A 57,671-nucleotide genomic window follows, 5' to 3' on the forward strand; every position below is an offset into this window, starting at 1 on the left:
TTTTTAACCTACTCTTTTTACCCCTTTTCAATTCCTCCGTTTCCGTAGCGCCTAGCGTTCTAAGCGGTGGCAAAGGTACTCACTTATTCCACTTTAACAAGCCTTTTTGAAGATTATTTTGTGAAAAAGTTTCTCCAAAACTGCTAACTCATTGAATCAACAGTTTTTAAAGTTTGAATTATTTTCAAAAATTTCCTTTAGTCAATAAGGATTTCAATAATTCAATACCGGAATCGTCTGTAGAAACGTTTCCCGTGGTTCCTTCTAAAATATTCCGACAGACCAAATCTCTCCCGATTTGACCGATCATCAGTGACTTTTTTCCTTCAATTAATAGGTCCACAGCCTTCACTCCCATTCTTGTCGCGAGAATCCGATCAAATGCAGATGGACTTCCACCCCGTTGAATATGACCTAAAACGGAATATCTTAACTCATACCCTTCCAAATAAGGTTTTACTTTTTCCATAATTTCTTTCGCTCCTCCCTCTTCATCACCTTCAGCTACTATGATAATAGAACTTCTGATTCCTTTATTCTGATTTTTTATTTCTTTCGCAAGCAATTGAATCTCGGTTAAAGTTTCCGGAATCAATACCGATTCTGCCCCACTCGCTATTGCACTATTCAATGCGATGTAACCGGAAGCTCTTCCCATTACTTCGACAAAAAACACCCGGTGATGACTGGAAGCCGTATCTCGTATTTTATCAACAGCCTCAACTACTGTATTCAAACAGGTATCATAACCGATTGTGAAGTCTGTGCCGTGAATATCATTATCTATTGTTCCGGGCAACCCAATAATGGGAATATCAAATTCTTTGGTTAAAGCCATTCCTCCCGCATAAGTTCCATCTCCTCCTATCAGAATCAACGCTTCTATTTCGTGCTTTTTCAAATTGGCAACTGCCTGCTCCCTACCTTCAAGTGTTCTAAAGGCTTCACTCCTGGCAGTTCCAAGAATAGTCCCCCCCAAATGAATAATGTTATTGACATCCATATAAGTCAACTGCCGGATTCTTCCTTCAATCATTCCCTTATATCCGTCTTCGATTCCGAATACATTTATTCCCTTTCCTATTCCGGCTTTCACCACCGCGCGAATACACGCATTCATCCCCGGTGAATCTCCTCCGGAAGTCAAAACCCCAATTCTTTTCAGCTTACTCATAACACGTGTAAATTTAAGTGCTTACTTTTATATATAGTATAACTATTTTATGGAATTATTTCATTTCATGCATCTCTTTGTCATTATGTTGTTTCAACGCGGACATAAGCGATATAGCAATTTGTCGGATCTTGATCTGATACAACTCTATAAACAGGAAGAAAACTTGTTTACCATACCTTTATTATATGAGCGTTACGGACATTTGGTACTTGGAACCTGCATCAAATACCTCAAACGCTATGAAGATGCCGAGGACACAACCATGAAAATTTTCGGAGAACTGAACCAAAAAATTGAGAAACATACCATACAACATTTCAAATCTTGGCTTTACCAGGTAACGAAAAATGAATGCCTGATTTACTTGCGCAAGCAAAAAACACATCAAACTCCCATTCACGAGAATTTACTGCAGGCAGAAAATCACGAAACGGAAGAACTAAACGAACGGGAATTGAAATTAACAAAACTGGAACAAGCTATTCAACATTTAAAAAATGAACAACGGATCTGCATCGAGTTATTCTATTTAAAGGATAAGAGTTATCAGGAAATTAGCAACGAATTGAATATTCCTTTAAATACAGTCAAGAGTTCAATTCAAAATGGAAAAAGAAATTTAAAAATCTGGATGGAAAGTCATGAAGAATAAAGATCATATATCCCGAAATGCATTTGAGAAACTCATTCACACTTTCTCTCAGGAAGACACCAATGAGCAATTAAGTGATTTCGATCGTGATGCATTGGAAGGATGGCAGCAATCCAATGTGCCGTTTTCAAAAATGAAGCAGCTGGATCAAAAAATGAACTTCCCGAAAGTCAATTTCACTCCTTATATATTAAGCCTTTCTGTTGTTGCAATTTTAGCGCTTACATTTTTCTTCTTGTCAAGAACTGCAGAATCTTCGCAAACGAGAGAACCCGTATTGGTTAAATTTGAGAATACAGATATCAATATCCCGGAAGAAATTGACACCTTGGAAGTTATTCCCCAAAAAGACCAAATCACGGTCAGTGAAATCAAAACTTCCCAAAATGAAATCAAGAATCTTCCGGCAGATGAAAAAAAGGAAGAGCTGACGAATATTCCATTTCCTGAACTGGTACTGGAACCTCTTCCACCGGTGATCGAACAAAAACCAGTAACTGTTTCAAAGCAAAAGGTGGCAAAAGAGATATATCTCCAGGACTTGAAAGCGATCGATTATTCACAATATCGAATTAAACCAACAGTACAGATAGAACAGATTATTCTGACAGGAATACCTGCCGACCGGGAAAACGAAGACGATCTGGTTTCAGAAGAACCTCAAGTAAAGCTGGTCAATATTCCATACATGGACTACCTGGAAAAATCGTTAAGCTATACAAACCGCGGGAAGTGGAAACTGGCTCTTTCCCGATTCAACGAAATCATCAAAAATTATCCGGATGACGTGAATGCGCGTTTCTATGCCGGTTGGTGTTATTACAATTTAGGGCAATACAATGAGGCATGTATTAACTTTTCAGCATGTCTTCAATTGGAATTTTCCAATTTCAATGATGAAGCAGAATGGTATTTGGCAGAAAGCCGACTCGCGAATGGTGATAAAAATAGCGCCAGGGAGTTATTTGTCAAAATCCGGAACCAAAAAGGATTCTACTCCAAACAAGCTGAAAAAGTATTGAAAACCTGGAAATAATGGAAATACAGAATTAATTCCATAAAAAAAGTCGGGGAATTTACCCCGACTCTATCTCTATTTCGCCAATCTCTTCAATAACGGATTTGGTCTGTACCTGTCTTCTCCGTATTCCAGGAACAAGTCTTCCAATCTTCCCAAAACGGTTTTCAAACCTATTTCTTCTGACCAGGCCAACAATCCTTTTGGATAATTCACTCCTTTTGTCATGGCAGTATCAATATCTTCCCGGCTGGCAACATTTAAAAACAAAGCATCGTACGCTTCGTTGATCAGCATCGCCAAAATACGATCTACGATCTGTTGCCCCAACCTTTCGTCTTTTTTAGGAGCCGGTAATTCAACTCCTTCGGAATAATCGTAATAGCCTCTTCCGGTCTTACGTCCAAGGAATCCGGCTTCCATATGTCTTTTTTGAGTAAACGACGGCTTGAAACGCGGATCAAAGTAAAATGCGGCAAATACCGTTTCAGTAACCGTATAATTGATATCGTTTCCAATGTAATCCATTAGTGTAAATGGTCCCATTCGGAATCCGGCCAATTCTGTCATCGCCCAATCAATGGTTGCAAAATCGGCAATTCCTTCTTCATAGATACGAAGTGCTTCTCCGTAAAACGGCCGTGCAACACGGTTTACGATAAATCCCGGAGTATCTTTACACACTACGGTCAGTTTTCCCCAGGAATCAACCATCGATTTGGCGGTCGCCAAAGTTTCATCACTTGTCTGAACAGCCGGAATAATTTCAACCAAAGGCATCAATGGTGCAGGATTAAAAAAATGAATCCCAATGACACGTGAGGGAAACTTCAATACAGATCCGATTGATGCGATAGATAAGGAAGAGGTATTCGAAGCAATAATACACTCGCCCCCAACAATTTCTTCAATTTCTTTGAAAACAGCGTGCTTTACTTCAATCTTTTCCACGATGGCTTCAATGACCAATCCACTGCCCCGAAAGTCAGATAATTGGCTAGAAAAATTCATCCTGTCCAACAAACCGCTTTTTCCGTTTTCGTCCAAAGTTCCTTTTTCGATCATGCGATCCAATACTTTGATCAAAGACAACTTCGCCTTATCCAATTGAATCGGGTTCACATCCACCAACACCACTTCATGCCCGGATTGAGCTGCTACCTGGGCAATCCCTGCCCCCATTGTTCCGGCACCTAATACACCTATTTTACTTTTCATTAATTATGAATGAGAGAATTATCAATTATCAAAGGGAAGTCCCCTCTTACTCAATCGATAATTCATAATTGATAATTTTTCTCCTACTTCCCTTTAAAAACCGGGCTTCTCTTTTCCATGAACGCCTTCACACCTTCCTCAAAATCTTCCGATTTTCCGGCCAGCGTTTGTAACTGCTCTTCCACAGCCAATTGTTCCGTCAGGTTATTGGTAAAACTGGCATTCATTGCCCGTTTCGTTAAACCTAAACCATATGTCGGCATAGAAGCCAGATTTTCAGCCAGTTTTGTTAATTCTTCTTCGAAAGATTCATCCGAAACCGCTTTATAGATCATGTTCATTGAAACAGCATCATTTGCTGATATTTTTTCACCGGTCATCATTAAAGCCATTGCTTTTTGCATCCCAATCAAACGGGGAAGGAAAAATGTTCCGCCCGAATCCGGGATTAAACCAATTTTTGAAAATGCCTGGATAAAGGAAGCCGAATTTTTTGCAATTGTTAAATCGCAAGCCAATGCAATATTTGCACCGGCCCCGGCCGCAACTCCATTCACTCCTGCAATAATCGGTTTTTCAATCTTCCTGATTCGCTCAATGATCGGATTGTAATGGTCTTTCACAATTGACTGCATTTCAGGCCCATTGGGATCGGTTGCTTCTGCCAGGTCTTGTCCTGCACAAAATGCTTTTCCTTCCCCCTTGATCACAATTGCACGAACAGACTCGTCTTTCTCACAATTATCCAGGGCGTTTTGCAAAGCCATCGCCATTTCCTTATTAAAACTATTGAAAACCTGCGGTCTGTTCAGTGTTAATGTACAAACCCCATTTTTGAATTCTTGAATCAGTGTCATGCTTGTTTTTCAACAAAGATAAAAAAAGCCTTTTCCCAAAAGGGAGGAATTCAGAGAATTCTTATTGATCGGCCAAATGTTAAAAGTCCAATTCAAAGTGTTAAAATTCAACTAACTGATTTAAAATAGTTTAACTTGCCGAAAACCATTATTTATTATTATTTATTCAGGTCATGTTGAAATCCACATTTCTCTCGTTCACATGCTACCTATTAATTGGTTCACAATCACTTTTTGCACAATGCACAGGTGTGGGATCCGATTTAGTAGCACCCTATGCAAACGACAACTCCAATGAAGGAGTTATGTTTGACATCTCTGCCACAAACACAGTTACCATTTACTGTTTTGATGCGAATCTGCCAGCCTCCTCTACTGAAGACTATGAAGTATACTATAAGGTCGGAAGTTATGTCGGATCTGAAAATACAGCAGGTAATTGGATTCTGATAGGAACTGCGAGTGCTGTTTCAAGCAACGGAACAGATATTCCTACATCTTTACCCATTCCTGTTAATCTGGTTATTCCTTCCGGAGAAATCATTGCTTTTTACATTACAGCATCAGCTCCGATTGTCACAAACGGGGTCTTAACCACAAGTAATGCAGGTTACTCAACCATTGCATCTAATGCAGACATGGCAATTATGGGAGGAATTTCAATTACCTATCCCTTCAATACCGTAACTGCTAACAGAAGTCTCAATGGAACGGTCCATTTTACACAAGGAGACGCCTTACCGGTTGAATTCACGGATTTCTCTGTTGTCAAAGTTAACGAGTATACACTTTTGGAATGGCAAACGGAATCCGAAAAAAACAGTGATTATTTTGAAGTCGAACGCTCATCCAACGGAACGGATTGGAACAGGCTCATGACTGTAAAAGCAGCGGGTGAAAGTAACACGCCGAAAGTATACCAGGAAATCGACAGCGATCCACTTGAGGGGATCAGTTATTACAGATTGAACCAGTACGACCTGGATGGTGCCGGGACCCATTTAAAAACAGTTTCATTTAACAATAAAATCTCGATCGGTGCCAATGAAATTCGTGTTTTTCCGAACCCTTTAACAGAGCGAATTCGGGTATTTGGAGATAAAATGGAACTGCAGGATTTGAAAATTTTCAATTCGATCGGTCAGGACATTTCCGGCGATTTAACAATCATGCACCACAACGGTTATTCGGAAGTTTATTTCAGTGACCAGGAAGAAGGGATCTTTGTTCTGAAGTCTAAAACAAATTCACAGATCCTGATCAAGAAATAGATCGATAGTTCTCTACCATTGCTTTAATACGGTCAACAATGTGGTTACGCAATAATTCAGGCTCCATTACAATAATTTCACCTCCGTAACTGAGAATACTCCGGATCAATTCTTCCGAGATGTAGACTTTCATTTCGAAGGTGGTTTTGTTCTTTCCTTCTTTGACAATTTTCTGGGATGCATGAAAAGGTTGCGACTCAATGTATTTTGCTGCAACATTGTCTGCTTTGAATACAACCGTTTCCGGTTTTCCGTTACTGGCGGTAATTCCGATAGCGTGCTCAAAAAACTGGTCCGGATTGAAAGAAATCGGCGAGCGGAATACTTCTTCCGATTCCTGGAGGTCATAGATCCGATCAAGACCGTAGGTTATAATACCTTCCTTGATCAAATCATAGCAAAGTAAATACCACCGATTCCGGTATTCTTTCAATAACAGGGGAAGTACTTTACGCGCTTTTCGTTTCTGCGTTTGAAAACTCTCATAATCAAAGTAGATTACTTTTCCGTCCTTGATTGCATTTAAGATCGGATTCAGAAATTCACTTCCACGGGAAGAGACCGGTGTCTCAAATTCTACGAACCGGTCGATAGATTTGTCGTTAATATCATTTGAAATGTTTACCCGGTCCACAATTTTGTCGATCGCAAATCCGAATTGCTTAAACATCCCGACATCTTTAAATTGACTTAACGTATTTGCAGCAAAGCGTATGGCTTCGATATCCGATTCATTTAACGGGATTTCATCCAGCGAAAACTCCGGATCACTGTAATAATAGCCATTGTACCTTTTGGAATATTTAATCGGAGCATCGTGTTCCATTTTCATGGCAAACATGTCTTTTTCGATCGTCGAATCGCAAATATTTGCCCCGTCAACACTGCCGAACAACGCTTCTTCACACGCCTCACGCAACATTGCTTTTGTCGGATAAGGCTTATAATTATTTCTCAGTGCGCGATCAATAATCCGAAATCTCAACAAGGCATTCTTAATATGAGGCATAACAAAACTTTCAATCTAAGGTATCAAAAAAAACTCAATTGAATTTAGAATGGCGTTCATCAATTCCAAATTGAATAAACAAACCGAACCCTTTTTCTCCATTTGTATAGGAGTAGCTGGCATCCAGTTGCTGTATAAAAGCACTGATAATCTCCACTCCCGTGGAAGACTGTTCCAAAAATTCGATTTCTCCGTTATACCCGACTCCATCATCTTTTACCAGAAGTTCGTAATTCAGGCTTTTTTCAGGATTGTTCTTCAACTCAATCTCAATCACCCCTTCCGTTCGATCGGAAAATGCATGCTTGTATGAGTTGGATAGCAACTCGCACATGATCAAACCGACAGGGACCGCATAATCAATTGCCAAATTGATCTTCTCCACATTTACTTTTACTTCAATGTGCTTGTTGTAACTGGAAAACGATTCTCCCATCTGGGAAATCAATTTATTTAAATAATTCCCCATTTCCACATATGCAGAATCATTATTTAAATGAAGCTGGTTATGAATCAGGGCAATGGCCCGGATCCGTTCTTTACCTTCTTCTAAAATGCGGAGTGCTTCCGGATCGCGTACATTCCGTGATTGAAGGTTTAAAATACTTGAAACGACCTGTAAATTGTTTTTTACCCGGTGATGGATCTCTTTCAAAAGGCTTTCCTTCATCGCCAGTGAATTCGAGATTTCTTTGTTCTTGTCGTCAATTTCCTCTTTTTGTAATTGAAGCACCCTGTTTGAATCACTTTTTTGACGAATAAACAAATACGAGATACTGATAATGACCACGATACTCATCAGGATCAGAATAAGGATCAGACGAAGCTGCTGGTTTTTACTGCGTTCCTCTTCCAATAAGTACTGGTTCGATTCTGTTTGAAAGTCCTTTTCCAATTCAAATACCAGGTTCTCACTTCGAAGGTTTTCCAGCAAATCGTCGACCTCGTTTCGTTTAATTGAAAAATAATAGGAGGAATCCTGTTTTTTTTTCAATTCGTAATAGTGCTCCAGGCATCCGTAAACCTGGAATAAATCCCGCAGTTCCGTCGCTTTTTCATTTTTTAGAATCGTATCGAAATAAGGTTTTGCAAGATCCAATTGATCCGTATACAGGTAAATCTCACCCAAACTGGCATTGGCATATTGTTCTGCATACTTCCAGTGATTGAATTGAGCCAGTTTTTTAGCAAATCGAAACTCCTGGAGTGCTTTTCCGATGTAGTTACTGAAAAAATAAACCTGTCCGGCCGAATTTGCAACCTGGAAACGATACGCGGCACTCATTTTCCCGGCTAATTTTTTCGCTTCCTCAATATGCATGAATGCTTTTCCAAACTCTCCTTTCTCGTTATAACAATTACAAAGTACCAGGTGGCATTGAAGTAAAAGGTATGTGTCAGATTTAGAAGATTCGTTCAGTATTTCGGATGCTTTTTTTACCAGGATATCATAATCGTGTCCCAAACTTTCATAAACAGCACTGTATAGATCCAGGTATAATTTATCCTGCTTTTTGACTTTAAAAAAAAACTGGAATCGTTTTGCTTTATTAATTTCAAACTTAACACGTGCATAATCTCCGTAAGAACTGAAGAACTTGATCTTTTTGATCGTCAGTCGATAGTTAATCTCAGCATTGTGAAAGTCTTTGTATTTGTGATCGAGGTAACGAAGTGATTCATTTGCCTTGGAGATGTCAACGATCATTTCCTCTTGCAATTTCTGAATTTCCCGGTTAAATTTTTTGTGATCATAATCCTTTTGCTGGGAAAATCCCAAACAGGAACAATGAATTAACAGAAAGGCTAAAATCCGGTGTTTTTGCTTAATTAAGAGTAGTCTTTCTGAAAATCGAACCATAAATATTGTGAATAGCAGCTTTCCAGACCAATGTAAGGAATAATTTTTCACCAAGTAAAATTTCTGCTAAATCTTTTAAGCTTCCCACCTAAAAAAGTCGTTAATTCACAAACAATCAAAAAACTTTAAATTATCAAACGTTTACTGTATCCTTTTTTTTGTCGTAACCAAAAAGTTCATAGTATTTAATCGCTTTCACCACATTTTCCGGAACATCCTGCTCCCAACTGATAATTCCCGCACGAATTTTTGAAAGCACGTCATCTGAAAGGATTTTCAGCGCTTGCGGGTCAAAATTAGAGATCCCCTCCAATTTGTTATTGTCTTTTAAGAACTGAACCAGTCCGCGCAAATGGTTCGGAATTGTCAACTCATCCAAGGTATACAATTCACCGGTATCCACATTGAGTGCGGGATACACATACATTTTCACATTGTGACCGAACCCGATCCCAAAAGCTTCCAGTAAACCACCAGGCAAATTATCGTAATAACGCTCGTCAAAGATTGTATGCAGGTTATAAATTCCGGCTATTACTCCCATTTTCTGACCACGGGCAATGGTCGCCAGGTAATCCAGCATTTTGTAATGCTTCAAATAATTGGAAATCATCACAGTATAACCTAAGGATTCCAATAACTCCGCACGATCAATAAAGTCTTTATCCGAAATTTTTCCGTCCGCAGTCAAATCTTTCAGTGTTAATTCGAAGATCACAGATAAATTATCCTCCCGCACACCATCTTCTTTCAGGAACTGTTCCGTTCCATGGGCAATCATATCCAAATGCACTTTCGTTACCGGTCTGAACCGGCCGCGCATTAACAAAATATTCTTTTTATACAAAGCTGCTGCCGGCTGAAGCACGGTTCCGCACAAGTCGAACATCGTGGCATCGGTCATTCCTCTTTTAACAAGGTTCAATGCAATAATCCGGTTGTCAACCAACCCTAAATCCGGTCCGGAAACACGCAACATATCCACTTCGACGCGGTCTCTTGGAATCCGATGTACCAGGTTTGTCAGGAATTCTTCCAAATCGTCCGTAGAAAAGTAAGCGGCATGAATCAGGTTTACCCCCAAAATACCCAGTGCTTCCTGCTGTGCCTTATGAGAATTATCGTGCATTTTAACGTGCAGGATAATGTCGTTGAATTCACCTCCCTGTTTTAATTGAAAACGCAGTCCGATCCAACCCTGTCCCTGATTTGTCTTGTGATAATTTAAAGATTCAACGGTATTACAAAATGCAAAAAAACGAGCTACTTCCTGTTTTTTGGGAAGACGTTCACACAAGGTATCGTATTCCGTCTGAAGCATGGTTATCAAGCGCTCTTCACAAACATACCTGGAAGCTGCGCCATACATTGCATCCGACACCTTCATATCATATGCCGACTGTGTATACGCAATGGTTCCGGAACTACCTCCAGCTTTAAAAAAGTTGGCTGCTACTTCCTGTCCCGCTCCAATTTCAGCGAAACAACCATAAATATCGCTTGTTAGATTAATTTTCAAGGCTTTCTCCTCGGTTGTTAATCTTCTTTCGTCTACCATTTCTTCCATATCACTTGTACAAAGGTACTAACAATTAGACTTACTTCCTTAAGGGTTTAACGGTTTAAAGTCCGGATTAGTTACAAAATTATAATCTGTTAACGTTAATAAAAAGGCTTTCAACTGATTGCGCTGTTCAGAGTTCAATTGGACCCCGCCAACACTTGCAAACTCGATCAGCGGGTCAATAGTTGCCGAGTGCTGAATTCCAGTGGAATAATGTTCAATAACATCATCCAGAGTTGCAAATCTTCCATCGTGCATATAAGGTGCAGAAAGCGCAATGTTTCTGAGTGTCGGGACCTTGAATTTTCCATTGTCATTTGGGTTCTGCGTAATTACACCTCTTCCCAAATCCGAAAAGACAGCATCCAATCCGTTGTTTGAAAATTTCTGGACCTGCATCAAGGTTCCGTTATGGCAATGGAAACAATCTGCTCCGTTCAAACTTTTAAACAAATCAAAACCTGCCCATTCTTCAGATGTAACGGAATTTTTAATCGCCAGCTCAGAAGAAGTCAGCGGAATATTGTTTGCAAACTTATACATCACATCGTATTTCGATTCCCCGGAAATCATCGTCCGCAAAAACTGAGCGAGTGCCTTCGCTACATGACTTGAATCAAATTCCACCACCCCAAAAGCTTTGAAAAATTGGTTCCGGTATACTCCATCGGTTTTTAAACGCGAAATCGCATCCTTCCATTGCAAGTGCATTTCAACCGGATTCGGGACCGGTTCCAAAATTTGTTCTTCCAGTGTATGCGCTCTTCCATCCCAAAAGAAACTGGTTTGCCATCCCAAATTAACCAACGCCATTGCATTTCTTGTACCTAAAGTTCCATTGACTCCCTGTGAGAATTGGTTCCCATCTGAAAAAGAGGCATCCGGTGCATGACAGGATCCGCAGGAAATGGTTTGATTCAATGACAATCGCTTTTCATAAAAAAGCATTCTTCCCAGTAAAACACCTTCTTCGGTCATCGGGTTATCTGCAGGAATGTTCATTTGAGGAAAATGGCTCGGGATTTTCAAGGTATACGGAGTTGGGTCGTAGCCGACCTTTTCCTTTGTGCACGCCAAAAAGAAAACCAATAAAAGCAATATCACAGCAAAGAACCGATTCATAGTGCGTTGATGGATGCAGCGAAATTTTGCCGCGCTTTTTCAGTTAAAACACTTTGAGAAGCCATGCTGTGTGTGGTAAATTCTGTTTTTACATCCATTTCGTTCCCGGAGTTTTCGAAGAAATTCTTCATATCAATCTTTAGCCAGGCTTCATTCAGGGTTGAATTTACCGCCAACCATGTGAGATTGGTAATAGTTTTAGTTGTGTAAAATGGATCCGTTCCGACATGGTACACCAGGTTGTGATCACAATTCGTGATTCCATCCACAATCGTATCCACTTTTGCTTCCACTTTAAAAAAGATGTATCCCGGATTCCAATCCCAGTGCATATCATTGGCAATGGCAATGTTCAAAGGATTATTCGAAGGAAAAAGACTTGGATCGTTGTGATTGACTGAACTGGGAACACCGATCCCAAATTGAATGGATGAAGGATTGGAAACAACCTGGTTTGCCTGGAAGATCAAAGTGCCCGTTTCCCTGAAATCGAATAATGCGGCATCTTTCAGAACATTTCCATTTGATTCGATTCCCGTGAAATAAGCTTTCAACTCAATAAACTCAATTTTATATCCATTACTCATCGTGTAAACAGAGTCCAAAACCAAATTTTCACTTCCAAACAGGGGTTTCATGGATAACTTGCTTTGCTGAACCGGAGGCGTATCAACAGCATCATCCTTCTTTTTTTTACAGGAGAACAAGACAATACAAATGAGCAACGCAAGAATCGGAAAATATTTCACTTCAGTTGTTTTCTCAAATTTAAAGGATTGAGCAGAGAAATCCTAAAAAATCAGAAAGTGTCCAGAGGATTTTCGGTAATTTCGGGAGATTATTGATTGATCGGTATGAATTCGGATGTAAGCAAGCCTTTTTTGATCGTAAACGCTTCTGCCGGAAGTGGTAAAACGTATAATTTGGTGCGCAATTATCTCCGTTTATTACTTTCTGAAAACGATGACCGGGCCGAGATCAGCCAGATTATGGCCATGACCTTTACCAACAAGGCGAGTATCGAAATGAAATCGCGGATCATGAGTGATCTGAATAAGCTTGCCAATGGAAAAGATGATACACACGCTTACCTGGAAGAAATTGCCGGTTTTGTAGGAACTACTTCCGCATCAATCCGCAAAAGAGCACGTATCGTACTTCGGAAAATCCTGCACCAATACGAGGATTTCAATGTCATGACCATTGATAAATTCAACCTCAAATTGATCCGTTCATTTGCACGGGACCTGGATTTACCTGAAAGTTTCGAAATTTCACTGGATGATACGTTGATCCTGGAGAAGGCAATCGATGAGCTTTTGAGCAATATCGACGCGAAGAACCAAACGAAATTGTATCAACTCGCTTTAAACTTTGCAAAATCCAACCTGGAAGAAGAAAATGATTGGAACCTGAAAAAAATTCTTTTATCCAGGGCTAAAGTTTTAACCAACGAAGGATATTTCCAGATTATCAAAACATTATCCAAAACGGACTTTAACAACGAACAACTGAACCTTTGGAAATTGCAGTTCAAGGCCGAAAAAGAAGAATTAGTGATCCGTTTGAACGCTTTGAATCGTCTGTTATTGGAAGCCGGGGCGGATGCAAATGCATTTGCAGGAAAAAGTGTTACGTTTAATGCCATTACATTCAACCTGAAACTAAGTCCGGAACCGATTTTATTTCTGAAAGAGAGCAAACGGACAGATGCCAATCTGAAAAACATTCTAAAAACAATTGAAGAAGGGAAGGAAACACAATTTTCATCAGCTTACCTGAAATTTCTGGAGTTCATTACAGAAAAAGGGCCTGCATGGATCGAGCTTGATTTTAAAATTCAACAATTTCATTTGCTATCTATTCTAAAAGAGCTGGCATTGAGCATGGATGACATCCGTAACAAGGAATCCATTATCCGCGTGAGTGAGTTCAACAAACTGGTTGCGGAACTGGTCCAAAATGAAGACGCCCCATTTATCTATGAACGTTTGGGATCACGCTTCAATCATTTTTTCCTGGATGAATTCCAGGATACTTCACGCTTACAATGGCTCAACATTGTTCCATTAATCCACAACTCTTTAGGAGGAAACTACTTCAATTTTATAGTCGGGGACCCCAAGCAATCCATTTACCGGTTCAAAAACGGAGTCGCTGAACAATTCATTGCTTTACCCGAAATTTACAATCCGGAAGAAGAGCCTTCCATCAAATTGCGTTCTCAGTTTTTTCAAAAAATGGGAACCGTTGAAGGATTGGAAGACAATTGGCGATCGGCAGAAGAAATTGTACACTTCAATAACCGCTTCTTCGAAGAGCTCATGCAATTCATGCCTGAGAGCGGACAGGAATTCTACAAACACCTGAAGCAACATCCGAAAGGAAAAAAAGGCGGGTATGTTGAACTGATACTGAATCCGCAAAAGGATTTGGACACGACTAAGTTTACGAATAGCCAATTACTCAAATGGGTTCAACAGTGTATAGCAGATGGCTACAAACCGCATGAAATTTGTGTCTTGGGCAGAAAAAAACGCGATTGCAACCAATATGCAAACTTTCTGAAATCCAGGGGATACCAAATCGTCTCTTCCGATTCCTTGTTGGTAAACAGTGATCAGTTCGTTCAATTAACGATCTGTTATTGCAAATGGAAGGTCAACCGGTTTGATTTTCAGCGCGCCATGCAGTTTGCCTACTTCTACTTTGAGATATTGGAAAAGAAAGATGCCTTTGAAACCTATGGGGCTTGTTTCCGGATCGATTCCGATTCCAAAGTTTATTTTTCAGAACAGCTTTTCTTTGAAAACAGCAGGTTGGATGCAGACTTTTTAGATGCCAGTTTTCAAAACATCTATTCGCTGCTGGTAGATTTCTTCATGCTCGTTGGATTGGATTCCATTGAAAACACATACTTGCAGCAACTATTGGATCTGGCTTATCAATTTGATATGTCAAATGGGCCCGATCTAATGGAATTCATCAACTACTATGAAAAGAACCGGAGCAAATTCAGTGTGCAGCTTTCCGAAAATGAACAGGCTATTCAAATTATGACCGCGCACAAATCAAAAGGACTGGAATTTCCAGTGGTGATTATTCCATCGTTCAATTTTTTCAATGAGGGAAACAACAACGATTCTTACCTGATGGAAATCAATGACCACATCATCGAAACAAAAATGAGCAAATTCGAAACAGCTATTCCCGCCATTCAAGTGGAGGCTGAAAAAGAAGATGCCGCTCAAAAAATGGATGCCATTAACTTATTATATGTTGCATTTACCCGGCCTCAGGATCGCTTATACGGTATTAATTTGAAAGGGACCCGAAACAGTTTTTACGACAAATTCAATACGGTTCTGACCCATCTCTTTCCGGATGCTTCCGAAGAAGGAATCCTTCACCTAAAATTCGGTAAAGCTCCTGAAATCAAACACCATTCGAGAAAAAACACCACCAATTACCATCCGCAATCGATCCGCAACTTTTTGTGGTTCCCGGAAATCAGTATCCAGTCTACCAGGGAACAGGAAGAAGACCGCTTAACAGCGGAACAGCGAATTGGGAAACAGTTCCATTTTATCATGGAAAAATCACATTCCGAAGAAACCGCATTCGCTGCGTTGAAAGTAGGGCTTCTAAAAGGAGAAATTGAACAGGATTTTGAAGCACTTTTAGTCGAACTGCTTAAAGAAGCCTTTGCAAACACCCTACTTGTTTCATTGTTTGAAGGTGGAAAGCATTTGAATGAGCGCACCCTGATCTTTGATTCCAAAACCCGGTTAAGACCTGACAAGCTGATTGTTTCGGACCGGCAAACGGTTGTTATTGATTTTAAAACCGGTGAAAAAAGTGCAAAACACGAAAAGCAGGTTCAGGGATATATGACCGTATTGGGCCAAATCGGGATGGCAAATATCAAAGGATATTTGTATTATAGCGGCGGATTGGGATTGGTGGAGGTAAAACCAATGAATTTACTTGATTTATAAGCTCTCTGCAGCAAATTTGAAATATTACGAACAGCCTGTCTGCTGTTTATAGACGTTTCCACCTCTTAAAACAACCCGATTTCTTCCTGAATAACTACTGCTGCTTATCCAAAAATACCACGCCTTCCGCTACCCGAAAAACGAGTGAATTATTATCGATATCCTCAACAAGCCAATCGATTTCAGTTTCCGAACCTTCCGTTACCTTAATCACATTCTTTTTGGTAATCCGGTACACTCCCTGAATGGTATCCTGACCATAAATAACAAAAGGGAAACCGGCATCATTGTCCTTGTCTCCCCCTGTAAATTCATAAACTTCCGAATGATATACGTACTCACCGTTGTTTTTCAACATTTTGGAATAGTTCCATCTTCCCTCCAACCGATTAATCATTCGCTGTTTTGCGCAGGAGAAAAGGACGAAAAGTGAAGTGATGAATAAAACGGTACGCATTTAGATTGTCATTATATCTTTTTCCTTCAGATCAACCAAATCATCCACTTTCTTAATGAAAACATTGGTGATATTCTGAATTTCAGTTTCTGCATCTTTGCTCATGTCTTCCGAAAGTCCATCCGCTTTCAGGCTTTTAACCATGTCCAAGGCATCTTTACGGTTATTTCGGATTCCTACTTTTGCATGTTCGCCATCAGCCTTTGCTTTCTTTACCAAATCGCGACGGCGCTCTTCTGTTAAAAGCGGAATTTGAATGATTAGTTGTTCCCCGTTATTTTGAGGATTCAATCCAAGATTCGCATTCATAATTCCTTTGGCGATCTCGTTCAGCATGGATTTTTCAAATGCCTGAACAGTCAGCGTGCGCGCATCCATGGAATTTACGTTCCCCACTTGTTGGAGCGGTGTCGGAGAACCATAATAATCCACCATGACTCCCGAAAGCATAGATGGTGTAGCTTTTCCAGCTCTGACTTTTGTTAATTCGTGTTCTAAATGATCTAATGATTTTGCATTCGATGACTTCAAATCATCGTAAATTAGTTCTAACTCTTCAGTCATAATTTATCTCAATTAAATCTATCCTATTAATTTTTTACAATGGTTCCCACTTGTTCACCTTCCATCAATCGTCTCAGATTTCCGGGAGTGTCCATATCGAAAACGATGATGGGCAAATCGTTCTCCATGCACAAGGTGAAAGCCGTCATATCCATTACTTTCAATCCCCTGCTGTAAGCATCCTCGAATGTAATCACATCAAACTTCGTTGCCGTCGGATCTTTTTCAGGATCTGCCGTATAAATTCCGTCCACGCGTGTTCCCTTCAAAATAACATCCGCATTGATCTCGATTGCTCGTAAAGATGCAGCCGAATCAGTTGTAAAATATGGATTTCCTGTTCCAGCACCGAAGATGACCACCCGGCCTTTCTCCAAATGTCTGACAGCCCTTCTTCTTACATATGGTTCAGAGATTTCCTTCATTTCAATAGCAGATTGAAGACGAGTTTGAAGACCTGCCGATTCCAATGCAGCCTGAAGAGCCATCGAATTGATCATGGTTGCCAACATTCCCATATAATCGCCATGCGTTCGGTCCATTCCACCTTCTTCCGCCTGAACTCCTCTGAAAATGTTTCCTCCACCGATCACAATCGCAACTTCTACACCCATATCATGAATTTCTTTGATTTGCTTTGCATAAACGCTAAGCCGTTGGTTATCAATTCCAAATTGTTTGTCTCCCATAAGAGATTCACCACTTAGTTTGAGCAGAATGCGACGGTATTTCATAATTATCGAAAGAAGTTGCGCAAATATAGTGGGAATCTTTGAAGTTCGGAAAGGGAAATAGGAATTCCAGGTGAATAATTCGCTAATTTAGAAGATAAAACCAATTCGAATGGGACTTCTCACTTTCAAAACATTTGACAATTCGATTGATGCTCACATTCTGAAAATCAAATTGGAAAGCGAAGGAATTACGTGCTTCCTTTTTGACGAGAACATCGTATCGGTAAATCCTCTGTATTCTCAATTGGTCGGCGGAATTAAACTGAAGATCAATGAAGAAGATCTGGCACATGCCAGGAATATTGTACTGGAGCTGGAACAAACTCCTTATACCACAGATGATGAACAGGTGATTTCCTGTCCGAAATGTGCGTCCGCCAACATTGAATCCGGTCACAAATCTATGAAGAGTGTTGGGGCCATCCTTTCTGCCATCGCCTCTTTTCTACTATTTATTTTCCCCATTTACCGGAAAGATGTTTACAAATGCCTGGATTGCGGGAATGAATTCGATTTTAGAAAAAAACAGTAGGCACGCAATTAATCACGTGCCTACTGTTTTTACCAACAAAAAATCCTGCCCACACGGACAGGATTTTTATATTTTCAATTTCCGATGAGGATTAGCTCAAAGAGAAACGTTTGAATTCAGTAACAGTCAAACCGTTTTCAGTAGAATCAAGGAATTGCTCTACAGTTACTTTGTTATCACGGATAAATTCCTGGCTCAACAAAGTGTTTTCTTTGAAGAATTTAGTCAAACGACCCTGAGCGATTTTCTCAGCCATTTCAGCCGGTTTTCCTTCTTGGATCGCCAACTCTTTACCAACTTCGATCTCACGCTCGATAGTACGTGCATCCACTCCGTCCTTGTTCAAAGCAATCGGGTTCATTGCAGCAACCTGCATCGCAACCTGGCGACCAGCTTCCGCAACAGTTTCACCGTTTTTGTTCAACGCAACCAAAGTAGCCAATTGATTTCCCGGGTGGTTGTAAGCAACAACCGTGTCACCTTTAACAACAGCATATCCGGACAAATCCAATTTCTCTCCGATAACACCAACCTGCTCAGTAATTTTCTCCTCAACAGTTAATTTATCGTCGTACTTCAACGCTTTCAATTCTTCGGAAGTCGCCGGCAAGTTTTTCATTGCGATATCAACCAAAGATTGTACGAAGTTGCGGTAAGTATCATTTTTCGCAACGAAATCTGTTTCACAGTTCAACGTTAACAATACACCTACCTTGTTATCTGCACTTGTTTGAGCGAAAACCAAACCTTCAGAAGCTTCGTTCTCCCCTCTTTTCGCAGCAACTTTTTGACCTTTTTTACGCAAGATATCTACAGCAGCTTCGAAATCGCCGTTTGCTTCTACCAATGCATTCTTACAGTCCATCATACCAGCACCTGTTTGCTGGCGTAATTTGTTTACATCTGACGCAGTAATTGCCATGATTATGAATTCTTTAAATGTTTGTACAAAGGTATGCCCCGACTGTTATGCCAGGGCTACTTTGCTATTATTCTTTTGTCTCTTCTACTTTAGCAGCTGCCTCTTCTGATGATGCAGGAGCTTCGTCTTTATCCTTCGTTGCAGTTGCTTTACGATCATCCAAACCTTCTTTGATTGAAGCGCAGATTGCATCCAGGATAATTGCAATTGATTTGGTAGCATCATCATTCGCAGGGATAGGGAAATCTACCAAACGAGGGTCAGAATTCGTATCTACCATTGCAAATGTAGGGATACCCAAACGTTTTGCTTCAGCCAATGCGATATGCTCTTTCAAGATATCAACGATAAAAATCGCTGCAGGTTGACGAGTCATGTCAGCAATTGAACCGAATGTTTTTTCCAGTTTGTCACGTTGACGGGTTTTGAATAAACGCTCACGCTTGTTCAATGTTTCCCAAGTACCATCCGTTTTCATTTTGTCGATAGACACCATTTTACGGATTGACTTACGTGTTGTTTGGAAATTTGTTAACATACCACCAGACCAACGCTCAGTTACGAATGGCATGTTGATCGCAGAAATACGATCTGTGATAATTTCTTTTGCTTGTTTTTTAGTAGCTACGAAAAGTACTTTTTTACCCGACTTAGCAATTTGTTTCATTGCCGCACAAGCCTGATCAAGATGTGCAATTGTCTTATTAAGGTCAATAATGTGGATACCTTTTTTCTCGTCAAAGATATACGGCGCCATTGCCGGGTTCCATTTTCTTTTTAAGTGTCCGAAGTGAACACCCGCTTCTAATAAACTATCAAAATTTACTTTAGACATACTGTTTTTTTTTAATTGTTTACGTTCCTTAGTAATCAGCTAAACAAAGGGTCCAGGCTTAGCCTAGAGGATACTTTGTGCTTGGATACTAAACAACCCTCTTCCGTCAGTTGACGAAAGAAAATAAAATTCAAATTAACGTTTAGAGAACTGGAATTTCTTACGTGCCTTCGGCTGTCCCGGTTTCTTACGCTCAACCATTCTTGGATCACGTGTCATTAAACCTTCTGCTTTCAACAATGTTTTAAAATCTCCTGATACCTCTACCAATGCACGTGAAATTCCCAAACGGATAGCCTCCGCTTGCCCGTTGATTCCTCCTCCTGCTACATTTACTTTGATGTCGTATTGACCCAATGTATCAGTCAAGTTGAACGGCTGCTCAACTTTCCCTTGTAAAATAGCTACCGGAAAGAACTCTTTGTAATCACGTTTATTAATTGTCATCTTGCCCGTACCTTTCATCAAGTACACACGAGCAACTGAAGTTTTTCTTCTTCCTAATGCGTTTACTACTTCCATATCCGTTATTTATTAGCTTTTAATAAGTTAATAGCCTCAGGTTTTTGAGCCTCTTGCTTGTGATCTGCTCCAGCGTAAACCTTTACATTTCTAAACAATTGACGACCCAAAGTATTCTTTGGCAACATCCCTTTAATCGCTTTTTCGATTACACGTTCAGGGCTGCGTTTCAATAATTCCTGCGCAGTCAATGAACGTTGTCCTCCTGGATATCCAGTGTATCGAACGTACTCTTTGTTCTCCAATTTTGTACCAGAGAACGACACTTTTGCTGCATTGATAACAATTACGTTATCTCCACAGTCAGCGTGCGGTGTAAAGTTTGGCTTGTGTTTTCCACGTACTAACTTCGCTACCTCACTTGCCAAACGACCAACCGTGTGGCCTTCAGCATCTACCAACAACCACTTCTTATCAGCGGTTTCCTTGTTAGCAGAAACAGTTTTGTAACTTAAAGTATTCACTACCTTCTATTTTTAAATAAGACAATATCCCCAAAATCCACTTTGAGGGGTGCAAAGATAGAAACTCTATTTTTTATTAACAAGGGAATTGTAAATAAATCTGAAGTAAATGCGTTTTAAAACCGTTCAAACCAACATTTCACACCCGATTGATCTTTTGAAGATGTGTACACAAAATTACACGAATGAGAACACACTTCCACACACCTGAAATCAAATCTTTGAAAAAAATTGCCGGACATGCAACCTTTCGTTTTTGGGTGTTGTATTAGCAACAGATTGCAATCGATTAAACCGAACTTAAAAAGTAAAAAATGAAAAACAATTCCTTTATACGATTCCTCATTGCAGGTCTGTTGATAATGTCAAGCCAGGTATATGCGCAATTGCCCGCAATCGACAGTTTGAAGCTCATCCCGGCCAATCCGAATGCAAACGACGCTTTAACGGTTATTTGCTACACCACTTTTCCTTACGGAGGATGCAGCATCAATACCATTCATTCGGAACAACAGGGAAATGACATTCTGCTAATGCTTGATTACAATGTCGGAATGGCCGCATATATTTGTCACAGTGTGGATACCATTTCGATACCAAATCCGGGAGCCGGTGACTTTCAGCTCATCACAACAATTACGCAACAAGAGGATATTCTTCTGGATCAAGATACGTTAGCATTCCACATTGATCCCTACCTGGGGCTTCCTGATTACACTTCAAACAATTTCCAGGTGTATCCGAACCCCGTTGAAAACGAATTGAAGTTCACAACAAACTTTGCGGTTGAAAAACTGGAAATCTATTCCACTTCCGGGCAACGAATTCAAATATTCGAACCACTTTCTGATAACTCCCATATCGATGTATCCAACCTTGAAAAAGGGATCTATCTCGTAACCGTAAGTAGTCGCAATCAAAACCAATTGACTCAGCGAATCATCAAACTTTAATCTGAAAAAGAATGAAAACAATCGGTTACTGCACCCTCATTCTATTTTTGAGTCTTAACTCATTGACTGCGTGCAAAAAAGAAATCAATCACACAACTAAAAGTGATACAACCAAAAATACCATTGATGGGAAATGGTCTCTCATGCGAATATACGGGGGAATTTCCGGGGCGAATGAAGTACATGCTATCAACGAGATAACTTGGACTTTCAACACACAAACTGCCACTTTAACCGTAAACAATAACACTGGTAATTCCACTTATTATTACTTACCTTCGGGAACATATCCATTTCAACAAGTAGCTGGTTCAACCGAAAACTACCTGGTAATTGACGCAAACGAACTGGGACAAATGACGTTCTCCGGAAATCAGTTACTCATTGATGAAAACAAAAAGTCGACCGGTGAAGGTGCCTGCGGGTTTTATTTAACACTTCAACGCTAGAAATCACCGAAAAATTCTGTAAAATATAGAATGGAAGAATACATAGAAGAATTTATCAAGGGCAATAAAAAAGCTTTTGACCGGGTGTATGAAAAATATGCCCCTTCTATGTTTGGTATCTGCATGCGTTATTCAAATTGCAGGGATGATGCCCAGGAAATCCTCCAGGAAACATTCATTAAAGTGTATGAAAACAGCGGAAAAGCAAATCCGGAATTACCACTCGGTCCTTGGATCAAGACCATTACCATTCGCACGGCCATTAACATATTGAAACGTCAGCGAAAGCTGATACTTAAAGACGACGAAAGCTTTTTTGAAGCCCCGGCAGAAACGGATACTGAAAAAAAATCAGAGGGAAAACAGCTGGAGTTACTCAAATTACTGAACAACATGCCAGCCGGTTACCGTACGATCTTCAATTTGTTTGTTTTGGACAACCTGACGCACAAAGAAATCGCAGAATACCTGGATATTTCGGAAGGAACTTCCAAGTCGCAATTAACAAGAGCCCGGGATTGGATTAAACACAACCTGGAAAAAAAAAGAACTGATGAAAGAGCATAACGAAATAGATTGGTTGTTTCAATCTGCATTCGATGGTTTGGAATTAACTCCTGATCCATCTGTGAAGAAAAACATTGATCAGGCCATTGCTTCCAAAAAGAAGCGCAGAAGGTTCTTGTTCATTTTCTTCCCCGTCCTTTTCGGTTTAAGCGGATTGGCGGCAACATTATTCGGCTATCCTTTCTCTGAAAAAACCGCATCAAACAAAACGTTAACCGTGCGAAAAACATTCGCGGGAAATAAACGATCAACAACGGTTCTTTCTGGCAAAAAAACTTCTGCCGAAAAAACTCCGCCATCTCTTTTATCTCATGCCTCATCCACTCTTCCCTCAAAAAACACTTCAAACTTTGTTCTAACCAATAATTCTGTTTCAACAGATGGAAAATTACCTCTGGAAAAACCAGGTCATGTATCAGAACAAACAGGAAGCAAGATTACAGCGAAACAGCATATGCCAACGGATTCTACCGAAAAAAACACAGACACGCTGAAACTTGCAGAAAATGCCAAAGACAGTATGTCGATTCCTGCAATAAACTTAACCTCCCTATTCCCGGATTCTGTTATTAAATTGCTGTCTGCAAATCAAAGTGTCGGAAGCAATAACAATTCCCGCAAATGGTCCTTAACCGTAATAACCTATTGGGAAGGCGAGAAAAAGAGAGCTATTCCTTCCGACAACGGGCCTTTTATAGCCAACCAGAAAGAAAACGCACGTATTCATTCTTCGACCTGCTACGGAAAAATAGAAATGAATCGCCTATTAACCAGCCATCTGGAAATACTCACAGGGCTCGGTTTTCGTTCTTCCAAAATCATTCAATACGGTTACCTGGAAAAAATAGAAATGCCAGTAAACGGTCTTACTTCAGGGGTTCCGCAACCGATTGTATTTCCTGACACCGTTCAATGGACGGAAACACAATCATTCCGGGTAAATTCCATTGTCCTGCCAATCGGTTTGGTCTACTCTTTTCCAATTGGAAATAAAATCCAATTACGCCTTTCCGGCGGCGGTGAATTTGCTTATGGGCAGTTTGCAAACAGGCAATTAAATCCAGTCTTAAGTGCTCCGAAAGTGAATCCGTTCGGCTTTTCTGTTTGGATACGCCCGGAGCTTCAGTATTCCTTCGGAAGAGCGCAATTAGTTGGCTTTGGAACGTTTAATCAATCCATTTCCCAACAACTGAGATGGGATTTTGAACCACGCCGGAACCCCGCTTTCGGCATCGGTATGGGACTGCGTTTTTCTCTCTAACTAAAACTGTAGAGTTAACTGCTTGTTTTGATCCGGATCATTGTCTTCTGTGTTGAGTTTTGAAAGAGAGATCCCGAGCAGTCGAACGGGTTTTTCTACCTCCAAATGATCCAACAGTCCTTCAACAAGCGGAAAAAAATCGGCCTTACTCCACATATAATCCGGAATCGTTTTCGCACGTGTTTGTGTTGTAAAATCCGAATATTTCACTTTGATGGAGACACATTTTCCGGCTATTGAACGTTTTTCCATTCTCCGCTCAAGGTCAAGGGCAATTTCTTCCAGTTTCTCCAATATCTGGCGTTTGGAATAGATATCGGAGAAATAAGTGTGTTCCACTGCAAACGACTTCCGGATCCGATCCGGCTTAACCTGGCTTCGGTGAATTCCGCGAACAATGTTGTAAAAATGCGTTCCCTGCTTTCCAAAATGCTGAACGAGAAAAGTCATGCTCTTTTTTTTCAGGTCTTTTCCGGATCTCACTCCCAACTCCTTCATCTTGGCCGCCGTCACCTTTCCGATCCCAAAAAACCGTTCAATCGGCAATTTCTCCAAAAAAGATTCTACTTCCGGTGGTGAAACCGTTAATTGTCCGTTGGGTTTATTGACATCCGAAGCAATTTTGGCCGTGAACTTGTTAATTGAAATTCCCGCACTGGCGGTCAGGCCGATTTCCTTCAAAATGCGCTCACGGATTTCTTTCGCCAATAAAGTTGCAGACGGAATGCCTTTCTTATTGGTCGTTACATCCAGGAATGCTTCGTCCAGGGAAAGCGGTTCCACCAAATCCGTATACTCATAAAAGATTGCTTTGATTTGTGCAGAGATTTCCTGGTATCGGTCAAAACGGGGACGAACAAAAATCAGTTCCGGGCACAAACGAGCCGCTGTCGAACTCGGCATTGCAGATTTTACACCAAATTTACGTGCTTCATAACTTGCAGCGGCTACGACACCCCGCAATTTGCTTCCGCCTACAGCAATGGGTTTCCCTTTCAGTTCCGGATGATCCATTTGTTCCACAGAAGCATAAAATGCATCCATATCGATGTGAATGATTTTTCGTTCTTCCGGCTGATTTTCCATGATTTCCATCTCCTTACAAGATTACAAAGTTACGCATCATTCAGCGCAAGAAAAATAATCCTACATTTGAAAAAATTCGCAAACCATGAAATACCTGATATTTGTCTTTCTTTTCATTTCGGAACTTAATTTCGCACAAGAAATTTCAAAAGCAGAGGCAAAAAGGTTACTGAGTTTGCCGCTGAAATGTGTTCTGAAAGAATACCCGAACAAATTGGGACAGGTTTTAAATGAAAAAAGCGACTTAAAATCCCCGGCCGAGCTTCACCCTGCTTTCTATGGCTGCTTTGATTGGCATTCATCTGTTCACGGTCACTGGCTCATGGTGAAATTGCTGAACAAATACCCGGAATTGATTACCGATTCCGTCGTAATGGTACTTCGCACGAACTTGAGCAAAGCCAACATCGAAAAAGAAATTGAATCCTTTGCAGTAAAAAACAACGGCTCTTTCGAACGAACATATGGCTGGAACTGGTTATTAAAACTTCAGCTCGAACTTGAAAGCTGGGATCATCCTGTGGGAAGGGAATTGAGTTCAAATCTGGCTCCATTAGCTGAATTATTTTGTAAAAAATACATTGAGTTTCTCCCCAAACTGAATTATGCAATCCGCTCAGGAGATCATATCAACACTGCTTTCGGGTTAACTTTTGCTTACGATTATGCCATTACTCATTCGAATGACAGTTTAAAAACCACTATTGAGAAACGCGCCCGTGATTTCTATTTCAATGACAAAGCTTATCCCTTGCACCTGGAACCAAGCGGTTATGACTTTCTCTCCGGCGGATTCGAGGAAATTGACATTATGCGGCGGATTCTAAGCAAAGAGGCATTTAAGAAGTGGCTGAAGCAATTCGCTCCGCAACTGTTCAGTAAAAAGTTTACATTGGAACCCGGAAAGGTTTCCGATCGTTCGGATGGTCATTTGGTACACTTAGACGGATTGAACTTCAGCAGAGCCTGGTGTTTGTACGGAATCGCCAAAACACTGCCTGAATTGAAACATTTAAACCGGGTTGCCGATCAGCACGTTCAGACTTCCTTACCGAATATCGTAGATGGAGATTACATGGGTGAGCATTGGCTGGCAAGTTTTGCATTGTTAGCCCTACTAAGTAAATAGGTTCTTTCTCCCGCTAATAGCGCAGATTCCGCGGATTCTTTTTGACTCTTTAAAGAATTATACTTGATATAATCTGCGCCTTCAGCGAAATCTGCGGGAAACTAAAAAAGGCCATCCAACCAGTGAATGACCTTTCAATTATTTTCTTGAAAAATTTACTTTTTCTTAAACGAATTGATCGCATTGACCGTGAAATCCGAAAGAACCAATGTTCCGCTGATTCCGGCACGATCCGACAACAACTGATCCCAATCTTCCGTTCCTTTCCAGAAGATTTTTTTCAATTCTGCCATTGCTTCCGGGCTTGATTTTGCCAAAACAGTTGCCAGACGTGTAATCTCTTCGTCCATTTCATCCTCCGTGTCAAACACATCTGCATACAAACCATTTAGCATCGCCCATTCAGCGGTTCTCCATTCGGTTGCATTGATTGACAGCTGAGACATGGCTGAAAGTCCCATTTTCCGTTCTACTGCCGGACCAACCACAAACGGCCCGATCCCAACAGCCAACTCAGAAAGCTTCACTTCTGCGAAACGCGTTGCATAACAATAATCAACAGCCGAAGCAATTCCTACTCCTCCACCAACTGCTTTCCCTTGCACACGGCCGATAATTAATTTCGGACATTTTCTGCATGCATTGATTACCTGCGCGAATCCGGAAAAGAATACTTTTCCTGTTTCCAAATCCCGGATGGCGATCAACTCGTCAAAACTAGCTCCGGCACAAAATGCTTTGTCTCCGGTAGATCTGAGAACAATTACTTTTACCGCCGGATCATTTCCCGCATCGGTAATTGTTTCGGCTAGTTTTCGAAGAATTTTCCCTGGTAATGAATTACTTAATGGATGTCCGAATTCGATAGTAGCAATACCGAATTCATCTACACGTATGTCTACGTGACCTTGATTGACAGCTTCTGACATGGATTAATTTAACTAGTTATCAAATTTTCTGCGTGGACGCATGGTACGTTCACCCGAACCTGATCCCGAACTTGAACCTGAATTGGAGTCTCCTCCTTCCCTCTTGTTGAAGCTTGAGTTACGGTCGTTGGGGTTGCGGTCATTTGATCTGTAAGATCCGCCACCACCACCATGACCTCCTTGGCGTGGTCCGTTGTTGTTGAACTTCTTTTGTCCTCCGAAACCTCCCTGCTTGTTACCGAACGATGGTTTTTTAGGTTTATCCTCCGGTTTCGGACGATTTGCTTTCGGGGAAGCAATTTTTACATCCAATTTACGGCCGTTTACCTCGAAACCATTTAACGCCTGAATCGCATTAATTGCTTCTTCTGCGCTTTCCATTTCGACATAACCAAAGCCTTTGGATTGTTTTGTCTTAGCATCAAACACTACGTGTGCCAAGTGAACCGCACCAAACGCTGAAAACGTTGCTTGCAAATCCTCCGATGTAATCTCCCAGTCGAGATTTGCGATAAAAATATTTGTCATTTACCTAACTTTAAAATTGGACTTCAGTCCGACTAATTTACCTAAAACGTTTCAACGTTTATTCCTTTTTAACAGTTAGCTCCGGAACTAAAAAATAATTCCGGAGCTATCATTTCTTTATTCTATTTACTTTAAGGTAAAGCTATCGGAACCGATAACCTGACCGTCACAGTAGATTTTAACTTTGTAATTTCCTTTCACCGGCTCTTCGCCATTGAAATCATAGAAGATCGTTACATCAACCGCTTTGTTGTTATATTGAATATCTCTTTTAGCAGAATAAACAAAATTCCCGCCATCAATGCTGCTTGCCGTACCTCCTGACCGACCTTGTAATGTTTTACCATCCGGATCAATAATCTGAAGATAAACCGTACGATCACCCGCAGTTGCAATGTTATTCTCTCCAATGGTAAACGTTGATTTCGCCTGAACACAATTTCGGGCTTTTGTTGTCGGTTCGGTCGTATCATTCAATTTCATTCGCAAACCGGTCGATGAGAAACCATACGCTGCCAATTTAGAACCTTTTCGAACCTGTTCGGCGCTTTGTTCAGCCTGACCTTTATACGTGTCACGTTCTGTCTGTGTTTCCGCCAATTGCGAAGAAGTTTCATCCAATTCAGAAGTTAACTTCAGGTTCATCGTATTCAATTGGTCGATCTGTTTCACATAACTGATCATAATCTGGCGCAATGTTTCATTTTCACGCTTCAATTTGGCAATCAGTGATGCAGTTACACGTCCATTCTTTTTTGCTGTTTCCAACTCAGTCATCAATCCCTGGATCTTGTCCTTCTGAGCGTTCAAGCTATCAGATTTAGATGCATCCTTTTTCATTAATGCATCATATGTATCCATCATATTAGTGAAATCCGACATCAAGTCGTTGGTGGTTTCACTCCCTAAGAACGGAGCCATCATTTTGTTCATTTCTTCGATGTCCGCTTGCAGTTCTTCATTTTTCTTCGTTGCTTCTTTCAAAGCACCGTTTTTTGAACTCCATAAATAAGTCATCGTTCCTAATAACACGACCAACAAAACAATAATCGCTGTTAGTGCCGGTGTCATGTTTTTCTTTGAGCCTGATTCTTCTGACATAATCTAAAATTTAAATACAAATATAACAATAGAACTAATGAACGATAGGGAATTCATCAGGACAAATAAAGTGTTTTTAATTCGACTCACCAATACGTTTATTCGTATTTTCCGTTAAGAAAATGTAAAAAAGTTTCGTTTTGATTGAATTCCATCCTTTTAGCACTAAAATCTTCTGAAAAGTTTTGAAAAGCAACAGGTCGCTGGAACCGTTTGATTGCATCCCAACCTACGGAAGTAAAGTATGAATTCAGGCTGCTGGGGAAAGGTCCGCCGTGCTGTTGGGCAAAGCTGACTTCTACTCCGGTTGGTACTCCGTTCAAAATAATTCGTCCGGATTTAGCAGTTAAATATGGCAGATATCCGGTGATTTCCGATTCCTCTTCCGAATACAGGCTGGTCGTAAGCTGCCCCTGCAACAGTTCCAGACATTGTTGTATCTCTGTTTCTCCCGCACATTTAATAAGAGTGAGGTATGAACCGAAAATTTCTTCTTGTATCCGGGGGTTCGCAAGAAACTGTGCAGCGGTTACTTCTGCTAAAGTAGGCTGGATAAAGTTTCCTTCGTACTTTCCCGCATAAACAACATCTACCAACGCAGCATGCTGTTTTACCCGTTCGAAATAGCGCTTTGAAATTCCGGGATGCAGCATACATTGGAGTTCGCTCTCAGAAAAAGATCGGGCGACCTCTTGCCTGAATGCATCGAAATTCGCAGATGTTTCTACAAACACTAAACCCGGAGATGTGCAAAACTGTCCGGCATTTAATAAAACCGACGCACTGATTTGTTTCGCAATGGCCGAAGCACGCTTTTCCAAGGCACTTTTAGTCAGTACAATCGGATTGGAACTTCCCATTTCAGCATACAATGAAATCGGTTCTTCCCGTTCATTGATCAATTTCTGCAAAGCCATTCCCCCACCGATGCTCCCGGTAAATCCAACCGCTTTTACGCGCGAGTCTTGAACCAATTGCTGGCCAACCGTAAAATCTTCCGCCAACAAATGACACAGGATTCCATCCGGCATACCGTGTTCTTTTGCGACGTCTAAAATCAGTTGAGCTGAAACGGAACTGGTGTGCGGATGCATGGCATGCGCTTTTACAATAACCGAACAACCGGCTGCAAGTGCGGAAGCCACATCGCCACCCAAAGTAGAATAAGCAAAGGGAAAATTACTGGCTCCGAAAACCACCACCGGTCCAACCGGAATATTGAGCTTGGTCAATGACGGTTTGGGATTCGGTTCTCTATCGGGATCTGCCGTATCCAGTTTTATTTCCAAGGCGTATCCGGTCTCAACCGCTTTCGCATAATACTCAAACTGGAAACAGGAACGTGCAAACTCTACTTCCGCCCGGTCTTTAGGCAAACCGCTTTCTGCGCAAAACCAATGAATCAGCATTTCCTTATTCGCTTTTAATTTTTTTGGAATTGCCTGTAGGAACTGAACACGTTTTTCTATCGGAATTAAACGATATGCTTCAAATGCCCCTTGCGATTTGGTAAGTGCCTCATCTACTTCTTCGGAGGAAGCCTGGTGGAAAGGTGTTTCAAATGGCTGGTTGTTTTTGGGGTCTACACCAAAAAAAACATGGTTACCAAGCCCACTTTCCTGATAACCAATGTGATTTTTACCTAAGGAATTCATGGCTTACGCCTCCTCTACTGTATACGAGTAACTTTCCATGATTTGGTTTGAAAGTAATTTCTTACAAGCCAACTCCACTTTCTCTGTTGCTGCATCTTTGGAAGGTGCATCTACAAAAAGACGTACGTGTCTTCCAACGCGTACACCCGTAATTTCAGGCAAACCGATTGTCGGCATACTGTTAGTAACTGCTTTTCCTTGAGGGTCTAACAATGCCTCTAATGGCATCACATCGATTTCAGCTTTGAATTTCATGCGTTCGATTTTTTTCGAAGAATGTGTTGAATAAATGATAATAACAGGTACAAAAGTACAATAATTGGAATGGACCAAATCAATAAAGTTGAAATAAGTATTCCACAACTTATTAAGAACACATAGCGCGTCCCGTTCCCTTTCCATTTGAAGTGCTTGAATTTCAAGGCGAACAGGGGTAATTCAGAAACCAAGAGCACCGACATGATCACAATAACCGGGATCAAAACGATTGGTTGGATCAACCATAGAATCAGATCGTGTTCCCAGCCGGTTGTTCCGCCGTATTGAGACAACAACAAAGGAAAAGCCATAAAAAAGATCGTATTTGCCGGAGTGGGCAAACCGATGAATGATTCCGACTGACGGGTATCAATGTTGAATTTTGCCAGGCGGAAGAGTGAGAAGAATGGGATGATTAAAGCCAGGAAAGGAAGTTTATTATCCCATTGCAAATTAAACAAATCATAGAGCTCCACATTCATAGCCATATTCAACAGTGCTGTTGACTGGAACAAATCAATGCCTTTATGCTGAATCACCATTAAAGCAAACATGATAATCCCCGGTGCCAACCCAAAAGAAATCATATCCGCCAACGAATCCAATTGTTTTCCCAATTCACCTTGTTGTTTTAGGATACGCGCCAAAAAACCATCGAAAAAGTCGAGCACAGCAGCAAGAAAAATAAAATACGGCGCAATATCGATTCTTCCGGCGAATGCCAGAATGATTGCGAAGACTCCGCAAAGCATGTTGCTGGCAGTGATCAGATTCGGTATATTGAACATTTTCATGGGGTGAATGAATATTTTGTTAGTTTAAATCCTTCAAAAAGCTGTAAATTTACATTTCGATTTTATGAATAAACCATCGGGATACACAATTTTTTATAAAAGATGCAGTTAAAGCATTCGTGAGGAACTTGTATACTATGAAATTTTACCTAATTGTTTGCATTACTGCTTGCTCTTTTTTGTCATTCGGACAAGGTTCGGTTGCGCCCAAATATTCCAATGAATTCTTAGCGATCGGTATCGGGGCGGATGCTCTTGGACTTTCCAATGCGGTTGTAGCTCAAACCAGTGGTGTAAACAGCGGTTACTGGAACCCGGCAGGTTTGGTTCGAACCAATAAATGGCTGGATATCGGGTTAATGCACTCGGAATATTTTGCCGGAATTGCCAAGTACGATTATTTGGGCCTGGCACACCAGATCGATGAAAAAAGTGCGGTTGGCCTGTCTGTGATCCGTTTTGCCGTGGATGACATCCCGAATACCACACAGCTTATTGATAACGAAGGTCGCATCGATTACGACAAGATCACCACCTTTACTGCTGCAGATTATGCATTTTTATTTTCATACGCCCGCAAAACAAAGGTTCCCGGATTGTCACTAGGCGGAAACTTTAAAGTGATTTACCGTAAAGTCGGGGATTTCGCCAAATCCTGGGGATTCGGTTTGGATGCCGGAGCAACGTATGAGAAAAACGAACGCCTGAAGTTTGGAGCGGTGCTTCGCGATGTTACTTCTACCTTCAACGCTTGGATCTTTACGCTGGACGATCAAACAAAGGAAGTTTTTACCCTGACAGGAAACGAAATTCCGCGAAACGGACTGGAATTGACACTTCCGCGGTTGATCTTGGGAACGTACTACAAGCAACCGCTTGGGAAAAAAGGAATTTATGTTTCCGGGGAATTGGACCTGGATATGACAACTGACGGTAAACGAAATACCATCCTGAAAACGAACGTCGTCAGCTTTGATCCGCATATCGGTATCGCCTTTGGATTTAAAGAATTGGTTACGCTTCGCGGCGGAATTTCCAATATGCAGTATATCAAGAACTTTGACGACTCCAAGAAATTAACCATTCAACCAAACATTGGCATCGGATTACATATTAAAGCCGTATATTTAGACTATGCATTTACGGATATTGGCGATGCTTCGACTGCATTATACTCGCATGTTATTTCATTACGCCTTGCATTGAACAAACCTAAAAATGCTATGAAAACAGATGAATAAGAAGAGCCTATGAAAAAACTCTGCTTAATACTACTTACACTTTTACCTGTCATTTTTGCGTGGAGTCAACCCTATGGGAATGAATGGATCGATTATTCCCAAAAATTTTACGGTTTTAAAATCGTACAAACCGGCCTCTATAAAATTGATTACACGACATTGAGTAATAACGGGGTGCCTGTTTCAGGAATATCTCCTTCCAGTTTTCAAATTTTCGGAAAAGACAAAGAAATCCCCCTTTACATGGTCGACAATGGAGACAATTCATTTGATCCGGGAGATTATTTTTTATTCTATGCCTACAAAAATGACGGCTGGCTGGATTCCCTCATGTATCCGAACCCTTCCCAGATGGCCAATCCGGGATACAGTTTGATCAACGACACAATTACCTACTTTTTTTCCTGGAAGAATTCAGGTTCCGGATTGCGATTTGCTTTGCAGCCAGACCAAAATTACTCCAATTACACTCCAAGCAATTTCGTCCGGTCCGAATTCAGGAGTCAATACAACAATGCGTATTGTGAAGGGCTGGTTCTTGATGAAGCTTCTGGCTCTATTTATTCGCGCGGGGAAGGATACGGTTTACCTGAAATTGCGGCCCAAACGTCTAATGTTTTGTCAGATATCCCGATCCCAACTCCCAATGTTTATACGGGTCCGGGAGGAATATCCGTTAAGCTGGAATGCCGGGTCTCCTCTAATTCGGAAGGTTTAGGAAGTACGCATCCGTTTCAACATAATCATCATACCAAATTATCATTCGGAACTGCCAATTTACCGATCATTGACACCACCTACAGTTCGTATTCGCAGGTAAAAAAAGTGATGACTTTCCAGGCAGGTGATCTGACGAACGGCAATACGAATGTGCACCACGAAATTATTGCTGATTTGAATGTAACCGTTGACAGGCAAATCTTTACCTATGCGATGCTTTCTTATCCGATGCTGCCAGTTAGTAATCACCAATTATCTCAGCGGTTCTTTGTTCAGAACGGAGCCGTGAAAAGCAGGGTCGATCTGACCAGTTTTATCGGATCAGCACCTTTAGTACTTAGTTTCGGGTCTGTTCCAAGGTATGAAGTATGTACCGTAAATGCAGGAGTGGTTCAATTCATCATTCCGAACAATACCTGGAGCAATGAAACAGAAGTGTTGGTGGTCGACATAAACGGCGCACTTCCTGTCGGTCCTTTAACACCTGTAAATGGAACGGGGACTTTTACAGACTTCAGTTCTATGAATACGGATTCAGCATTGATCTTTGTTTATCATCCTTCGCTTGCGAGCAGCAAGGATTCCTATGCCGCATATCGATCTTCTATGAGCGGCGGAGGCCACAATGTCCTTTCTGCAAATATTGAAGAATTATACCTGCAATTCTCCAGCGGGATCATTAAACACCCGCTTGCCATTCGTCGATTCGTCGATTTTATCAACGACAACAGCATCCAAAAACCGGAAGGTCTTTTGTTGATCGGAAAAGGGTTAACGATCGGTGAAACGCGCTACTCTCCTGCAGCTTTTGCAAATTGTCTGATTCCTCCAATGGGATATCCGGCAAGTGATATTGCTTTAACTTCCTGCCTGATCAGCAACAATGCCTGGGAACCTCTCGTTCCTACGGGAAGACTTTCCATGACTTCCAATACAGAAGTGGGAAATTACCTTTCTAAGATTGAACAGTACGAAGACGCACAAAACAATCCGGGAATTAACTTTGCTGAAACGAAAAACTGGCAGAAACAATTGCTTCACTTTGTAGGAGGGTCCAGCGCACAGCAGCAAACTATTTTTCAAGGATACATGAACGATATGAAACATATCGTGGAGGACACCCTATTTGCGGGAAATGTGACCAATTATTTTAAAACCTCCAGCAATCCGCTCGATCCGAATGTAGTGACAACGGTCACTCAAAAAATAGAGGATGGGGTTTCCATCATGAACTTCTTTGGTCATGCCGCTGCTTCCAATAATGGGTTTGAAATCAACATTGACGAACCGAGTAACTGGAATAATTTTGGAAAATATCCGATCGTGATCGGGAACTCCTGTTATAATGGGAACATTTTCAAATCCGGGAATTCCACTTCTGAAAACTTCGTCAATATTCCGAACGAAGGGGCCATTGCATTCCTCTCAACAATTTCAGTTGGTTATGACTCACCGCTTGCCATTTATTCTACCGAATTATACCGGCAGTTTTCCTATAAGAATTATGGAAAGACCTTTGGTTCTCAAATAAAAAGTACCATCCGGCACATGTATGATCAAGCCATAACCTTGACCAGCGGAGCTTTGTTTTATGAAACAGCCTGTACGCAAATGACCCTTCATGGAGATCCGATGCTTAAAGTCAATTACAGCACAGATCCTGAAATTGATATCCGGGCTTCGGATTTGAGCCTGAGCCCGAATAACGTGAATTTATCTGTTGACAGTGTCGAGCTGACATTCACTATTCGCAACCTCGGTAAGTCGATCAAAACGCCTGTTTACGTGGAGATCCGGAGAAACTTTCCAGGCAGCCCGGTTGATTCGATGAAAGTTATTTTTCTGCCCCGCCTGAATTACGATACGATTGTCAAACGAAAATTTCCTTTGCAACCTGAATTCAGTGCAGGTGTAAACACATTTACGGTTTCAGTGGATATTCCAAACGTGTACGACGAACAATTCGAGGAAATCTCCAATAACACGGCAAGTGCCAACTTTTTCCTCAATATCGACGGAATGTTGCCGATCTGGCCATATAATTACGCTGTAATCCCTTACGATACCATTACCGTAAAAGCATCTACCATCAACCCGATAGCCGGTATGAGAACTTATCGTTTCGAACTGGATACTACAGATACGTACGATAGTCCGCAACTCAGACGTTTTTCGGTTACAGGACTTGGTGGTGTAAAAAGTGTCAGACCGGACCAATGGTTATCCGCATTCGGTTCACCTTTCCCGCTGACATGTACGGACAGTACCGTTTATTTTTGGAGAGTTGCAGTTGACAGCACCACTCCGAATTGGGCTGAATATTCCTTTCAGTATATTCCGGGAAAACGCGGCTGGGGGCAAGATCACTTTTTCCAGTTTAAGAATAATTCCTTTTCCGGTCTAATTTATGATCGCACAAATAGAAAAAGAGACTTTATCCCAAGCGAATTGCATACTGTTACAATCGATGTGTTCGATTTCCATTCTGTCTACAACGCCTGGTCTCTTGACAATGATCTAGTAGAATACGCAACATGCGGCGTTACACCATATATATATGTTGGAGTCTTGGATCCGATAATCCTAGAGCCATGGAAAACACATTGTCCGGGATGTGGTGGTGGAAATCCAGCTACCAGCAATGATGACCCCTCAATGAATTTCGGCAATCTCAATAACAATGGAGGGTGCAGACCTCGTTTTGAAAAATGGTTTATGTTCGACCAAACAGATGCTTCATCTATGGCCAATTTCCAAAACATGATCGAAAATGGGATTCCGGACAGCAACTATGTTGTTATTTACACTCCGGCACAAACATATTATAGCTCTTGGGACGTAGTTGCACCTTCTGTATATACTCTTTTTCAAAACCTTGGATTTCCACAAATTAACAATACCAACCAGGAAAAACCGTTCGCAGTCTTTTTTAAAAAAGGAACAACTTCTTTCAATCAAGTAAAAATATGGCCCCAGGATATAGTTGTGATGACCGGAACCTCTGAAGACGGTCCCAGATTACAACTTAATGCGCATGTCTATAAACCTGATTATGCGGGTGTCGAAAAAACTCCTCAAATTGGTCCTGCCCTTCAATGGGAAACACTATACTGGAGAAGGGATTCATTGGAGTCCCCATCAACAGACAGTGTTCGCATCTTTATAGAGAAATACGACGTATTGAATCAATTGGTAGGAACTCTTGACACGATGTTCACACCGATAGATTCCATCATCAACCTGAATGGACTGGTTAATGCAACAACCTATCCCAAAATCCGAATCGGGATTTACAATTCAGATAAACCGAATCTAACACCGGCACAAATTGACCGCATTCATGTGCTTTATCAACCTGTTCCAGAAGCAGCCATCGACGGATCATCCGGATACTTCGCATCTGTGGGCGGTGATACTTTATATGAGGGACAAGGTTATAGTTTTGCAGTAGATGTCGTGAACGTCAGCGAATTTGATATGGACTCTCTGTTAATTGATTACTGGCTGGAAGATCAACAGCATGTCAAACACGTGATCCCTTATCCAAGACAGGATTCTTTGCGTATTCACCAGGTGCTGAGGGATACGATCCACTTTAATTCGATCGGACAACCAGGATACAACATCCTTTGGATGGAAATCAATCCGTATGTAAACGGTTCACTGGTTCAAACCGATCAGTTGGAACAATACCATTATAATAACATCCTGCAACTTCCCATTTTTGTAGTGGAAGATAATAAGAACCCGATCCTGGATGTCACGTTTAACGGGCAGCATATTTTAAATGGTGATATCATTGATCCGACCAGTGAAATCCTGATTACCTTAAAAGATGACAATCCTTTTTTGGTGATGGACAATGTCAACGACACCACCCTTTTCGGAATTTACCTGACCGGACCTGACGGAGTTCAGAAACGCATTCCTTTTGTTGATGCCAATGGAAATACTGTCATGCAATGGTATCCTGCAAACGGGCAGAACATGAAATTCAAGATCGTTTACCCAAAGGAATTTTTACAGGACGGAATGTATCAGCTCTTCGTACAGGGAACAGACCGCTCGGGGAATATTTCAGGGGACTATGAATACAAAGTTAGCTTTGAAGTCATCCGCGAATCATCGATTACGCAAATGATGAATTACCCGAACCCATTCTCTACCAGCACCCGGTTCGTATTTACCCTAACGGGAACCGAAGTACCGGATGATATTATTATTCGCATTATGACTGTTTCAGGACGCGTAATCCGGGAAATTACGGAAGATGAACTGGGGTTGATCCGCATCGGAAGAAACATTTCGGAATATGCATGGGATGGGAAGGATGAATTCGGAGATCAGTTGGCAAACGGTGTTTACCTGTACCAGGTAATGGCAAAGATCAATGGGGAAGACATCAAACAACGCGAATCGGGTGCTGATCAATACTTCAAAAAGAACTTTGGGAAAATGTATTTGATGCGATAAAGAAAGACCGCTTCTTTCAAAGCGGTCTTTCTTTCCATGATCCTATTTTATTCAATTATTCCTCAAACTCCACTTTGAACATCATATCGCTTTTTTTCTTGATATAAAGTTCTATCGCAAATGAATTATCCGATAACGCAGTTACGCGGTTCAAAGCATACTGGTAGACTGCAATTCCATCGATTTTTCTTGAGTCGAAAAGCGGCAGGTATTTTCTTTCTCCCGTTTTATTATCCACCCTGTGCGCAGTCACATAATCACCTCTTATTTCTCTATTCACTTCTCCATCTTCCGTCATTGTTGCATTTCTCAGCGGATCACGAAAGAGAACATAGGTAAATTTCTCCGAGACAAGCAATCTGAAAGATTCCGTTACGGACCGTTTAGGAAATTTCTCCATCCATCCCAATTCCCCATCTCCATTGATCTTAACAAGGATTACATCATCGAAATGATAGGTGTATGTTGTCCGACCGGTTTTTGGATCTGTTGTACTGGTAACATAATAGATCTCACCTCCAAGGACCACTCCTCCATCTTCCAATACCTGGATGTTGCGCATTTCCAGGTTGGTCATTGCCAAGCGGCCATTCTCATCTGCTTTCTCCATCCGCCCCTTCTGCTTCTCGGAAATTCTTTTATACTTTTTGATGAAGTCGAGTGAAAACTCATAAAATCTGGGAGCTCTCAGGTTCCCTTTGCTATCAAGTATGGAAACGAACGTTCCATCCATTCCATATGATTTCGGTTTGCGATAGTAACCCGCACAAATAATGTTTCCATCCTTATTTTCTTTCATGAAAACATCGTCTATGATGTATTCACCCAAGTTAAACTCCACTTCATTTAAGCTTCCTTCGGGATTTGCAATAAGAATTGCCAGACTTTGGTTGTCTGCGGATTCTCTGTTCTTACGGGTAACTTCTTCCTTGTATTTTCTGATCAAAAAGTAACCATTCCCATTGGAATCCAAGGTGAAATCCAGGTTATCCATCAAACTCTCTGTATAAGGCATTTGATACTCATTTCCCCAAACCTTATTCATTTCAGAGTCAAAAGCATACATCCCGATAACATCATTGTTATTGGAATCATCTTTTACTTTCGGTTTCTTTCTATAGCTAACAACCATCTTTGATCTGTCGCTCGAAAAGTCAAAAGAAAAGCGGGGAAAGGTTTGCTTGCTTAGAACAATTGCACCAAAAGGAACCTGGTTTTCAGGCTCTGTCATTGTCAGCAATTCTTTTTCATCATTCTCAAACATCAAAGTTGACGTATTTATTTCTTTCGAATAAAGGGTCACTTCTTGTGTTCCGGTCAATTTAGAGAACATGAAATAAAACGAGTCTCCCATTTTAAACGTACCTTCAATAGCCGTTCCTTTTTCGATCTTTAAAAGAGATTCTCCTTTTAATGTTTCGTTCAGATTTTCTCCGCTGAATTTTTGGACGATTAATCCTCCTTTTCGATTTAACTTAATTGCAAGGACTTCCCCATTTCCCAAAGGATAATATTCCTTCAAATAGGCATCTACAACCGGGTAAGGTTCACTTCTTACAATTTTCACCTCTGACGGAACTGGTATTTCATCCTGGGCAAATAAAGAAAGGTTTCCTAAGAAAAATAGGAGTGTTAAATTGATTATTTTCATAGTTACTTTTTTGTGCAAAGGTAGTAAAGACTCAGAAAAATCTACAGGAAAATATCGCTGTATCATCAACCAGTTTCCGGTTTCCACGCCATTCGTCCAGCTTGGAAAAAACGATGTTATTCATGTCCTCCATGCTTAGACGGTAAAAATTATGATAGATCTTTATCAAACGGTCCAATTCGAAATGACAATTTTTCTCGTCTTCCAACTCCACAACTCCATCCGTGTAAAGAATGAGTGTCGTATTGGGTTTCAGCACCTCCTTCCCCACCTGGATAAAGGGCATTTCGTCAAACATTCCCAAACCTACGCATCCGATATCAAGCAATTTCTTTTCTTTACCATTGGTGATGATCGGCTGGTTATGACCGGCATTCACGTAATCCAATTCCCTTGTTTCTGCATTATAAACGGCTATGAAAAAAGTGATGAATTTCTCCCCTTTCGCACTGGTCATTACTTTCTTATTGAGCTCTTCAATGAGGAACTCTAAAGAAAACGGACGGATTTGATGAACCGTCGAGTAAAACGTTCGGATAGTTGCTTGAAAATTAGCCATTAACATGGCTGCACTGATTCCTTTTCCGCTTACATCCGCGATGCAGATCACGTATTGATTATCTCCCAAAGGGATAAAATCGTAGTAATCTCCGCCCACTTCATGTCGTGGAATATACTTTGCGGAAATATCCATTTGCTTATTCGAAGGCAAATCGGACGGAAAGAGCAGTTTTTGCATTTCAGACGCAACTTCCAATTCCTTTTTCAGGCGTTCCCGCTTCAACTCTTCCCGCGCCATGCGTTTGTTTTCGATGGCCATTACAACCATGTTCGTAAGCGTTTGCACAAAGCGCATATCTGCCAGGGTTTCCGATTTCTTTATTCCCGATCCTTCAATTCCGGCAATCAGTAAATAAGCTAACGGTTTATCCTTATGAAATACGGGAACGATAATATCAAATTCGTCGATGATGGCAGAATAACTGGACTCGATTACAGTAATTTCGCGAAAACGGTATAATTCTTTTTCTACGGAAATATCCTTGAGCTTACTTTTCAGACCAACCTTTAAAAGAGGGCTCCAGTGATTCTCTTTGTTAAACAGCAAAAAGTGATCGAATCCCAATTGCTCCCGCATGACAAATTCAAACATGCGAACGATTTGTTCAATGCTTTGATTGGTAGCGATGGCACGGGTTAATTCCAGGAGTGAATTCAACCGGAATTCCCCTAATTCAACCTGTGATTCCAAATTCGCTATGCGGGTCTCTATTTTCATTTTTTACTACTCGATTCCGAAAGGTTTTTCAGAACAATCAGTTCACGCATTTTCAGTTTGGCTTCGTCGCAGGGACTTCCAAAATATACTTTCCCTGGTTCCAGGTCCTTACCTATACCTGATTGAGCCAATACCACCACATTGTCCCCAATTGTTATTCCCGAAGCACAACCAACTTGTCCCCACAGTGTGACATTATCACCGATTATACAGCACCCCGCAATTCCTACCTGGGAGGCGAAAAGGCAATTCTTTCCAATGATTGTATCGTGACCAACCTGGACCAGGTTATCAATTTTGGTTCCTTCACCGATTCTGGTAATGGCGCTCACTCCGGCATCAATTGTCGATCCGGCTCCGATCTCTACATTTTTCTCGATGTAAACAAATCCGCAACTATGCATGCGATCATATCCACCCGGTTTCTTTTTATAGTAAAAAGCATAATGCCCAATCACCGCATTGGGACCAATAATGACATTCTCTTCGATCACAGTTCCGTCTCCGATATACGCTCCAGGATGGATCGTCACATTTTCGCCGATAATTACGTCATGACCTATAAAACAATTAGGCGAAAGATGTGCGGAGTCCGCTATCCGGCAATTTTCCCCGGTCATCGACATTTGTGGTCTATATGGAGAAAATTTTTTAGTCAGCTTATTGTAATCATCGAATGGTACAGGAGAAATAATCAACGCCTTTCCTTCCGGTATCGGGACTTCGCGATCAATCAAAATAAAGGAGGCAGCTGAATTCAGGGCTTTATCGTAATATTTGGGATGATCTACAAAAACCAAATCACCTGGTTCAACCCGATGAATTTCATTGATCCCGGTAACAATCAAGGTATCATCACCAATGACTGCTCTACCCAAAAACTGCGCAATCGCGCCCACTGTATGTATGCTTCCGATTTTCATAGACTTTCTCCATATAAAAGTAAGACCTAATGGAATCGGTTTCTCTCCGGATTCAATTACTTATAAAAGCAAAAATGTTCACAAATTATGAATACACAGACATGCACAATAACATCCGGATAAGGATCTAAGCAACAGCAAGCAAAGTCCAGATCGGGATCATCACCCCCCCATCCAACAGACCTGTTTTCGTTGTAATCGCTCGGGTATCACCAGAACTCCAGCGGATGATTGGCTCAGGATTTAATACGTTAATAGTTTCTCAAGGGCTGTTTGTACTTTATCCGCATTCGGCAATAATTCAGCCTCTAATGTCGAATTCAATGGAATGGCGGGAGTATCGATTGCACCTACCAGGCCAATCGGCGCATCCAGTGACTGAAAGCAGTCTCTCTGAATTCGTCCTGCCAAACCAAGTGTAAAGGATGCTTCAACGGATTCTTCGGTAACCAGCAATACCTTTCCATGTTTTTCAACAGAAGCTGCAATCGCCTCCATATCCAATGGATTAATCGAGCGTAAATCCAGGATTTCAACCTTCCCTTCAAAGTGTTTTGAAGCCTCCAGGGCCCAGTAAACTCCCCGGCCATAAGTAACCACGACACAAGATTCCCCGTCTTTGATTGCAGAATCGGTTGCTTCCTTTACGATCCGTGCCTTACCGATCGGGATGATGTAATCTTCATCCGGCTCGATAGACATTGCTCCTTCCGTTCCTGGGATTTTTGACCAGTACAATCCTTTATGTTCCAGGATCACCACTGGATTCGGGTCATAATATGCCGCCTTCAGTAAGCCTTTTAAATCCGCACCTGTAGAAGGATACACGACTTTTATACCACGAATATTTGCCAGAACAGATTCCACACTGGAAGAATGGTAAGGACCTCCTGACCCGTAGGCTCCGATCGGAACACGGATCACACAGCTCACCGGCCATTTTCCGTTCGACAGGTAGTTGGATCGTGAAACTTCTGTAAATAACTGATTCAATCCCGGCCAAATATAATCCGCGAATTGAACTTCAACAAAAGGTTTCAAGCCAACAGCAGACATTCCAACAGTAGAGCCAATGATAAAGGCTTCCTGGATTGGAGTATTAAAAACACGGTCGTCCCCAAATGTTTGGGCAAGCGTTGCCGCTTCTCTGAAAACACCCCCCAGTCTTCCGCCAACATCCTGACCATAAAGCAATGCCTCCGGATGCTCGGACATGATCTCACGAACAGCAAATAACGCACTGTCAACCATGACCGTTTTTTTCTTTCCAGCGGGTTCGCGTTCCCCTTTTTCTTCCGTAACAGGTGTCGGTGCGAAAATAAAATCCGTCACACTTGCCGGAGCCGGGTCTTCTGCATTCAAAGCCCGTTCGTAATCTTCATCTACTAACTTACGGGTATCCGCTTCAATATTGATGATATCTGCTTCTCCTTCCAGTTCACGGATAATTTCTTTCAATTTCGGATAAGGATCACGAGTTGCCGCTTCTTCCAAATCATCCCGATACCATTCTTTCCGAACACCAGATGTATGATGTCCCAAAAGCGGAACCTTTGCATGAATAATAAAGGGTCTTCGCTCTTTTCTAACAATCTCGAAAACTTCCTGAACAGTCTGGAATGACAGGTCAAAGTCACTCCCATCGATTGTTCTTACTTCAATCCCTTTGAATCCCTGTGCATAATAGCTGATATCCTGTGCTCTCGTTTCAGCAGCATTTGCTGAAATATCCCATCCATTATCCTGGACCAGGTAAACAATTGGAAACTGCTTTAAGGCCGCCATTTGAAAAGCCTCGGAAACTTCTCCCTCAGTACAGGAGGCATCTCCCAAAGAACAAACCACGATCGGATTTTCACCGTTGAAATCCTCCGCTAGCCCTGTTTTCTCTTTGTACTGAATTCCCATTGCAATTCCGGTTGTAGGAATTGCCTGCATCCCTGTAGCAGAGGACTGGTGTGGAATTTTTGGCATATCATCCCGCTTCAATGAAGGATGAGAATAATAGGTTCTCCCTCCTGAAAACGGGTCATCTTTTTTGGCAAATACCTGTAGCATCAATTCATACGGAGTCATCCCTATTCCCAAAAGAATACTGTCATCTCGGTAGTAGGGAGAAACCCAATCCTGTGGCTTTAACTGCAAACCTACAGCTAATTGGATAGCCTCATGTCCTCTGGAAGTAGCATGAACATATTTCGCAGTGATTTCCTTATTCGCTTCATATTTCTCAGCTAATGTTTTTGCAGTAGCCATTAAACGAAAGGCTTTCAACAAAACATCCTTACTAGTCTTAATAGTAGATTTCATGGTCTTCGAAAGAGTATCTGCCATTTTGGGGATTTTTTTGTAACAAAGATAAGATTCAAAAAGGAAATGAACTGAATAACAAACAGAATAATCGGCACATTTCCTGACAAAAACAAATCTTATTTTAAAATTGAAAGATATCTTTCAAGGCTTTGCCTCTCAATTTCAGCAATAAAACGGATAAAAGAATCCTTGTTTCCGGAAGTTTGAACTTCGTCAAGAGCCTCATAATAATTGTAACGAGAAGTATTATCACCTTTGATATTTGCAATCACAAAACCATTTTGCAAAAGGATCATATTCATAATTAAGCGCGCGGTTCTGCCATTCCCATCAATAAATGGATGAATGGTAACCAACCGTTCATGCATTTCGGCCGCCAATACTACGGGATGCAAATTTGATCTGTTGCGTTCATACCAAATAAAGTAATCCTCCATTTGTTTTTCTACGAGATACGGTGGCGGAGGCATGTGGTTGCTTCCTTGAATCATCACCTGAATCCTTCGATATCTCCCTGCTTCATCCTGATTAATTCCACGAAGAATCAAATTATGGACTCCCAACAGTTCCCTGCCCGTAATAATCGTATTCCTGGAAATCAGGTCTTTAACATAATGAATTGCCTCTCCATGGTTTATTGCTTCCAAATGTTCCTGCATACTTTTCCCCGAAACAGTTAGCCCTTTATTAATTACCAGATCCGTTTCGCGAAGTGTCAAGGTATTTCCTTCTATGCGATTACTTTCAAAGGTATATTCTACCTCAAGTGCTTCAGTAATCCGATGATTCTCAAACGCCCTGATCTGATCCAGTTCATTTTTTAGATTGTCAATATCGTTCAATGTTTTCTCAATGGATAAATCAGCGAATTTGCGCTCGGGATAATAACTCGCCAGCTCTTCCTGAACCATCGTTAAAACTTCACCTGCAAAAGAGTATTGTTTTACATCTTCCAGAACTTTTTGTGTCAGCCACTCTTTCATTAACTCATCCGAATCAATAGAAAGAATATTGGAAAGTTGTATCAATTGGGTCTTAGTTGGAAGCCGCTTTCCGTTCTCGAATTTACTAACGAGGGATTGATCAACACCAAGAAGACTTGCGAGCTCTCTCGAGCGCATGCCTTTTGCTTTTCTGGCATTTTTTATGAACTTCCAAATCATGATTTTAAATTACATGACTAATTTAGTCATAATTTTAAGTTGTTCCAAAAAAAAGGAGATTTTACTCTCCTTTTCTTACTTATTGTGTTCAATAATGTATTCAAGTACTTTTTGCATCAAATGAACTCTGTCTTTTCCAAGTACATTGTGTTTGTGCATCGGGTAATGAAAAAAGTCAACCTGAATTCCCAAGTCAATGAATTTCTTAATAAGGGCATCGTTGTGTTGCGGAACAACAACATCGTCCACAGTTCCGTGAATCAACAACAAATCTCCTTTTAACTTACTTGCATGGGAAAACAAAGACGCCTCTTCGTATCCTTTTGCATTTTCTTCTGGACGGTCCATATAACGTTCTCCATACATTACTTCGTAATACTTCCAATCTGTAACCGGACCACCGGCAACACCTACTTTAAAGGTCTCTGCCTGCTTTAGCATCAGGGATGTGGTCATAAATCCGCCAAAGGACCAACCGTGAACCGCAAATCGGGACGTATCCACATACGCTAGCGATCTCAAATAATCAATTCCTTTCATTTGGTCTTTGATCTCTACAACCCCCAACTGCCTGTGAATCTGGCTTTCAAATGCGAAACCACGCTCACCTGAACCGCGGTTATCCAGTGTAAATACCAGGTAGCCTTGTTCCGCCATCCAATACATCCATAAATTTGCTCCGTCCAGCCAGGAGTTTGTGATCAGTTGTGCATGCGGTCCTCCGTAAACATATACCATTACAGGATATTTTTTATTGGGATCGAAATTGCTCGGTTTGATCAGTCGTGTATAGAGAACCGAACCATCTTCCGCTTTTATCTGACCGATATCAGCCGTTCCGATTTGAACTTCTGCTAATTTATTCTTGGAAACAGCCAATGTTTTTGTAATCTTCCCGGTAATCGTTTTCAACTCCACTTTTCCTGGGACCGAATGGGAAGAGTATTGGTCAATAATGTACGTACCAGATTCGTTGATTGCAATTCCGTGGGTTCCCTCTTCCAATGTTAAGCACCGTTGTTTCCCATTCAGATCAACCGCATAAAACAAAGTGTTCAGAGGACTTGTTCCTGTTGCAGCAAATACAATTTCCTTTCCTTTATTGATTGATTGCAGAATTTCCTTTACAACAAATTTATTTGCGGTCAATTGTTTGATCAACGCTCCGTCCAATGTATAGTAATACAAATTGTTAAACCCATTTTTCTCAGAAATCCACACAAAATTATTGGAATTTGCCATCGGGAAGAATGCCGGATGTTCCGGTTCTACCCATTTTTCATTCTGCTCTTCTAACACGGTTTTAACAAAGGCTCCGGTTTTTGCATCGTACTGGTTCAACCACATATGGTTTTGCTCGCGGTTTACTTCAGCAATTAACACAAATTTTTCATCCGGCGTCCAGCTCAGGTTTGTCAGGTAACTGTCCGCAGCCCCTTTTGGTGAAATAAATACTGATTTACCTGCAGAAACGGAATAGATTCCTACTTTCGGTTTTTCAGAACCCTGACCCGCCATCGGGTATTTGATATTCATCAATTCGGCAGGAACTTTTGTAATATCCACCAACGGATATTCCTTTACGTTTGTTTCGTCTTTTTGGTAGAACGCCAGGTAAGAACCTTTTCCGGACCAAAAAATACCATCCGTAATTCCAAACTCACTTCGCGCAAAAGTTTGCCCCGAAACGATATTTTTATCCGTGTTACTTGTTACAGCAATTTTTTCTCCTTTGGAATTGACAATCCATAGATTATTCTCCAGTGTGTAAGCAACACTTCCTGTGGTCATTTCATATTCGGCACCGGCCCCTCCTTCGACCACAGAAACCAGCTTAGAACCTGTTTTTGATTTCAGGTTCAATAAGTAGTAATTGTTCCCCTCATTCACGATTAACTCATCTGTACTTTTAAATGAAAATCCGAAAAAGTTATACAATTGGGACCCCAATATCGTATTCACCTCCTGAATCGTGAAAAGCTGTTCAGGTTCGGTTCTTTTCACGGAAGCCTGGTACATGATCTGATAATTATTGCTTACATACACATACGAATCCGTTCCGGGAATCCATGTAATTGCATTGCATTGTTCATCTCTGAATGCTCGATTTTGCTGCAGTACAGCATCTGAAAGGGATAACTGCTTCTTTTGAGCAAGAGCACCCAATCCAAGGATCACAAACAATGTTAGTCCAAAATACTTATTCATAAATTAAGGTCTTTGAATGAATTTATTAAAAAACGTTTCAAGCGGTAAACCAACCTGAAAACAATGATCCAGCGTTTCCATCAAATGATCCTGCAGAATTAATTCCGCATCGAATTTTGTAAAGAAATACCACTGTTTATTTAAAATGTAAGGCTGTTTCTCTGCCTCTTCCTTAAATTCTTTAGGTGCAATTTTATTTCGTTCACCCCGAACTTCACCGAATACGTTCACAAATTCTTTATCGGTTATCAACGCATTGAACTCCTCCGGGTTGTGCGCTATCCCTTCACGCACCAAAAACAAATCCTCTTTTTCGATCTCGTAAACACCGCCGTAAACACGCACTTCTTCCGGACCGAATTCAAAGTAAACACCATGAATACTTTTGGATTTCTTCCCATTGGGCGCAACCACAGCCGAACACATTAATTTATAAGGGGTTTTATCTTTCGAGAAACGGATATCCCTGTTGATTCGAAAAATACACTCGGACGCTTTCAGATCCTTAAAAGAAGGATGCGACTTCGCCAAATGGTCGATAAATAACTGAACAAAATCTGCAAAAGGTTTTTTTACCGAATATTCGTAGCGCTTCCTGTTGAGATCAAACCAATCCTTATTGTTGTTTGCAGCCAATTCAATAAAGAAATCGAGATAGTCTTTTGTAAAATATGCCATGCGCCAAAGATACTATTTATCTAATTCGCAAAGTTGTTGATTTTATCCTTATTCGTTAAGCGGAACAATCCAGGTTCCACTAAAGTCAATCAAGCCGTATTGTTCCTGCTTTCTGACCATCAATAAGTCCCAATCCAAAAAATAAACCTCGTCATAAATTGGTATTCAAATCATCCGGACCTGGATTATCGGTGGTCAATTTATCTATTCCGTTATTGCACGAAAACAACAAAACTGCCATTAGGATAGGTAAGAATCTCATAAGGATTGCTTTAGTTCCGGTAAATGTACAAATCAATTAAAACTCACACCCCTTTTTAACTTTTTTTCGATGTGATCTTGCAATATCCTTTTCGTTATGAATTCCATATCTGTCATAAATAGTAACTTTACGAAAAAAAAACACATGGCACAAGTCTCCATAGGACACATTGAAGCAGCTATCGAAAAAGTAGATAGCCTGGACGATAATGCATTGGATAGATTATCGGAAGCACAAACAACTGCACAACCTGTCCTTTTGGGATATATTATGTCAGCAGCGCAAGAGTACCAAAACGAAGGACTGGAGAGCTTATTGATTTATTATTTCACCGTTGTACTGGAAGCTTATTCTCTGGCAGGATTACATCCGAAAACGGTAACAGACGAGCAAATCGATGCCTTTGAAGAACCGTATTTTCAATTGCTGGATGAATATTTTGAAAACGAAGACGAATCCATTTTGGAAGAATTTTCAGACCAGCCTGACCTGGTAAAATTCATGGCAATGGAAATCGGAATGGAAGATGCTGAAGGGGTAACTTTGGATGACGAAACTGCCACGCAGCTATTCATTGTCATTTTGGCAATGATTTCATTACTTTCCAGATCATTGGATTAAAACAGGAATGAAAACACCCCAGGATATTGTCAATGAAATGATGAGCAAGGATGCCTTTTCTCACTGGTTAGGCATCCGAATTCTTGAAATCGAACCCGGATATTGTAAATTATCCATGAAAGTTCGTCCGGAAATGGTGAACGGACATCAAACAGCACATGGAGGAATTTCCTATTCCATATCAGATTCTGCATTAGCTTTTGCTTCAAACAGCCGCGGGCAAAAAGCGGTAAGTATCGAAACTTCTATCGCACACATAGCACCTGTTGCAGTAAACGATGAACTTCTTGTGATTTGTAAGGAAATCAACTGTGGAAAAACAATTGGACGCTATGAGTCAATTGTTTATAACCAAAATCAAAAAATTATTGCTAGATTTAACGGAACTGTATTCCGTCATCCCGATCTCTGGTAATTTCTTAAAAAAAGTATTTTTTTACTATGCACACATAATATTATTTTGTATATTCGTGACAAGTTCACTTTATGCAAAATAAGCCCCAATACCTCATCGACTTAGATGTTCGATTAACATGGCACAAAATGTCGCGCATGTATAACCAACGAGCAAACAGCTATGGAATTAGTATGTCTGTTGGTTTTATACTCCTTCACATTGATCGGGAAGGAACTCCCAGCACACAGTTAGGTCCCCGAATGGGAATGGAACCCACCAGTCTTTCAAGGACGTTGAAGACCATGGAAGAGAAAGGATTCATTCGCAGAGAGGAAGACAAACTGGATAAGCGGATCGTACGCATTTTCCTAACGGAAGAAGGGTTAAAAGCCCGTTATATTGCGCGCGATGTAGTCTTTGAATTCAATAATAAAGTGATTGAACGGATTCCTAAAGAGCATATCGATATTTTCGAATCTGTTGTCAATCAGATCCAGGAAATTTTGGACGAGGAAAATTCAGGTACATCGGAATAAGAGAAAACGTATCTGCTGCTTTAAATGAATAATCTGCAAATCAGTTAAGCAAATTCAATAAAAAATCAATTATGAATAGACACATTAAAAAAGTGGCAATTTTAGGATCCGGAGTAATGGGTTCCAGAATTGCTTGTCACTTTGCCAATGTCGGATGTGAGGTATTGCTTCTGGACATTCTTCCAAAAGAGCCCAATGATACGGAAAAGTCAAAGGGTCTGACGCTTGAAAGCAAAGCGGTCAGGAACCGCATTGTCAATGAAGCCCTGCAATTTGCGCTCACTTCAAATCCTTCTCCGATTTATCGCAAGTCTTTCGCATCCCGGATTCAAACGGGAAACTTTGAAGACGACATGGCAAAAATTGCAGAAGTCGATTGGATCATCGAAGTGGTAATCGAACGGCTGGATATCAAACAGCAGGTGTTTGCAAATGTGGAGAAATTCCGTAAACCGGGAACCTTAATTTCTACAAATACTTCGGGAATCCCGATCCATTTGATGTTGGACGGAAGATCCGAGGATTTCAAAAAGCACTTTGCCGGTACACACTTTTTCAATCCTCCAAGGTATCTGCCTTTACTGGAAATCATTCCAACGAAAGAAACGGCTCCGGAGATCATTGATTTCTATATGTCATTCGGGTCCAAAATTCTTGGAAAGAAAACCGTTTTATGTAAAGATACGCCGGCATTCATTGCGAACCGGGTCGGTGTTTACAGCATTATGGCTTTGTTCCACACCGTGGAGGAAATGGATCTTACGATCGAAGAAGTCGATAAATTAACAGGTCCTGTTTTGGGAAGACCCAAATCGGCAACATTCCGCACTTGTGACGTGGTTGGACTGGACACCCTGGTTCATGTGGCGAACGGACTAAAAGAAAACTGCCCGAATGACGAAGAAAATGCATTATTCGAGGTTCCTTCCTTTGTGCAGAAAATGGTTGATAATAATTGGCTCGGAAGTAAGACCAAACAAGGTTTCTTCAAGAAAACCACTGATACCGATGGCAAAAAGGTTTACCTGGCTTTAAACCTGAAGACCATGGAATATGAACCAAGTAAAAAAGTTTCTTTCCCTACTTTGGAACTGACCAAAGCCATTGACGATTTGGAACAACGCACCAAAATGTTGTTCATGGGAATGGATAAAGCCGGAGAATTTTACCGTAAGACGTTCGGCGGCTTGTTTGCATACGTTACCAATCGGATTCCGGAAATCTCCGATGACCTGTATAAAATTGATGATGCGCTCAAAGCAGGATTCGGTTGGGAATTGGGTCCCTTTGAAACGTGGGACATCCTGGGCTTTAAACAAGGAAAAGAACTGGTTGAAAAAGCCGGAAAAAAATTACCTGCCTGGGTCGATGAAATGGAAGCATCCGGATTTACTGCTTTTTACAAAACGGAAAACGGAAAACGCCTGTATTACAATCAACAAAGCAAGTCCTACGAAATCATTCCGGGGACAGAAAATTTGGTCTCACTTCAGGCATTGCGAGCTTCCAATAAAGTTTGGGGAAATTCGGATACTACATTGGTAGATCTGGGAGACGGAATTCTCAACCTGGAATTCCATACTAAGATGAACACCATTGGCGGCGGCGTGATTGAGGGAATCAACAAATCCATCGAACTGGCTGAAAAAGAATACAAAGGCCTGGTCATTTCAAATACAGGTGCAAACTTTTCAGCCGGTGCGAACGTGGGAATGATCTTCATGATGGCAGCCGAACAGGATTATGACGAATTGAATTTTGCTGTAAAAACCTTCCAGGATACCATGATGCGTGTCCGGTATTCCAATATCCCGGTAATCGTTGCTCCCCACAACATGGCCTTAGGAGGAGGCTGTGAACTTTCCATGCATTCGGACAAAGTAGTTGCACATGCAGAGCTTTACATGGGCTTGGTTGAATTCGGTGTCGGCCTGATTCCAGGAGGAGGTGGTTCCAAAGAATTTGCAAAACGTTTTTCGGAGGAATTAAAAGAGGGGGATATCAAAATCAACCGTTTGCGTGAACGCTTCCTTTCTATTGGTCAGGCAAAGGTTTCCACCTCTGCTTACGAAGCGTTTGATTTGGGTTACCTGCGTACCGGAACTGATGAGGTGGTCGTTTCCCGCGAATATCAATTGACAAGGGCCAAAGCTGCAGCCTTGGAATTGGCAAACAAAGGATACATTGCGCCAAAAAGAGAAAAGAACATCACCGTTCTCGGACAAGAAGGACTCGGGATTATTTATGTCGGGGCAAACTCTATGAAATCCGGACATTACATGTCTGAGCACGACCAGGTAATTTCAGAGAAACTGGGCTGGGTAATGTGTGGTGGCGACCTGAGTGAAAACACACTTGTTTCCGAACAATATTTACTGGACCTGGAACGAAAAGCATTCGTCGAATTGTGCCAGCAGCGCAAAACATTGGAACGATTGGAAAGCTTGGTGAAATCAGGAAAGATTTTGAGGAACTAAACGCTTCCCTCCTTTGAAGGGGGACCAAAGGGGGAGGTCACCCTCCTTTATCCTCCCTCAAGGGAGGAATTAGATTAATCAAAAAAGAAAACAACATGTCAAACAAAGCATATATCGTAGCGGGATTCCGCTCAGCAGTTGGAAAAGCAGGAAAGGGAGGATTTCGGTTCTTCCGTCCCGATGATTTAGCAACCCGAGTAATTGAACATTTGGTTGCCAGCGTTCCACAAGTAGAAAAAACACGTATCGATGACGTCATTGTCGGAAATGCAACTCCGGAAGCGGAGCAAGGATTAAATGTCGGGCGCTTGATCTCTTTAATGGGATTGAAGACGGATAAAGTTCCCGGGATGACGGTCAATCGCTATTGTTCTTCGGGTTTGGAGACCATTGCACTCGCCCAGGCGAAAATTGAAGCCGGAATGGCAGATTGCATCATCGCCGGTGGAGTAGAATCTATGTCTGTAATGCCCATGGGCGGATGGAGAATTGTTCCGAATCCGAAAGTAGGAAAAGAAAACCCGACCTGGTATTGGGGAATGGGACTGACTGCCGAAGCCGTCGCAACACAATTCAACGTAAGCCGGGAAGATCAGGATCTTTTCTCACTAAAATCACACGAAAAGGCCTTAAAAGCTATTGCAGAGGGAAAATTCAAGGAAGACATCGTCCCGATCGAAGTGGAGAATATCTTTTTGGATGAAAACGAAAAAAGACAGACTAAAAAGTTCCTTGTCGACACGGATGAGGGACCACGGGTTTCTACCATGGAGGGATTGGCAAAATTACGTCCCGTTTTTGATGCGATGGGAAGTGTAACAGCCGGTAACTCCTCTCAAACGTCCGACGGTGCAGCTTTCGTAATGGTGATGTCGGAGAAAATGGTGAAAGAATTAAACATTGAACCGATTGCCCGTTTGGTCAGTTATGCCGTTGTAGGTGTGGAACCGAGAATCATGGGAATCGGGCCGGTAGATGCCATCCCGAAAGCATTGAAGCAGGCCGGTATGAATCTGAATGACATCCATCTCTTTGAATTAAACGAGGCATTCGCATCCCAGTCTTTGGCAGTAATCCGTGAGGTGGGACTGAACCCGGATATCGTGAACGTAAACGGCGGAGCAATCGCTTTAGGTCACCCGCTGGGATGTACCGGAGCAAAATTGACTGTTCAGATCATGAATGAATTGCGCAGAAGAAAGCAAAAATATGGCGTGGTAACAATGTGTGTCGGAACCGGACAAGGAGCTGCAGGAGTGATTGAGCTATTGAAATAAGTTAACAAGTCATTAAAAAAACGCCATTTGTCCTTTGATGAATGGCGTTTTTCCTGTTATAATTTTTTAAAAACGCAAATGCAACTGGCTTTTTCTTAATTTCGAAAGAAATATGGACAATACGCCTCAGAAAATAGCGAAAGTACAAATGACCAGCCACGCGCTGATCATCGCTTCCATTCTGGTTATTATCCTGTATTTGGGACGAAGTCTGATCATCCCATTGATTTTCGGGATCATTTTATGGCTCCTGATGCGGAAGATCCGTTCGCTTTTTTACATCATCGGATTCGGTGACAGGTGGTTTCCCAAATGGTTAAAAACACTTCTGAGTTCAGCGATTCTTTTTTCATTGGTTTGGGTGATCGGCATGATCTTCGAACGCAACATCCAGGAACTCATCAAATATTCGGATATCTATGGGAAGAATTTTACCACGATTATCCGGGAATTCGACAGCTCTTCGGCTTATAAAATCGAAGATATTGCGAAAAGCTTCAATTCCAATGATCTGATCAATCAATACATGGCCTCGGTGATCGCTTCGCTTCAAACCATTATTTCGAACGTCATCATCGTCCTGATTTACATGTTGTTCATCATTATGGAGGAATCATCTTTCAAGCATAAAGTAAGAGCCCTATTCCCAAACCCGGCTGCATACGATGAACGCCTGCTGGTTATCAGACGCATTGAAAAAGCGATCACGAATTATTTGGGGATCAAATCACTCATTGCCCTGATCGCATCGACGATCTCCTATTCCATTTTTACGTTAACCGGGTTGAATGCTCCTTTCTTCTGGGCACTACTAGTTTTCATGTTCAGTTTTATTCCGTTTTTCGGAGTCCTGATCAGTTCATTCCTGCCCGCTTTGTTTGCCATCATTCAATTTGCCGGATACAGCGAATCGCTGATTATTCTATTCAGTGTGGGATCGATCCAGTTCATTGCCGGAAATATTATCGAACCGAAAATCATGGGAAACACCATGAACGTAAGTCCTCTTGTAGTCATCCTGTCTTTGGGATTTTGGGGATTCATCTGGGGATTGCCCGGAATGTTCCTGAGCGTTCCGATTACCGTGATCATGGTCATCGTTTTTTCGAAATTTCAATCGACGCGGGGAATCGCGATCATTCTTTCTGAACGAGGAGAAATTGAACATTAATGAAAACTGTTCTAATTACATATTTTACATTGTTTTCTTTGTTTTCAGTTGCTCAATTCGAAAATGAGAATGAGCAAAAAACCGTATTCGGCGGAACGTATGTGATTGCAAAAAATGCTGCCGGACAAGTCGGGATCAAATCGAAAGACGGAAAAGAAGTCGTACCATTAGTTTACAACAAGATTATTGAAAACAGCCTTGGATTATTCGTGTTTAAAGTCAACAAATCCAATGGTTACGAACGCTCCTATTCCCTGGGGTATTACAACAAACAGTTCAAGCAAATCCTTCCTTGTCAATACGGCAGCCTGTTTGCACTTGAGGGTGGATTGATCATCGCATCTCAGAATTCGGACAAGAAATTCGGATTAGTCGATACAATCGGCCGGATCATCATTCCTTTTGAATACGAAGAAATGTCAGCACCGAGTGAAGGATTATTTCTCACCAAGCTGGACGGAAAATTCGGATACATCAACAAGAAAAACAACATCGTTATTGATCACGAATTCACCTACGCCAGTCCATTTTCCCAAGGCCTGGCAGCAGCCAGTAAATCCAAATTAATCGGCTTCATCAACCGAAAGGGCGATTTTGTGATCAAAGAACGATTCACTTCCGCAGATGATTTCGCCTATGGTTATGCCCAGGTCTTTTTCTACAACCAAACCAGCGTGGTCAATTCGGACGGAGAAATTCTCTTTCCCTTCATTTTTAGAAGTATTCACTCGGTAGGCAACGGTCAGTTCGTATTTGAAGCAAATGAAAACCTCCGGAATACACTGGAGACCACACTTCCGAAATTGCAAATTGCGCAAAGACTGGAAGAACTTTCACAATACGACTCATTAATCACAACCATGGACTCAGAGATTGATTCGGAAATCCTGGAAGAGAAGTTTATGGGAGTTATGAATGCGATCGGGCAATTGATCGGTGGAAACGAATTTAAACAAGTGATTCATCTTCATTCGGAAGGAACACAGCAATTGTATGCGGTCCAAAAGAAATCAGATGCAGAAAACGAAAACAGCAACTACCATTTTGCCCTAATGGATGAAAACGGAAGAATCCTGACCGAATACCGCTTTTTTGACGTGAAACCGGATGAAAAAATAGTGATTGAAGAAACTGAAAAAGGATTTGTGAGCTATCATGTTGATCCGACCGGGAATCTAACCAAGGTGGAAGAGTAAATCGCGCTAATCTGCTGTTGCAGATCTTATCGAAAGCTCTGCTTTCTCTTATTTATTTCTTACACCGGGATCTTTCTTCTCTTCTACCATTTCTGAGGGAACTTTCCGCGGTTCCAGCAATTCTTGCCAGGTTTTCGGCCGAAGTAACGGGTTCCACTTAAATTCCTTCAGGAATTGTTCTTCAGGGTTGATCTTATCGATCGGATAAAATTTCCCGTCAGGTTGATTGATGTAGGTGATTCCAACCACTTCCCCGCTATCCAGGTAAACCTTCAGATCGGTTGAATAAATGCGGTTTAATCCCATACGTTTCACCACAACAGCAGAATCCGTCTTTTCTTCCTCTTCCGGGTAAAAAATGGTTTTCGCCTGACCGTTTACATCCGAACGTACCAACTCATTGTTCTTAAAATAGGACCAGATCTCTTTCCCGGACAATTGATTATAATACCTGCCGGAATCCAGTTCATTTGCAGCGAAAGCATGCGGATAAAGATGCGCTTTATCGATCAGTGTATCGTTTTTAATAAACACCCGGATCGTGTCGCCGATCAATTCGGAATTGTAACTCCAGAAATGCGCATTTCCCCACAAATCCATGATACTATCCGTTTTTTTATAATCCAGTGAATCAGCTACACCCTGAATCTTGTTTTGAAAGATCCGCACATCCCTTCCTCCACGAATTCGCAGCGTTTTTTCCAGTGTATCGCGCAAGTGAACCAAGGTATCAGCCCGCAGGAAAAGCGTGTCTTTTGATTTCATGATCCGGATCAGAGGATAATCTGTTAAAACATCCGTTAGTGTCTTTCCGTCAGAAGTAAAAAAGCCCGCATTGAATTGTACTTTTTGAGCCGTATCCAGCATCTGGACATTTCCCCTTCCTTCGGCAAATTTTCTTTTCGGAGCATAATACAAACTGTCCCCGGTAATCACCCTCGGTATCTGTTCGATTTTCGCATGACTGGTGAGCAATCCTTCTTCCGTTTCTACATGATACCAGCCCTTGTCGCAATAAAATTTCGCGTCTTTGGTAGTACCAACTGTAGGGCCGTAAAAAAACACTTTATGGACCAGGTAATTGTAATGCAATGTATCCGTGGTCAGTTTCAGCTCATCGCTTTTGTAAACGACATTTCCTTTAAAAAAGGCTTCTTCCGTATTGGGGTAAAAATAACCATACACACTTGTGAGCACCTCATTGGTAGTAATGTTTTCAAGGCGTCCTTTATTTCGGTAAATGGCTTTTGAGCTTCTTGCGTCGTAATCCAGAGAATCAGTCGTCAGTTTGTACTCCCTGTCACGAATCCGTACATGTCCCCACAATTTTGCCAGGCGTGTTTTTCCATTGTAATACATCGAATCGCAAAACAAATTCAGTGTATCGGCTTTGTTGATCTGTACCTTTCCGTAAGCCCACACTTCTCCCGTCCGTTCCTTGTAATGCGCCGAATCACAAAACATCACATTTCCCTGGTACTTAAAGTTCAGGAATCCGGTCAGACGCTGCTTTCCGGTTTTATCATCATAGGAAAGTTTTTTTGCGCCGGGTAACAATTCCAGCCAGGATCCCTGCCCATATGAAAACTGCGCGCACA

Annotated in this window: 49 protein-coding genes (1 of these 49 running past the window's edge); 19 read left to right on the forward strand and 30 right to left on the reverse strand. The window is 41.3% G+C overall.

Features of this window, described 5'->3' with window-relative positions:
* Nucleotides 1–184: 184 nt before the first annotated feature.
* The gene (gene pfkA / locus FO442_RS17735; RefSeq protein WP_144334555.1) at nucleotides 185–1,174 is read right to left on the reverse strand and encodes a 6-phosphofructokinase; all 990 of its coding nucleotides are present in this window, start codon (nucleotides 1,172–1,174) and stop codon (nucleotides 185–187) included.
* A gap of 49 nt (nucleotides 1,175–1,223) precedes the next feature.
* Between pfkA and FO442_RS17740 the strand changes: the two genes are divergently transcribed.
* Nucleotides 1,224–1,829 (forward strand): RNA polymerase sigma factor, encoded by a 606-nt coding sequence (locus tag FO442_RS17740; protein ID WP_144334556.1) that lies wholly within the window; start codon nucleotides 1,224–1,226, stop codon nucleotides 1,827–1,829.
* Entirely contained in the window at nucleotides 1,819–2,865 is a 1,047-nt protein-coding gene (locus FO442_RS17745) for a tetratricopeptide repeat protein (protein ID WP_144334557.1), read from the forward strand. The genes FO442_RS17740 and FO442_RS17745 overlap by 11 nt, the downstream gene beginning before the upstream one ends.
* 57 nt (nucleotides 2,866–2,922) lie before the next feature.
* Here FO442_RS17745 and FO442_RS17750 read toward each other — a convergent pair whose 3' ends face one another.
* Together FO442_RS17750 and FO442_RS17755 are read right to left on the reverse strand one after the other, a co-directional pair.
* Nucleotides 2,923–4,065, reverse strand: a complete 1,143-nt coding sequence (locus FO442_RS17750) for a 3-hydroxyacyl-CoA dehydrogenase NAD-binding domain-containing protein (protein ID WP_144334558.1) — start codon at nucleotides 4,063–4,065, stop codon at nucleotides 2,923–2,925.
* 83 nt (nucleotides 4,066–4,148) lie between these two features.
* On the reverse strand, nucleotides 4,149–4,922 hold the full coding sequence (locus FO442_RS17755; protein ID WP_144334559.1) for an enoyl-CoA hydratase-related protein: 774 nt from the start codon (nucleotides 4,920–4,922) through the stop codon (nucleotides 4,149–4,151).
* Between the two features lie 251 nt (nucleotides 4,923–5,173).
* On the opposite strand from FO442_RS17755, the gene FO442_RS17760 reads away from it, so the two are divergent.
* On the forward strand, nucleotides 5,174–6,193 hold the full coding sequence (locus FO442_RS17760; protein WP_246073877.1) for a hypothetical protein: 1,020 nt from the start codon (nucleotides 5,174–5,176) through the stop codon (nucleotides 6,191–6,193).
* Here FO442_RS17760 and FO442_RS17765 read toward each other — a convergent pair.
* The 5 genes from FO442_RS17765 to FO442_RS17785 all read right to left on the reverse strand — a co-directional run bounded on the left by FO442_RS17765 (nucleotide 6,183) and on the right by FO442_RS17785 (nucleotide 12,498).
* The gene (locus FO442_RS17765; protein WP_144334561.1) at nucleotides 6,183–7,202 is read right to left on the reverse strand and encodes a helix-turn-helix transcriptional regulator; all 1,020 of its coding nucleotides are present in this window, start codon (nucleotides 7,200–7,202) and stop codon (nucleotides 6,183–6,185) included. The genes FO442_RS17760 and FO442_RS17765 overlap by 11 nt on opposite strands.
* A 34-nt stretch (nucleotides 7,203–7,236) precedes the next feature.
* Nucleotides 7,237–8,910, reverse strand: coding sequence for a histidine kinase dimerization/phosphoacceptor domain -containing protein (locus FO442_RS17770; RefSeq protein ID WP_186280243.1), 1,674 nt, complete (start codon nucleotides 8,908–8,910; stop codon nucleotides 7,237–7,239).
* A 286-nt stretch (nucleotides 8,911–9,196) separates the two neighbouring features.
* Complete coding sequence (locus tag FO442_RS17775) at nucleotides 9,197–10,621, reverse strand: TonB-dependent receptor (RefSeq protein ID WP_246073878.1); 1,425 nt, start codon at nucleotides 10,619–10,621, stop codon at nucleotides 9,197–9,199.
* Nucleotides 10,622–10,669: 48 nt separating this feature from the next.
* The gene (locus FO442_RS17780) at nucleotides 10,670–11,749 is read right to left on the reverse strand and encodes a cytochrome-c peroxidase (RefSeq protein WP_186280245.1); all 1,080 of its coding nucleotides are present in this window, start codon (nucleotides 11,747–11,749) and stop codon (nucleotides 10,670–10,672) included.
* Entirely contained in the window at nucleotides 11,746–12,498 is a 753-nt protein-coding gene (locus FO442_RS17785; protein ID WP_144334564.1) for an MbnP family protein, read from the reverse strand. Before FO442_RS17785 ends, FO442_RS17780 begins: the two co-directional genes overlap by 4 nt.
* Nucleotides 12,499–12,603: 105 nt before the next feature.
* Here FO442_RS17785 and FO442_RS17790 point away from each other — a divergent pair, with 105 nt between their 5' ends.
* Nucleotides 12,604–15,747 carry a UvrD-helicase domain-containing protein gene (locus FO442_RS17790; protein WP_144334565.1) on the forward strand — a complete coding sequence of 1,048 codons (3,144 nt, stop codon included), beginning with the start codon at nucleotides 12,604–12,606 and terminating at the stop codon, nucleotides 15,745–15,747.
* A 94-nt stretch (nucleotides 15,748–15,841) separates the two neighbouring features.
* Here the strand turns inward: FO442_RS17790 and FO442_RS17795 are convergent, their stop codons facing one another.
* The 3 genes from FO442_RS17795 to pyrH are packed head-to-tail and all read right to left on the reverse strand — an operon-like array spanning nucleotide 15,842 to nucleotide 17,502.
* Complete coding sequence (locus FO442_RS17795) at nucleotides 15,842–16,204, reverse strand: hypothetical protein (RefSeq protein WP_144334566.1); 363 nt, start codon at nucleotides 16,202–16,204, stop codon at nucleotides 15,842–15,844.
* Nucleotides 16,205–16,768: a ribosome recycling factor gene (gene frr / locus FO442_RS17800; RefSeq protein WP_144334567.1), complete on the reverse strand. Its 564-nt coding sequence runs from the start codon at nucleotides 16,766–16,768 to the stop codon at nucleotides 16,205–16,207.
* A gap of 26 nt (nucleotides 16,769–16,794) precedes the next feature.
* The gene (gene pyrH / locus FO442_RS17805) at nucleotides 16,795–17,502 is read right to left on the reverse strand and encodes a UMP kinase (RefSeq protein WP_144334568.1); all 708 of its coding nucleotides are present in this window, start codon (nucleotides 17,500–17,502) and stop codon (nucleotides 16,795–16,797) included.
* Nucleotides 17,503–17,611: 109 nt separating this feature from the next.
* Between pyrH and FO442_RS17810 the strand changes: the two genes are divergently transcribed.
* A complete protein-coding gene (locus FO442_RS17810) occupies nucleotides 17,612–18,034 on the forward strand; it encodes a putative signal transducing protein (protein ID WP_144334569.1) in 423 nt (140 codons plus the stop codon).
* Nucleotides 18,035–18,125: 91 nt separating this feature from the next.
* Here the strand turns inward: FO442_RS17810 and tsf are convergent, their stop codons facing one another.
* From tsf to rplM, 4 genes are all read right to left on the reverse strand, one after another.
* The gene (gene tsf / locus FO442_RS17815; RefSeq protein WP_144334570.1) at nucleotides 18,126–18,956 is read right to left on the reverse strand and encodes a translation elongation factor Ts; all 831 of its coding nucleotides are present in this window, start codon (nucleotides 18,954–18,956) and stop codon (nucleotides 18,126–18,128) included.
* Between the two features lie 67 nt (nucleotides 18,957–19,023).
* The gene (gene rpsB / locus FO442_RS17820) at nucleotides 19,024–19,791 is read right to left on the reverse strand and encodes a 30S ribosomal protein S2 (RefSeq protein WP_144334571.1); all 768 of its coding nucleotides are present in this window, start codon (nucleotides 19,789–19,791) and stop codon (nucleotides 19,024–19,026) included.
* A gap of 135 nt (nucleotides 19,792–19,926) precedes the next feature.
* Nucleotides 19,927–20,313 (reverse strand): 30S ribosomal protein S9, encoded by a 387-nt coding sequence (gene rpsI / locus FO442_RS17825; RefSeq protein WP_144334572.1) that lies wholly within the window; start codon nucleotides 20,311–20,313, stop codon nucleotides 19,927–19,929.
* A gap of 5 nt (nucleotides 20,314–20,318) precedes the next feature.
* Entirely contained in the window at nucleotides 20,319–20,777 is a 459-nt protein-coding gene (gene rplM, locus FO442_RS17830) for a 50S ribosomal protein L13 (protein ID WP_144334573.1), read from the reverse strand.
* A 314-nt stretch (nucleotides 20,778–21,091) separates the two neighbouring features.
* Here rplM and FO442_RS17835 point away from each other — a divergent pair, with 314 nt between their 5' ends.
* Genes FO442_RS17835 through FO442_RS17850 form a run of 4 tightly spaced genes read left to right on the forward strand, consistent with a single transcriptional unit; the run spans nucleotide 21,092 to nucleotide 24,007 of the window.
* Nucleotides 21,092–21,730 (forward strand): T9SS type A sorting domain-containing protein, encoded by a 639-nt coding sequence (locus tag FO442_RS17835; RefSeq protein WP_144334574.1) that lies wholly within the window; start codon nucleotides 21,092–21,094, stop codon nucleotides 21,728–21,730.
* 11 nt (nucleotides 21,731–21,741) lie between these two features.
* On the forward strand, nucleotides 21,742–22,179 hold the full coding sequence (locus tag FO442_RS17840; RefSeq protein ID WP_144334575.1) for a hypothetical protein: 438 nt from the start codon (nucleotides 21,742–21,744) through the stop codon (nucleotides 22,177–22,179).
* A gap of 30 nt (nucleotides 22,180–22,209) precedes the next feature.
* The gene (locus tag FO442_RS17845) at nucleotides 22,210–22,746 is read left to right on the forward strand and encodes an RNA polymerase sigma factor (RefSeq protein WP_144334576.1); all 537 of its coding nucleotides are present in this window, start codon (nucleotides 22,210–22,212) and stop codon (nucleotides 22,744–22,746) included.
* The gene (locus FO442_RS17850) at nucleotides 22,733–24,007 is read left to right on the forward strand and encodes a hypothetical protein (protein WP_144334577.1); all 1,275 of its coding nucleotides are present in this window, start codon (nucleotides 22,733–22,735) and stop codon (nucleotides 24,005–24,007) included. Before FO442_RS17845 ends, FO442_RS17850 begins: the two co-directional genes overlap by 14 nt.
* On the opposite strand, the gene dinB is transcribed toward FO442_RS17850, so the two are convergent.
* Complete coding sequence (gene dinB, locus FO442_RS17855) at nucleotides 24,008–25,093, reverse strand: DNA polymerase IV (protein ID WP_144334660.1); 1,086 nt, start codon at nucleotides 25,091–25,093, stop codon at nucleotides 24,008–24,010.
* Nucleotides 25,094–25,178: 85 nt separating this feature from the next.
* Between dinB and FO442_RS17860 the strand changes: the two genes are divergently transcribed.
* Nucleotides 25,179–26,222 carry a DUF2891 domain-containing protein gene (locus tag FO442_RS17860; RefSeq protein ID WP_144334578.1) on the forward strand — a complete coding sequence of 348 codons (1,044 nt, stop codon included), beginning with the start codon at nucleotides 25,179–25,181 and terminating at the stop codon, nucleotides 26,220–26,222.
* Nucleotides 26,223–26,377: 155 nt separating this feature from the next.
* Here FO442_RS17860 and FO442_RS17865 read toward each other — a convergent pair whose 3' ends face one another.
* From FO442_RS17865 to FO442_RS17890, 6 genes are all read right to left on the reverse strand, one after another.
* Nucleotides 26,378–27,151, reverse strand: coding sequence for an enoyl-CoA hydratase/isomerase family protein (locus FO442_RS17865; protein ID WP_144334579.1), 774 nt, complete (start codon nucleotides 27,149–27,151; stop codon nucleotides 26,378–26,380).
* A 12-nt stretch (nucleotides 27,152–27,163) separates the two neighbouring features.
* Complete coding sequence (locus FO442_RS17870) at nucleotides 27,164–27,679, reverse strand: RNA recognition motif domain-containing protein (RefSeq protein WP_144334580.1); 516 nt, start codon at nucleotides 27,677–27,679, stop codon at nucleotides 27,164–27,166.
* 126 nt (nucleotides 27,680–27,805) lie between these two features.
* Nucleotides 27,806–28,780, reverse strand: coding sequence for a coiled-coil domain-containing protein (locus FO442_RS17875; protein ID WP_144334581.1), 975 nt, complete (start codon nucleotides 28,778–28,780; stop codon nucleotides 27,806–27,808).
* Between the two features lie 98 nt (nucleotides 28,781–28,878).
* Nucleotides 28,879–30,435: an aldehyde dehydrogenase (NADP(+)) gene (locus FO442_RS17880; RefSeq protein WP_144334582.1), complete on the reverse strand. Its 1,557-nt coding sequence runs from the start codon at nucleotides 30,433–30,435 to the stop codon at nucleotides 28,879–28,881.
* 3 nt (nucleotides 30,436–30,438) lie between these two features.
* Nucleotides 30,439–30,690 (reverse strand): phosphoribosylformylglycinamidine synthase subunit PurS, encoded by a 252-nt coding sequence (gene purS, locus FO442_RS17885; RefSeq protein ID WP_144334583.1) that lies wholly within the window; start codon nucleotides 30,688–30,690, stop codon nucleotides 30,439–30,441.
* Nucleotides 30,687–31,487 (reverse strand): CDP-alcohol phosphatidyltransferase family protein, encoded by an 801-nt coding sequence (locus tag FO442_RS17890; protein ID WP_144334584.1) that lies wholly within the window; start codon nucleotides 31,485–31,487, stop codon nucleotides 30,687–30,689. The genes purS and FO442_RS17890 overlap by 4 nt, the downstream gene beginning before the upstream one ends.
* 137 nt (nucleotides 31,488–31,624) lie before the next feature.
* Between FO442_RS17890 and FO442_RS17895 the strand changes: the two genes are divergently transcribed.
* Nucleotides 31,625–32,728, forward strand: coding sequence for a putative type IX sorting system protein PorV2 (locus tag FO442_RS17895; RefSeq protein ID WP_144334585.1), 1,104 nt, complete (start codon nucleotides 31,625–31,627; stop codon nucleotides 32,726–32,728).
* 9 nt (nucleotides 32,729–32,737) lie between these two features.
* Entirely contained in the window at nucleotides 32,738–37,921 is a 5,184-nt protein-coding gene (gene porU2 / locus FO442_RS17900; RefSeq protein WP_144334586.1) for a putative type IX secretion system sortase PorU2, read from the forward strand.
* Between the two features lie 55 nt (nucleotides 37,922–37,976).
* Here porU2 and FO442_RS17905 read toward each other — a convergent pair whose 3' ends face one another.
* From FO442_RS17905 to FO442_RS17935, 7 genes are all read right to left on the reverse strand, one after another.
* Nucleotides 37,977–39,572, reverse strand: coding sequence for a hypothetical protein (locus FO442_RS17905; RefSeq protein ID WP_144334587.1), 1,596 nt, complete (start codon nucleotides 39,570–39,572; stop codon nucleotides 37,977–37,979).
* A 31-nt stretch (nucleotides 39,573–39,603) separates the two neighbouring features.
* The gene (locus FO442_RS17910; protein WP_144334588.1) at nucleotides 39,604–40,851 is read right to left on the reverse strand and encodes a GAF domain-containing SpoIIE family protein phosphatase; all 1,248 of its coding nucleotides are present in this window, start codon (nucleotides 40,849–40,851) and stop codon (nucleotides 39,604–39,606) included.
* The gene (locus tag FO442_RS17915; protein ID WP_144334589.1) at nucleotides 40,848–41,774 is read right to left on the reverse strand and encodes a UDP-3-O-(3-hydroxymyristoyl)glucosamine N-acyltransferase; all 927 of its coding nucleotides are present in this window, start codon (nucleotides 41,772–41,774) and stop codon (nucleotides 40,848–40,850) included. The genes FO442_RS17910 and FO442_RS17915 overlap by 4 nt, the downstream gene beginning before the upstream one ends.
* 243 nt (nucleotides 41,775–42,017) lie before the next feature.
* Nucleotides 42,018–44,108, reverse strand: a complete 2,091-nt coding sequence (locus FO442_RS17920) for an alpha-ketoacid dehydrogenase subunit alpha/beta (protein WP_222102009.1) — start codon at nucleotides 44,106–44,108, stop codon at nucleotides 42,018–42,020.
* Between the two features lie 95 nt (nucleotides 44,109–44,203).
* A complete protein-coding gene (locus FO442_RS17925) occupies nucleotides 44,204–45,250 on the reverse strand; it encodes a Fic family protein (RefSeq protein WP_246073880.1) in 1,047 nt (348 codons plus the stop codon).
* Nucleotides 45,251–45,325: 75 nt separating this feature from the next.
* Nucleotides 45,326–47,458 carry a S9 family peptidase gene (locus FO442_RS17930; RefSeq protein WP_144334590.1) on the reverse strand — a complete coding sequence of 711 codons (2,133 nt, stop codon included), beginning with the start codon at nucleotides 47,456–47,458 and terminating at the stop codon, nucleotides 45,326–45,328.
* A gap of 3 nt (nucleotides 47,459–47,461) precedes the next feature.
* A complete protein-coding gene (locus FO442_RS17935) occupies nucleotides 47,462–48,136 on the reverse strand; it encodes a DUF2461 domain-containing protein (RefSeq protein WP_144334591.1) in 675 nt (224 codons plus the stop codon).
* Between the two features lie 406 nt (nucleotides 48,137–48,542).
* Between FO442_RS17935 and FO442_RS17940 the strand changes: the two genes are divergently transcribed.
* The 7 genes from FO442_RS17940 (at nucleotide 48,543) to FO442_RS17970 (ending at nucleotide 56,073) form a co-directional block, all read left to right on the forward strand.
* A complete protein-coding gene (locus FO442_RS17940) occupies nucleotides 48,543–49,019 on the forward strand; it encodes a hypothetical protein (RefSeq protein ID WP_144334592.1) in 477 nt (158 codons plus the stop codon).
* 7 nt (nucleotides 49,020–49,026) lie between these two features.
* On the forward strand, nucleotides 49,027–49,434 hold the full coding sequence (locus tag FO442_RS17945) for a PaaI family thioesterase (RefSeq protein WP_144334593.1): 408 nt from the start codon (nucleotides 49,027–49,029) through the stop codon (nucleotides 49,432–49,434).
* Between the two features lie 137 nt (nucleotides 49,435–49,571).
* On the forward strand, nucleotides 49,572–49,952 hold the full coding sequence (locus tag FO442_RS17950; RefSeq protein WP_246073881.1) for a MarR family winged helix-turn-helix transcriptional regulator: 381 nt from the start codon (nucleotides 49,572–49,574) through the stop codon (nucleotides 49,950–49,952).
* Nucleotides 49,953–50,023: 71 nt separating this feature from the next.
* Nucleotides 50,024–52,429 carry a 3-hydroxyacyl-CoA dehydrogenase/enoyl-CoA hydratase family protein gene (locus FO442_RS17955; protein ID WP_186280247.1) on the forward strand — a complete coding sequence of 802 codons (2,406 nt, stop codon included), beginning with the start codon at nucleotides 50,024–50,026 and terminating at the stop codon, nucleotides 52,427–52,429.
* A gap of 95 nt (nucleotides 52,430–52,524) precedes the next feature.
* Nucleotides 52,525–53,706, forward strand: coding sequence for an acetyl-CoA C-acyltransferase (locus FO442_RS17960; protein WP_144334596.1), 1,182 nt, complete (start codon nucleotides 52,525–52,527; stop codon nucleotides 53,704–53,706).
* A 112-nt stretch (nucleotides 53,707–53,818) separates the two neighbouring features.
* Nucleotides 53,819–54,877, forward strand: a complete 1,059-nt coding sequence (locus FO442_RS17965; protein ID WP_144334597.1) for an AI-2E family transporter — start codon at nucleotides 53,819–53,821, stop codon at nucleotides 54,875–54,877.
* Complete coding sequence (locus tag FO442_RS17970) at nucleotides 54,877–56,073, forward strand: WG repeat-containing protein (RefSeq protein ID WP_144334598.1); 1,197 nt, start codon at nucleotides 54,877–54,879, stop codon at nucleotides 56,071–56,073. Before FO442_RS17965 ends, FO442_RS17970 begins: the two co-directional genes overlap by 1 nt.
* A gap of 48 nt (nucleotides 56,074–56,121) precedes the next feature.
* On the opposite strand, the gene FO442_RS17975 is transcribed toward FO442_RS17970, so the two are convergent.
* A protein-coding gene (locus FO442_RS17975; protein ID WP_186280250.1) for an OstA-like protein crosses the window boundary here: on the reverse strand, nucleotides 56,122–57,671 show its 3' portion. Its footprint extends 1 nt past the window's final position; 1,550 of the gene's 1,551 nt are visible here — the last part of the coding sequence; only part of the start codon is in view: it crosses the right edge, with 2 bases visible at nucleotides 57,670–57,671; it ends in the stop codon at nucleotides 56,122–56,124.

The sequence above is a fragment of the Fluviicola chungangensis genome (genome assembly GCF_007558725.1).
GTDB classification, from domain to species: domain Bacteria; phylum Bacteroidota; class Bacteroidia; order Flavobacteriales_D; family Crocinitomicaceae; genus Fluviicola; species Fluviicola chungangensis.

What these genes read in the sequence shown, in the direction of transcription:
- dinB (WP_144334660.1), bottom strand. Translation starts at nt 25,093, where the DNA reads ATGGAAAATCAGCCGGAAGAACGAAAAATCATTCACATCGATATGGAT.
- FO442_RS17970 (WP_144334598.1), top strand. Translation starts at nt 54,877, where the DNA reads ATGAAAACTGTTCTAATTACATATTTTACATTGTTTTCTTTGTTTTCA.
- FO442_RS17950 (WP_246073881.1), top strand. Translation starts at nt 49,572, where the DNA reads ATGTATAACCAACGAGCAAACAGCTATGGAATTAGTATGTCTGTTGGT.
- pyrH (WP_144334568.1), bottom strand. Translation starts at nt 17,502, where the DNA reads ATGAAATACCGTCGCATTCTGCTCAAACTAAGTGGTGAATCTCTTATG.
- FO442_RS17840 (WP_144334575.1), top strand. Translation starts at nt 21,742, where the DNA reads ATGAAAACAATCGGTTACTGCACCCTCATTCTATTTTTGAGTCTTAAC.
- tsf (WP_144334570.1), bottom strand. Translation starts at nt 18,956, where the DNA reads ATGGCAATTACTGCGTCAGATGTAAACAAATTACGCCAGCAAACAGGT.
- FO442_RS17925 (WP_246073880.1), bottom strand. Translation starts at nt 45,250, where the DNA reads ATGATTTGGAAGTTCATAAAAAATGCCAGAAAAGCAAAAGGCATGCGC.
- FO442_RS17810 (WP_144334569.1), top strand. Translation starts at nt 17,612, where the DNA reads ATGGGACTTCTCACTTTCAAAACATTTGACAATTCGATTGATGCTCAC.
- FO442_RS17865 (WP_144334579.1), bottom strand. Translation starts at nt 27,151, where the DNA reads ATGTCAGAAGCTGTCAATCAAGGTCACGTAGACATACGTGTAGATGAA.
- FO442_RS17920 (WP_222102009.1), bottom strand. Translation starts at nt 44,108, where the DNA reads ATGGCAGATACTCTTTCGAAGACCATGAAATCTACTATTAAGACTAGT.
- FO442_RS17745 (WP_144334557.1), top strand. Translation starts at nt 1,819, where the DNA reads ATGAAGAATAAAGATCATATATCCCGAAATGCATTTGAGAAACTCATT.
- FO442_RS17915 (WP_144334589.1), bottom strand. Translation starts at nt 41,774, where the DNA reads ATGAAAATCGGAAGCATACATACAGTGGGCGCGATTGCGCAGTTTTTG.
- FO442_RS17770 (WP_186280243.1), bottom strand. Translation starts at nt 8,910, where the DNA reads ATGATCGTTGACATCTCCAAGGCAAATGAATCACTTCGTTACCTCGAT.
- FO442_RS17755 (WP_144334559.1), bottom strand. Translation starts at nt 4,922, where the DNA reads ATGACACTGATTCAAGAATTCAAAAATGGGGTTTGTACATTAACACTG.
- FO442_RS17875 (WP_144334581.1), bottom strand. Translation starts at nt 28,780, where the DNA reads ATGTCAGAAGAATCAGGCTCAAAGAAAAACATGACACCGGCACTAACA.
- FO442_RS17780 (WP_186280245.1), bottom strand. Translation starts at nt 11,749, where the DNA reads ATGAATCGGTTCTTTGCTGTGATATTGCTTTTATTGGTTTTCTTTTTG.
- FO442_RS17940 (WP_144334592.1), top strand. Translation starts at nt 48,543, where the DNA reads ATGGCACAAGTCTCCATAGGACACATTGAAGCAGCTATCGAAAAAGTA.
- rpsI (WP_144334572.1), bottom strand. Translation starts at nt 20,313, where the DNA reads ATGGAAGTAGTAAACGCATTAGGAAGAAGAAAAACTTCAGTTGCTCGT.
- FO442_RS17965 (WP_144334597.1), top strand. Translation starts at nt 53,819, where the DNA reads ATGGACAATACGCCTCAGAAAATAGCGAAAGTACAAATGACCAGCCAC.
- FO442_RS17955 (WP_186280247.1), top strand. Translation starts at nt 50,024, where the DNA reads ATGAATAGACACATTAAAAAAGTGGCAATTTTAGGATCCGGAGTAATG.
- FO442_RS17795 (WP_144334566.1), bottom strand. Translation starts at nt 16,204, where the DNA reads ATGCGTACCGTTTTATTCATCACTTCACTTTTCGTCCTTTTCTCCTGC.
- pfkA (WP_144334555.1), bottom strand. Translation starts at nt 1,174, where the DNA reads ATGAGTAAGCTGAAAAGAATTGGGGTTTTGACTTCCGGAGGAGATTCA.
- FO442_RS17895 (WP_144334585.1), top strand. Translation starts at nt 31,625, where the DNA reads ATGAAATTTTACCTAATTGTTTGCATTACTGCTTGCTCTTTTTTGTCA.
- FO442_RS17740 (WP_144334556.1), top strand. Translation starts at nt 1,224, where the DNA reads ATGGAATTATTTCATTTCATGCATCTCTTTGTCATTATGTTGTTTCAA.
- FO442_RS17850 (WP_144334577.1), top strand. Translation starts at nt 22,733, where the DNA reads ATGAAAGAGCATAACGAAATAGATTGGTTGTTTCAATCTGCATTCGAT.
- FO442_RS17765 (WP_144334561.1), bottom strand. Translation starts at nt 7,202, where the DNA reads ATGCCTCATATTAAGAATGCCTTGTTGAGATTTCGGATTATTGATCGC.
- FO442_RS17930 (WP_144334590.1), bottom strand. Translation starts at nt 47,458, where the DNA reads ATGAATAAGTATTTTGGACTAACATTGTTTGTGATCCTTGGATTGGGT.
- FO442_RS17890 (WP_144334584.1), bottom strand. Translation starts at nt 31,487, where the DNA reads ATGAAAATGTTCAATATACCGAATCTGATCACTGCCAGCAACATGCTT.
- FO442_RS17935 (WP_144334591.1), bottom strand. Translation starts at nt 48,136, where the DNA reads ATGGCATATTTTACAAAAGACTATCTCGATTTCTTTATTGAATTGGCT.
- FO442_RS17750 (WP_144334558.1), bottom strand. Translation starts at nt 4,065, where the DNA reads ATGAAAAGTAAAATAGGTGTATTAGGTGCCGGAACAATGGGGGCAGGG.
- purS (WP_144334583.1), bottom strand. Translation starts at nt 30,690, where the DNA reads ATGAAATTCAAAGCTGAAATCGATGTGATGCCATTAGAGGCATTGTTA.
- FO442_RS17790 (WP_144334565.1), top strand. Translation starts at nt 12,604, where the DNA reads ATGAATTCGGATGTAAGCAAGCCTTTTTTGATCGTAAACGCTTCTGCC.
- FO442_RS17835 (WP_144334574.1), top strand. Translation starts at nt 21,092, where the DNA reads ATGAAAAACAATTCCTTTATACGATTCCTCATTGCAGGTCTGTTGATA.
- FO442_RS17845 (WP_144334576.1), top strand. Translation starts at nt 22,210, where the DNA reads ATGGAAGAATACATAGAAGAATTTATCAAGGGCAATAAAAAAGCTTTT.
- FO442_RS17910 (WP_144334588.1), bottom strand. Translation starts at nt 40,851, where the DNA reads ATGAAAATAGAGACCCGCATAGCGAATTTGGAATCACAGGTTGAATTA.
- porU2 (WP_144334586.1), top strand. Translation starts at nt 32,738, where the DNA reads ATGAAAAAACTCTGCTTAATACTACTTACACTTTTACCTGTCATTTTT.
- FO442_RS17775 (WP_246073878.1), bottom strand. Translation starts at nt 10,621, where the DNA reads ATGGTAGACGAAAGAAGATTAACAACCGAGGAGAAAGCCTTGAAAATT.
- FO442_RS17860 (WP_144334578.1), top strand. Translation starts at nt 25,179, where the DNA reads ATGAAATACCTGATATTTGTCTTTCTTTTCATTTCGGAACTTAATTTC.
- frr (WP_144334567.1), bottom strand. Translation starts at nt 16,768, where the DNA reads ATGACTGAAGAGTTAGAACTAATTTACGATGATTTGAAGTCATCGAAT.
- FO442_RS17880 (WP_144334582.1), bottom strand. Translation starts at nt 30,435, where the DNA reads ATGAATTCCTTAGGTAAAAATCACATTGGTTATCAGGAAAGTGGGCTT.
- FO442_RS17945 (WP_144334593.1), top strand. Translation starts at nt 49,027, where the DNA reads ATGAAAACACCCCAGGATATTGTCAATGAAATGATGAGCAAGGATGCC.
- rpsB (WP_144334571.1), bottom strand. Translation starts at nt 19,791, where the DNA reads ATGTCTAAAGTAAATTTTGATAGTTTATTAGAAGCGGGTGTTCACTTC.
- FO442_RS17960 (WP_144334596.1), top strand. Translation starts at nt 52,525, where the DNA reads ATGTCAAACAAAGCATATATCGTAGCGGGATTCCGCTCAGCAGTTGGA.
- FO442_RS17905 (WP_144334587.1), bottom strand. Translation starts at nt 39,572, where the DNA reads ATGAAAATAATCAATTTAACACTCCTATTTTTCTTAGGAAACCTTTCT.
- FO442_RS17870 (WP_144334580.1), bottom strand. Translation starts at nt 27,679, where the DNA reads ATGACAAATATTTTTATCGCAAATCTCGACTGGGAGATTACATCGGAG.